The following is a 56293-nucleotide window of genomic DNA, read 5'->3' on the forward strand; positions in this document are numbered from 1 at the left end:
AATGGGGTTTTGCAGGGCGCCTGCGGCCACTGCGGGCCTTGTCACGTCCTGCCTGCGTCCTCAAAACCCTCTGACTTGGCACTTGTGGGTCACTTCGCGCCGGATCGCCGCGAAGAACGGGTTACGCGAAGTGCCCATTTGCAGCATAGTCCTCCGAAAAGTCGTCCAAATACCTGTCCCAACTGGCGAGTCCGAACATGGGAGACAGGTAGTCGTACAGCGCCAAGTATTCGGAGGTCCAGAACATGTCGAAGTCCCATGACACGTTGACACCAAACACGTCCATGTAGTACTGATCCATGTACTCCAAGCCAAGGCCGCCCGGATATGAGTCCATGAGATCGTCATAGGCGTTATTGCACAAATACATGACCGTGTTGGCGTAGATGTCGGTCAGGGTGGCATCTGTCAAGTAGTTCGCAATGAAAAGCGACCAAACCCTGCGGCAGTTAGTGCCCTGTCGGCAAAATCAACGCAGTTGTTGCAAAACGCCGCATAGGCATTGTTGCCTGCGTCCGCCGCTTGAGCGAAGGCCAGCACCGCGTTGTACTGGGCTTGTGTGAGTGTGATTTCGTGAAAGCTGTACGCAGAGGGATTCTTGGAAATCCGATCACTTGTCCGATCCGTTTCGATCTGAACGCCTACACTTGGGCTCAGATTGGCTCCATAGGTGACTTTGGAGCCATCGCCGGCCACCAAAGTGATGTTGACGTGGCCCGTCGGGCCATCGGTAAATTGATTGATCAGCAGGGCTGGCATGTCACGTCCTCATCAGTAGGTAAGCACGAAGGTATCGGAGTCAGCTTCTTTCAACTTGCCGGGTCGACGCCGCGCCAATTCTCGGGCGATGTCTTTGGCCGCAGGTGGGCTCAAAGCTAGCCCTGGCGCATGAAGGTCGCCTATTCCATAGGTGGTCGCATACTTGTCCGGCCCGAAAAGGAACTTTGACGGATGCGCGATGGCAGCCATCATTGCGTTGCACAACATCTCATCGGAGCGGATGAACTCGGCAATCTGAAAAGCGACGCAATGGCCGTTTTTGCCGCAGTACGGTGGGCTGTAAACCACTTTCCATGCCTTGCACCGCAAAGCCAGCCACTCAGCGCGATCATTGCCACATAGCGGCATTTCAGAGAAACGGGTGTGACTCCACGGATCGAATGTTTTGCCAGTTTGCAAATTGAGCTGGCTATGCAAATAGGTGGTGTAGTCGGCGCCCGTCAACTGGATTGAGAGGCTGTTCGTCATCGCATCCTTGTAGCCCATGGCCAAATCGAATGGATCAATGATCCACGCATGAATTGACAGTGGCATCAGCGCCATCAGGCTGCCTATGAAACTTGAAAGGATCGCGATGATCCGCTTTTGCTTCTGAATTTTCATTTGCAAAATCTCCAGAAAATCTGCACAAGCGAGTACCACCGACGTTGAGCGGTCAAAGAGCCGTCAAGTGCGGAGGCTCGTCCATTTTGTTCAATACAGATTGACGACAGCCGTCGGCCTGCCACTCGCCCGCAACTCCACTCGTTTCAGATGCGTGGGCCGTGCCGTGCGCGCAGGTGAACACCCCAAAAGGTGCCTGGCCCGTTGTGGGTCATAGCTGAAACCAGTCCAAACCTCAGCGCCCTCTTGTGGGATGTTCTCGCAAAGCCTGTTGACCGATCGAACAATGCTCTGCCACAGCGTTGGGTCGTCCATCACTGACGGATGAAACTCCATGGACACGCATCCAGACCAATTACTGCAAGCAGCGTCACGGCCGGAATAGGCCACTGAACACACACCCCCACCTAACATCTCTGGAGTGATTTCCCTTAGCTGTGTCGCCTGACACAAAGGCACGTCGTAGTTGACTGGACGCTCAATGACGCGCCGCTTCAACCAAACGTCAGCAGTCCACTTTTCTTTGACAAGCGCATATGCAATTCCATCTTTCGCAGCCCCGGTCAAAGCACCAGGGTCTTTCATGAGTGCCGCCGATGGTGCATTGCATGCAGCCATGGCCAAACACAGCCCAGCACTGGTAGTGCATCTGCTGATTAAAGGCATCTTCTTCCCTATTGGAGTTGACTTGATGCACCACTGTCGCGTAGTCGGTCAACTCAGCCAATAGGACACTTGTTCTATTCAGCGCCAGGACTCGGTACATTCAGTGCCTCGCTGAGCGCGAGAGCGACGGCCTCTGCTCGAGTTGCCACACCCAACTTGGAATACAACTTGGCCAGTTGGTTGCGAATGGTGGCAGGGCTACGCTGCCTCAGGTTGGCCATTTCTTCATTTGTTCGCCCTGCAGCCAGCCACCTGAGCAGCTCGCGCTCGATGAACGTCAGTCTCTGGGTCTTGTTGTGGTTCAGGTCGATGTCGCTCCGGGTGGCCTGAAAGAGCGCAACATGCAGCAATGGGGTCATGATCCTCAGCCGGTGTGCAAGCAGATCGCGGTCAGGCTCAATCGCGACATTCGCGAAACTGAAGTACGAACCCATGCGACTGGTCAGGTCGGGCAGCCCGTGCAAGGCGAGCCGCCCCATGCCGATCAGGGTGGACTCAACGATCTCTCGCTCCGACATCAGATGACGGTCACGCACGGTGCAAGCGATCACCGGCGAACGGGTGTGCAGCCAACGTTGCAGCAAGGGCCGCTCGCGGATGTTGATGGGCTGGGTGACCTGCGCCAAGGCCCAATCGGGGTAATTCACCGCGATGTGATGATGCACCGTGAGGAGATCGAAATGCAGTTGCCCGATGACCGCCAACATGAAACCGTGAGGCACAAGCGGCGTGACATGGTCGAGCACCAAACTTTGGAACGACACTTTGTCGGTGACGCCAACCGCTGCTTCGGCAAAGTTCGAAAAGCACAGCGCGTGCTCGGCGGTCATTTGCATGTCGATTCCCCGCTTTTTGAATACCGTCAAGCGTACGAGCAGTCACGCACGTGCGCCGACATTCAACGGATCGCCCTCACCGAATTTGCAACCAATTGCATCGCTGCGTGGTTGACGGCTATATCTCGTCCCGCGTGGCCAGCAACACGGCCGCCAGGATCAGGCCACCGCCCATCAGCACCGCAGGCCGCAGCGCCTCACCGCCGAACCAAACGGCCGAACCCGCCGCGAAGACGATCTCCGACAGCATCACCACCGAGGTGACCTGCACCGGGATCTGCGAGGCACCGTACTGCATCGCCAGGTTGGACGCGAAAAAGGCCACGCCCATGCCGGCGGCCAGCAAGGCCCAATCCCAGGAGAAAACCGGCCAGCCCGGCACCACCCCTTGCGCCGACAACGCCAAGCCCAGCAAGCCGGGCAGGCAAACGCCGCCCGAGAACATCGCCAGGGCACGTTCGGCCGAGCTGTGGCTGGCAGCGCGACGCAGCAGCACGTTGATCAGCGCAAAGCCGAAGCCACCCGCCAGCCCCAGCCAGTCGGCCAGGCCATTGAAGCGAGGCCAGCCGCCATCGACCGGGCGCAGCACCAGCAGCGCGCCGCCGAGGGCCAGGGCCACACGCACAGCCGCCTTGGCCGTGATGCGCTCGCCGAGCAACCACCACGCCAGGCCCACGGCCCACAGCGGCATCAGGTAGAACAGCAGCACCACGCGCACCACCTCGCCGGTGGCCACGCCCCAATTGAAGGCCGCGTTGGTGAAACCCGTGGCCAGCGCCAGCATCCACAAACCGGGTGAACGCAACACGACGGGCCAGGCCTCGCGTCGGGCCAGGCCGATGGCGAGCACGCCCAGGGCGAAAAACAGCAGGGTCGCCCACAGCGGGTGCAAGCCCATGTCCTGCAGGCGGCGCAAGGGCCACCAGGACAGCCCCCACACGAAGGCGTTGAACAACAAACCCAGGTACGGCATCGGGATCAGGGGTCAGCGGCGCTCGATCACCATGGGCTGGAGCTGCAGCGCTTGCCGCACCTGCATGGCGGCCTGCTGTGCCTCGTGCTTCGATGCATAAGGCCCCGCCTGCAGCTTGTAGTGCGGCGACTCGTGGAAAACCGCCAGCAAGGGCAGCAGGCCCGAGAGCTGGTCGGCGATGCGCTGCTGCAGCTTGTCGACGCCATCGCGGCGGCTCAGGGCAGCCAGCTGCACCCAGAAGCCTCGGGCGGCGGGGGTGTGGGCACGGGCCGTGGGCGCCGTCAACGACGAGTCCCCGAAGGGCGCGGTGCTTTCGGTGTTCAGTGGCGAGGCAAAGGGCGTGGCTCGCGCGGGGCTCTCTGGTGGCACTGGCGCCGCCGCCAAACGCGTGGGGTCGGGATCAAGCACCGTGCCACGCTGCCAGGCCCCGCTGCGGATCTCATCGAAGGTCAGCCGAGCGATCTCGACCTGCCCCACACCGGCTGCGGCGATGTCGAGCTTGATGGCTGCGGCATAGCTCAGGTCGATCACCCGGCCAGAAATGAAGGGCCCGCGGTCGTTGACCCGCACGATCACTTCCTTGCCATTGCGCACGTTGCGCACGCGCACGTAACTGGGGATGGGCAAGGTCTTGTGCGCCGCCGTCAGCCCGTACATGCTGTAGAGCTCACCGCTGGCGGTGCGCCGGCCGTGGAACTTGTTGCCGTACCAGGAGGCCCCACCCTTCTCGCTCCACTCGACATCGCCCCGCAAAGGCTCGTACGACTGCCCCAGCACCACATAAGGTTTGTTGGGTCCGCCCTGCCTGATGGGCTCGATCTGGGGCACCACATCGGGCAAGTCTGCCAGGTTGGGCGGCACGCTCAAGGGCGGGCCATCGCGTTGCGGAGAAGACCCCGGCAATGGCGCCGGAGGCTTCGGCCCCGAAGCGCACCCCGACACCAGCAGGGCCAGCGCCCCACACGCCAGTGCCAGCCCACCGCCCCAACCGGCGCGTGGGCAGCGGCGAGAGAAAGGGGTGGAAGCCATCGAGGCGATGGGGCGTGGGCCTGCGGTTTGCATGGACCGCACCATAACCGATCCTCGCGGCACAATGTGCCCCTTCCTGAAACCGACCGTGACCCCGCCATGTCCACCAAGCCCCGCACCGACTTCGACCACGCTTTCGAGCGTGGCATGCGCAACCGCCGTGCCGCCCTGGGAGACGCCTGGGTCGACAAGTCGGTGGCCAAGGCCAACGCTTTCAACGCCGAGTTCCAGCACTTCATCACCGACTACGCCTGGCACGGCGTGTGGGGCCGCCCCGGCCTGGACTGGAAGACCCGCCGCATCATCGTGATGGCGGTGACCGCCTCGCTGGGCCGCTGGGACGAATTCGAGATCCACATGCGCGGCTCGCTCACCCCAGGCAACGCCCACACCTTGAGCGTCGACGAGGTGCGCGAGGCCCTCATCCAGATCGCCATCTATGCTGGCGTGCCGGCTGCCAACACCGGCTTTGCCAAGGCCCTGGGCATCATGCGCGAGCTCGGCATCGAGCCCCCTGCCCGCCCGGCCGACGACGCCTGGCACCCGGGCGTGGGCCGTTCGGTGTTCACGCAGACGCGCCCCAAGCTGCACGCCACCCTCCGCGAGCCCCGCAGCGGCGAGTACACGCACACCGTGGTGCTCAGCCACGCGCTGGGGCAAGACGGCTCGATGTGGGACCAGGTGGCCAACGAGCTGGCGCGCACCTGCCGTGTCATCTGCCCGGACACGCGCGGCCACGGCCGCTCGCAAATCCCCGCCGAGCCGCTGACGCTGACCGAACTCGCCGCCGACGCCGCCCGCCTGATCGATGAACTTGCCGGTGAGCCCGTGGTCTGGGTCGGCCTGTCCATGGGTGGCCTCATCGGCCAGGAGCTGGCGCTGCGCCACCCCGACAAGGTCAAGGGCCTGGTGCTGGCCAACACCACCTCGGGCTACACCCCGGCGGGCCGCGAAGCCATCGCCGAGCGCATCGCCACCATCGACGCACATGGCCTGCAAGCGATCTCGACCGGCGCCATGCACCGCTTCTTCAGCGAGGCCTTCCGCACGCAACAGGCGGCCGCCGTGTCGCGTCACCAGCGCCTGCTCGAGGCCACCGACCCCGAGGGCTACACCGCCTGCGCCGCCGCCATCTGCGAGGCCGACTTCAGCGGCAAGCTGCACAAGGTTCGCGTGCCATCGCTGGTGATTTCCGGCAGCCTCGACGAAAGCCTGCCGCCGGACACCGCCATCGCCTTGGCCCGCGCCATCACCGGCGCGCAACTGGTCACGCTGCAAGGCTGTGCGCACCTGAGCGCCGTGGAGCAACCACTGGCCTTCGCCGAAGTGGTCGGCGAGTTTGTCGCGGGGCTGTGAGCCGGTGCCGATGCCCGACCTGCCCACGCGCCACCTCGAGCCCCCACAAACGTGAGCGCCGCACCCACCATGAACCCGGCCCAGATGGCCGCGGTTCAGCACCTCGATTCGCCCTGCCTCGTGCTGGCCGGTGCTGGCTCGGGCAAGACGCGCGTGATCACGCACAAGATCGCGCGCCTGCTGCAACCCGGTGACGGCGCCGACCTGGCGCCATCGCAGATCGGCGCCATCACCTTCACCAACAAGGCCGCCGCCGAAATGCGCGAGCGGGTCAAAGCGCTCATCGGCCCCAAGGCCGCTGGCAAGCTGCTGGTGTGCACCTTCCACTCGCTGGGCGTGCGCCTGCTGCGCGAGGACGGTGAAGCCCTGGGCCTCAAACCCAAGTTCTCCATCCTCGACAGCGACGACGTGCTCAGCATCCTGCGCGATGCCGGCGCCACCACCGACGCGAAACTGGCGCGCAGCTGGCAGTGGCAGATCAGCCTGTGGAAGAACCAGGGCATCAGCAGCGGTCATGCGCTGTCCGACGCTGGCAGCGACGACGAGATCCTCGCGGCCAAGGTGATGAAGCTGTACGAGGAGCGCCTGCTGGCCTACCAGGCCGTGGACTTCGACGACCTCATCGGCCTGCCGCTCAAGCTGCTGTCACAACACCCCCATGTGGCTCAGAAGTGGCAGCGCCAACTGCGTCACGTGCTGGTCGACGAGTACCAGGACACCAACGCCACCCAGTACGAGCTGCTCAAGCTGCTGGTCGGCCCCGAAGGCATCTTCACCGCCGTGGGCGACGACGACCAGTCCATCTACGGCTGGCGCGGCGCCACGCTCGACAACCTCAAGCGCTTGCCGCAGGACTACCCCAACCTCAAGGTGATCCCGCTGGAGCAGAACTACCGCTCCACCAGCGCCATCCTGCGCGCGGCCAACAACGTCATCCAGCTCAACCCCAAGCTCTTCCCCAAGACGCTGTGGTCGGACCTGGGCGAAGGCGAGCCAGTCAAAGTGGTCGAGTGCGACAACGAAGAGCACGAGGCCGAACGCGCTGTGGCCCGCATCCAGGCCATCCGCGGCGGCATGCTCAGCAACACGCAACCGGCCGACTGGAACCAGTTCGCCATCCTCTACCGCGCCAACCACCAGGCACGCCCGATCGAACAGGCCCTGCGCCGCGCCAACATCCCCTACAAGGTCTCGGGCGGGCAGAGCTTCTTCGATCGCGCCGAGATCAAGGACCTGTGCGCCTGGCTGCGCCTGCTGCTCAACAACGACGATGACCCGGCTTTTTTGCGCGCGGTGACCACACCCAAACGCGGCATCGGCCACCAGACGCTGGCGGCCCTGGGCGAGTTCGCGGGCAAGTGGAAGGTCAGCCTGTTCGAGGCCTTGTTCTCCGATTCGCTGAGCACCGTGCTCAGCCAGCGCGCGCTCGACGGCCTGCACGAGTTCGGCCGCTACATCAACGACTTCGAATACAAGGCCCGCCAGACCTACGGAGGCGAAGGCGCCAAGGAGCTGCTGCTCGAATGGCTCAAAGACATCGGCTACGAGCAGCACCTCTACGACAACGAAGAAAACGAAAAAGTGGCCCAGGCCCGCTGGACCAACGTGCTCGACTTCATCGACTGGGTGGCCAAGCGCTGCGGTGGCGACATCGAGGCCGACGGTGGCATGACCACCGAGAGCGAGCGCCGCAGCGTGATCGAGGTGGCGCAGACCATCGCGTTGATCACCTCGCTGGCCGAGCGCGAGTCCGACCAGAATGCCGTGGTGCTGTCGACCCTGCACGCCTCTAAGGGCCTGGAGTGGCCTCACGTGGTGCTGGCCGGCACCAACGAGGGCATCCTGCCCTTCTGCCGCGACGAAGAAGACATGACGCCGCAGCAGGTCGAAGAAGAACGCCGACTCATGTACGTGGGCATCACGCGCGCGCGCTTGAGCCTGAGCGTGAGCGTGCTCAAGCGCCGCAAGAAGGGCCGAGACTACGTGCAGGCCACGCCCAGCCGTTTCGTGGCCGAGATGAAGCTCGGCGAAGGCGGCCCCAAGGAAGACCCACGAGAGAAGCTGCGGCGGCTGCGCGAAGAAATGGCAGCGAAAGCGCGCAACGCGCCGCCGCCAGGCGGGGCTTGAGCCGGCTCGCAGGCAAGGTTTCCAACCGGCCGCACCGAGCGCCGGGAAAAGCGCCGGAGGACGCGCCGGAAGACGCGTTGGACAAAGCGCCAGACAAAAAAAACCCGAGCGCCGCAAGCGGCCCCGGGTTCTGAAATGTCACCCTGAACGAGGTGAGTGGAGAGAAAAAACGAAACAAGCCCCTGTGAGACACCGCCCTGATGCGAAAGTTCCACAGGTCTGAAACGATTTGTATCGCGCGGCTGCAAAACATGCAACAGAAAGTCGCTTCTTGACCCTGTTTTTCAGGGCTAACCCCTAGGTGAAACCGCTCCCGCCGGGATCGGGGACAATCTGCGGCTCGCGCAGGGGCGACGGCGCCCCCACCGCTGCACCCGTCCCAAGGAACCCTCATGGAATGCACCATCAACTGGCAGCCTGCCTCCGGCATGGCCTTCATGGCTGAAACCGGCAGCGGCCACATCATCAACATGGACGGCGCTCCGGAAGGCGGTGGCCGCAACCTCGCGCCCCGCCCCATGGAAACCGTGCTGGCCGGCACCGGTGGTTGCACGGCCTACGACGTGGTGCTGATCCTCAAGCGAGGCCGCCACGACGTGCGCGGCTGCCAGGTCAAGATCACGGCCGACCGCGCCGAGGTCGATCCCAAGGTCTTCACGAAAGTGAACATGCACTTCGTCGTGACCGGCGTGAACCTCCCCGACACCGCCGTGGCCCGCGCCATCCAGATGTCGCACGAGAAATACTGCTCGGCCTCGATCATGATCGGCAAGACCGCCGAGATCACCACCAGCTTCGAGGTGATCGCCGCCTGATGGCCGCCCGGTCGCGACCGGGCGCCGCTTGCGCGGCGTCTGGGCTGCGATCAGATGCGGTGCGCCGTGGTCGTCATGACCCGGGCGGCCAGCTTCATCAGGCCCCGCACGGGCGCCGGCAACGGCACCCCACCGGCCTTCTCGGCCGCGTCCGCGTGAGCCACCTCATCGTCCCGCATCTGCGCCACGATGGCGCGCGAGGCAGCGTCGGCTGCAGGCAGCTTGTCCATGTGGCTGTTGAGGTGCGCCTCGACCTGGCGCTCGGTCTCGACGACAAAGCCCAGGCTGTGGCGATCCCCCACCTTCGCGGCCACCAGCCCGATGGCAAAAGCGCCGGCGTACCACAGCGGGTTGAGCAGGCTGGTGCGCCCGCCCAGCTCCTTGATGCGTTGCTCCGTCCAGGCCAGGTGGTCGGTTTCTTCGGCCGCCGCAGCTTCAAACTGAGCCTTGAGCACCGGGTCATTGGTGCCCCAGGCCTGCGAGGCGTAGAGCGCCTGCGCGCACACCTCGCCCACGTGGTTGACGCGCATCAGCGCAGCCGACAGGCGCTTTTCTTCGGCAGTCAAGGCCGGGGCCTCACCGCCCCCCTCCGGGCGCGGACAGGGCCGAGCGGCCACGTGCGAGCCCAAGGAGGTGCGCAGGGCGTTGTCGATGCTCAGGATGACGCGGTCCAGCGCATCGTGCCGGATGGCGGAATTCGGGGCGAAAGAGGAAGCAGAAGCGGCGCGGTTCATGTCACGCATCCTAGCGCGGCGCGAGGGCCAAGGGCTTGCGGCGGATCAGCCCATGCACGACAACGCCGCGCCAGCGCATCAACGCTGCATGAGCCCTCGGCTCTTGGCGATCGACATCAGCAACCCCAGCGCCAGGCCCAGCGTGACCATGGCCGTGCCACCGTAGCTGATGAACGGCAGCGGCACACCCACCACCGGCAAGATGCCGCTGACCATGCCCATGTTGACGAAGGCGTAGGTGAAAAAGCTCAACGACAGGCTGCCCGCCAGCAGGCGCGAGAACAGCGTGGGCGCTTGCGAGGCGATGTACAGGCCTCGGTAGATCAGCGCCAGAAAACCGATCATCAGCAAGGCGTTGCCGAACAGCCCGTGCTCTTCGGAGTAGGACGCGAAAGCGAAGTCGGTGGTGCGCTCGGGGATGAACTCCAGGTGGGTTTGCGTGCCCTGCATGAAGCCCTTGCCTGCCACCCCGCCCGAGCCGATGGCGATCATGCCCTGGATGATGTGAAAGCCTTTGCCCAGTGGGTCGGACGTCGGGTCCAGCAGCGTGCAGACGCGGTTCTTCTGGTAGTCGTGCAGGCCCACCCACTTCACCCCTGGCTGACACAGGTCGTCCTGAAAACCCACGATCAGGCTCACGCCCAGCGCCCCGGCCAACAGGGTTGGCACGATGAGCTTCCAGCTCAGGCCAGCAAAGAAGATGACGTACAGCCCCGAGGTGAGCACCAGCATGGAGGTGCCCAGGTCGGGCTGCTTGAGCACCAGCGCAAAAGGCAGCAGCAGCAGCCCACCCGCGACCAGGAAGTCGGGCGTGCGCAACTGCCCCTCTCGGCGCTGGAACCACCAGGCCAGCATCAGCGGCGCGGCGATCTTGGCGATCTCGGAGGGCTGGATGACGATGCCGATGTTGAGCCAGCGGGTCGCGCCCTTCTTGGTGATGCCGAAGATCGCCGTGGCGATCAGCAGCACCACACCGACGGTGTAGAGCGGCACGGCGATGGCCATCAGGCGCTGGGGCGGCACCTGCGCCACCAGGAACAGCACCCCCGCGCCCAACAGCATGTTGCGGGCGTGGTCGGCAAAGCGGGTGCCATGGTCGAAGCCGACCGAGTACATGTTGGCCAGGCCCAGCAGGCACATGTACAGGATGATGCACACCAGCGGCAGGTCAAAGCCCTGGAAGATGGGTTTGATGCGTTGAAGCAGCGACGGCTTCTCGAAAGCGATGTTCATGGTGTGCCCCTCGGGCTGGAGGCGGTCGATGCGGCCGCAGCAGTGGCAGCAGACGCGGAAGGCGGGGCGGGCACGGCAGGGGCGACGGGTACAGCTGGCGCGGTTGGTGCGCTGGGCGCATTTGGCACGGTCGCCGCGGTCGGCGCGGTCGGCCCGCTCACATCGGCTCCGAAGGCGTCGGTGCCTTTGGGCAGAGGCACCTCGGAGGCCTTGCGCGCCACCCCCACCGGGGCCGACGCACGGCTTTGTTGAACCAACGCGATGTCCTCTTCACTGGGGTAGATGCCCAGCAGCAGGTAATCGAGCACGCGCCGGGCAATCGGCGCAGCGGCCATGGAGCCAAAGCCGGCGTTCTCGACGATCACCGCGAGGGCCACGCGCGGGTTGTCCACCGGGGCGAAGGCCTCGTAGAGCGAGTGGTCTCGCTTGTACTCGTCCATGCGCGAAGCCACGTACTTCTCGTTCTGGCGCAGGCCCACGGCCTGGGCCGTGCCCGTCTTGCCGCCGCTGAGGTAGCCAGCCCCCGCGAACACGCGCGTGCCCGTGCCTTCCTGCGTCACGCCGAACATGGCCTCGCGGATCAGGGCGGTGTGTTCCGGCTTGAGCGGCAGCGCGTCGATCGCCTCGCGCACCGGGATCATGCGTTCACGCGTGACCACGTTTTCGATCTCGCGCACCACGCGCGGCTGAAAGCGCTGCCCGTCGCTGACCACGGTGGACAGCGCCGTCGCCACCTGCAGCATGGTGAAGGTGTTGTAGCCCTGGCCGATGCCCAGCGAGATGGTTTCGCCCGCGTACCACTTGCGTTGCTCCGGCCGACGGTAGGCTTTGCGCTTCCAGTCGGTGGACGGCAGGATGCCCGTGACCTCGCCCTTGAGGTCGATGCCCGTCAGGCGCCCGAAACCCAGCTGCGACATCTGGTCGTGGATCAGGTCCACGCCCATCTCGTTGGCCAGGGTGTAGAAGTAGACGTTGCTGGACTCGACGATGGCGCGACGCATGTTCATCGCACCGCCACGCTCGTTCTCGGGGCTGCGGAACCTGTGGCCACCAAAGACGAACACGCCGTTGTCCATGATGATGGTGTCGGGGCGGCGCTTGTTGGCGTTGAGCGCGGCCAGGGCCATGAAGGGCTTGTAGGTTGAGCCCGGCGGGTAGGTGCCTCGAAGCGCCCGGTTGAGCAACGGCTTGTCGGCGCTCTCGTTGAGCTCTTTCCAGTTCTCGCTGTCGATGCCGTCGACGAACAGGTTGGGGTCGAACGTGGGCTTGGAGACGAAGGCCAGCACCTCGCCGTTGCGCGGGTCGATCGCCACCAGCGCGCCGCGGCGGTCACCAAACAGCCGCTCGATCAGGCCCTGCAGCCGGATGTCGATCGACAGGTGCACCGTGTTGCCCGGCGTGGCGGGGTTCGAGCGCAAGCGGCGCACGGCCCGGCCGCCCGCGCTGGTTTCAACCTCTTCGAAGCCGGTGATGCCGTGCAGCTCGCGCTCGTAGCTCTGCTCGATGCCCAGCTTGCCGATGTACTCGGTGCCCCGGTAGTTGGCCTGCTCTTCTTCAGGCCAGTCATCCATGGCCTGCGCCTCGCGCTGGTTGATGCGGCCGATGTAGCCCAGCACGTGGCTGGCCAGCTCGCCATACGGGTAGTGGCGGAACAAGCGCGCCTGGATGTCTACCCCGGTGAAACGATAGCGCTGGGCGATGAAGCGCGCCACCTCTTCGTCGCTGAGCTTGGTGCGAATCGGGATGGACTCGAAGCTCCTGGACTCTTCGCGCAGGCGCTTGAATCGGCGGCGGTCACGCGGCTGGATGTCGACGATCTCGGCCAGGGCGTTGATCGTGGCTTCGACGTCATCGACCTTGGAGGGCGTGATCTCGAGCGTGTAGGCCGAGTAGTTGTTGGCCAGGACCACGCCGTTGCGGTCGACGATCAGGCCACGGTTGGGCACGATGGGCACGACGGCCACGCGGTTGGCCTCGGCGCGGTTGGCCAGGTCGTCGTGCCGCACCACCTGCAGCACCACCAGGCGAAAAGCCAGCAAACCAAAGCAGAACAGCACGAAGCCGGCCGCAGCCCACAAGCGGGCGCGAAAGCGGCCCAGCTCCTGTTCGAGGTTCTTGAGCTCGGTCATGGGCTGCGCGTCACAGCGGCCGGTTCTTGTCGCGATCGGGCGGGCGACGCTGAGGCGCCAGCAGGACCGTGGTGACCAAAGGCCACATCAGCGACTCGAAGACCGGGGCCAACAACAGGCCCCAGCCCGGGAAGCTCGCCCCCGAGAGCATGCGCACCAGCAACGCCACCACGTGCGCGGCGGCGAACAGCGGCAGGATCTGCAAGGCTTGCGAGCCCACCGTGAACCACAGCAGCCGGCGGTGCACCGTGATGGCGAAAAAGCTCAGCAGCGTGTAGGCCAAGGCGTGCTGCCCGAGCAAGGCACCTTGGCGCACATCGATGCAAAGCCCGAAGAAAAACGCCACGCCCACGCCCACGCGACGCGGCTGGTGCACGTTCCAGAACACGAGGGCCACGGCCAGGAAATCGGGCACACCCGGCCAGCGGCCCCAGGGCAGCAGGTTCAGGCCCAGCGCCAGCAAGAGCGAGAACCAGATGAAGACCGGGTTGACCGGCAGCAACAGCTCGTTGCCACGGGGCATCATGGGCGGCCTCCTGGCTTGCTGGCGGACGCCGCACCACTGGCACCCTGGCTTGCGCCAGGTGATGCCGCGCCACGGCCGACGACCGCCTGAGCGGCCGATGCGGGGTGAGAAGCAGCGTGCCCGGCAACGCGGGCGTGTGCACGGGCGGCTGCCGCGGCGGCCGATGCAGCGGCCACGTTGGCCGCGGAAGCCACGCTGGGCGCGTCGACAGCGGCCGCAGGCCCCCCCGGCACCGTGGCCTGAGCGGGGCCTTCCAGCCCATGACCGGTGGTCTGCAGCAGCAACACATAGCGGCTGCTCTCGGGGTTGGACAGCGGGGTCAGCACGATGCGGGCAAAGGCCGAATCGGCACGTCGGTCGATGCGGGCCACCTGGGCCACGGGCAAGCCGGGCGGGTAGACCCCATCCAGGCCCGAGGTTTCGAGTCGATCGCCCACCTGCACATCGGCGTTGCCGGCCATGAAGCGCAACTCCATGCCGCGAGACTGAGGCAGGCCGTAGGCCACGCCACGCTGCTCGGTGCGCACGTTGACGACCGGCACGGCCGCATCCTGGTCGATCACCAGCGTGACCTCGGAGGTCAGGGGGTAGACGCGTGTGACCTGCCCGATGACACCCGCCGGGTCGATCACGGGGGAACCCAACCCCACACCGTGCGCCCCACCCCGGTCGATGACGACCTTGCGGGTGTACGGGTCTTGGGTGGCGTAGAGGATTTCAGCCGAAGTGCTGGGCACATCCAGGCGGGGGCGCAGCTCCAGCAGGGCCCGCAAGCGGGCGTTTTCGCGCAGCAGGTCGTCGACGCGCATCACGCGCTCGGCCTGCGCGGTGATCTGCCGCTCGGCTCGGGCCTGCATCGCGCGCGCTTCGTCCAGGCCGGCAAAATAGTGCGCCATGGTGTCCCAAGCCCGCGAAGGCGCGAGCAACCCTTGCTGCACCGGGTGCAGCACCGTGGCCACCGCAGCGCGCAAGGGTTGGGTCATCTTCCAGCGGGCATCGGCCACCATCAGCAGCACGGCCAGCGCCGAAAAAAACGTCAGGCGCGTGAACGCCGACGGCCCTTGCTTGAAGAAGGGCGGCGGCGATCGGTCCAGCGTGGCCAGTGGCATGTTGGCGACTCAACCCCGTGGGGGTGTCAGCAAACGGCAATTCAGCATGCTGACTGCAACCACCGCCTGCGCCTAGAGGGGCTAACTCGGGGCTTACTCCGAGGTGAAGATCGAGCCCAGGCGCTCCATGCGCTCCAGGGCCATGCCGCAACCGCGCACCACGCAGGTCAGCGGGTCTTCGGCGACCAGCACAGGCAGGCCGGTTTCTTCGGCCAGCAGGCGGTCCAGGTCGCGCAGCAGGGCGCCACCACCGGTCAGCATCATGCCGCGCTCGGCGATGTCGGCGCCCAGCTCGGGCGGGGTCTGCTCCAGCGCGTTCTTGACGGCGGACACGATCTGGTTGAGCGGGTCGGTCAGGGCCTCCAGGATCTCGTTGGACGAGATCGTGAAGCTGCGCGGCACGCCTTCGGACAGGTTGCGGCCCTTGACTTCCATCTCCTTGACCTCGGAGCCGGGGAAGGCCGAACCGATTTCCTTCTTGATGGCTTCGGCGGTGGGCTCGCCGATCAGCATGCCGTAGTTGCGGCGGATGTAGTTGATGATGGACTCATCGAACTTGTCGCCGCCGACGCGCACGCTGCCCTTGTAGACCATGCCGCCCAGCGAGATCACGCCGACCTCGGTGGTGCCGCCGCCGATGTCGACGACCATGGAGCCAGAAGCTTCAGAAACCGGCAGGCCGGCACCGATGGCAGCCGCCATGGGCTCTTCGATCAGGTAGACCTCGGAGGCACCGGCGCCCAGGGCGGATTCGCGGATGGCACGGCGCTCGACCTGGGTGGAACCGCAGGGCACGCAGATGATGATCCTGGGCGACGGCTTGAGCACCGAGCGCGGATGGACCATCTTGATGAACTGCTTGAGCATCTGCTCGGTGACGGTGAAGTCGGCGATCACGCCGTCCTTCATCGGGCGGATGGCCTCGATGTTGCCGGGCACCTTGCCCAGCATGGCCTTGGCTTCGGAGCCGACGGCCTGGATGGTCTTCTTGCCGTTGGGGCCGCCTTCGTGGCGGATCGAGACCACCGAGGGCTCGTCGAGCACGATGCCCTTGCCACGCACGTAGATCAGCGTGTTGGCCGTGCCCAGGTCGATGGCCAGGTCGGTGGAGAAGTACTTGCGAAACATGGAATACATGGCGGTGGCGCTCCGGCCTGCGAAGCGGGGCGGCACCCGAGGGGCGCGGATGGCTCACGCGGCTCGGCCCTCATGCCTGCCCACCGGCCAGCAGGCCTTATGGTGTTCGGTGACGGGGTATCGGTCGGTGCGTGGCGCCCCTGCGAAACGCCCCCTTCAACCCGGGAACGGCCGCCTTGGCCACTGACACTTGTGGATAACCTAGGATAATACCCGAAGGGCCGGCCCATTCCGGGCTGCGCCAGACCTGTTTACGCCCCCGAAACACACCATGGCCCTGACCTCTGACGACGTCGGCCGCATCGCCCAACTGGCGCGCCTCGAACTGCGCGACGACGAGGCGGCCGCGATGCTGACCCAACTGAACGAGTTCTTCGACATCGTCGAGAAGATGCGCGCCGTCGACACCTCCGGCGTCGAGCCCCTCTACACCCCGCTGTCGGCCATCGAGGACGTGACGCTGCGCCTGCGCGAGGACGCCGTCACCGAGACCAACCAGCGCGACGCCAACATGGCCAACGCCCCGGCCCGCGACGAAGGCCTGTTCCTGGTGCCGAAGGTGATCGAATGACGTCTTCTTCCATTGCATTGCACGACCTGACCCTGGCCCAGCAGAGCCAGGCCCTGGCCAGCGGCCAGACCACCTCCGTGGCCCTGACCCAGCATGTGCTGGAGCGCATCGCCGCGCACACCAACCTGGGCGCCTTCCTGCACGTGGACGCCGAAGGCGCCCTGACCCAGGCCGCCTCCGCCGACGCTCGCCGCGCCGCTGGCCAGGCCCTGGGCCCGCTCGATGGCGTGCCCATCGCGCACAAGGACATCTTCGTGACGCAGGGCCTGCCCACCACGGCGGCTTCCAAGATGCTCAAGGGCTACCAGAGCCCGTTTGACGCCACCATCGTGGCCAAGCTCAAGGCCGCCGGCACGGTGACCGTGGGCAAGGTCAACTGCGACGAGTTCGCCATGGGTGGCGCCACCGAGAACTCGGCCTATGGCGTGGCCCGCAACCCCTGGATGCTGGAACAGATCGCCGGCGGCTCGTCCGGTGGCTCGGCCGTGGCCGTCTCGGGCCGCCTGGTCGCAGGCGCCACGGGCTCGGACACCGGCGGCTCGATCCGCCAGCCGGCCGCGCTCACCGGCATCACCGGCATCAAACCGACGTACGGCCGCTGCTCGCGCTACGGCATGATCGCGTTCGCCTCGTCGCTCGACCAGGCCGGCCCGATGGCCCGCACGGCCGAAGACTGCGCCTTGCTGCTGCAGGCCATGAGCGGCTTCGACGAACGCGACGCCACCAGCGCGCAACAGCCCGTGCCCGACTTCGTGGCCGCGCTGAACACGCCGCGCGCTGGCGCCACCTCCGACAAGCCCCTGCAAGGGCTGCGCGTGGGCGTGCCCAAGGAGTTCTTCGGTGAAGGCGTGAGCGCCGGCGTGCTCGACACCACGCGCGCCGCGCTCAAGCAGCTCGAACAACTCGGCGCCACGCTGGTGGACGTCAGCCTGCCGCGCACCGAGCTGTCGATCCCGGTGTACTACATCATCGCGCCGGCCGAGGCCTCGTCCAACCTGAGCCGCTTCGATGGCGTCAAGTTCGGCCACCGCGCTGCCAAGTACAGCGACTTGAACGACATGTACCGCAAGACCCGCGCCGAAGGCTTCGGCGCCGAGGTCAAGCGCCGCATCATGATCGGCGCCTACGTGCTCTCGCACGGCTACTACGACGCCTACTACCTGCAGGCGCAAAAGCTGCGCCGCATGATTGCCGACGACTTCCAGGCCGCCTTCAAGGACTGCGACGTCATCGCTGGCCCCGTGTCGCCGACGGTGGCGCGCCCGATTGGCTCGTCCACCGACCCGGTGCAGGAGTACCTGGCCGACATCTTCACGCTGCCCGCTTCGCTGGCCGGCCTGCCCGGCATGAGCGTGCCTGCCGGCTTTGGCGAGCAAGGCTTGCCGGTGGGCCTGCAGCTGGTGGGCAACTACTGGCAAGAAGCGCAGCTGCTGCACACGGCGCACGCCTTCCAGCAGGCCACCGACTGGCACACGCGCAAGCCCACGGCCCTGGCCTGATTCAGGCGAGCAGCCCAACGAGACACACACCATGAGTTCCAAACACGTTCGCGGTTACGAGGTCGTCATCGGCATCGAAACCCACGTCCAGCTCTCGACGCAATCGAAGATCTTCTCGGGCGCCTCGACGCAGTTCGGCGCCGAGCCCAACACCCAGGCCTGCCCGGTGGACATGGCCCTGCCCGGCACGCTGCCGGTGATGAACAAAGGCGCCGTCGAACGCGCCATCGCGTTCGGTTTGTCGGTGGGTTCGACCATCGCGCCCCGCTCGATCTTCGCGCGCAAGAACTACTTCTACCCCGACCTGCCCAAGGGCTACCAGATCAGCCAGTACGAGATCCCCGTCGTGCAGGGCGGCTCGGTCAGCTTCTTCGTGGGCGACACGCCGCACACCGTGCGCCTGGTGCGCGCCCACCTCGAAGAGGACGCCGGCAAATCGCTGCACGACGACTTCATCGGCTTCAACGGCGAGAAGTCCTCGGGCATCGACCTCAACCGCGCGGGCACGCCGCTCATCGAGATCGTGACCGAGCCCGACCTGCGCTGCAGCGCCGAAGCCGCCGAGTACGCGCGTGCGCTGCACACGCTGGTGGTGTGGCTGGGCATCTGCGACGGCAACATGCAGGAAGGCTCGTTCCGCTGCGACGTCAACGTGTCGGTGCGCAAGCCCGGCGCGCCCCTGGGCACGCGCCGCGAGATCAAGAACCTCAACAGCTTCAAGCACATCGTCCAGGCCACCGACTACGAGATCAACTGGCAGATCGACCAGATCGAAGACGGCTACGCAATCCAGCAGGCCACGGTGCTGTTCAACCCGGACACGGGCGAGACGCGCGCCATGCGCACCAAGGAAGACGCGCACGACTACCGCTACTTCCCCGACCCCGACCTGCCGCCGCTGGTGATCTCGCCGGAGTGGGTCGAGCGCGTGCGTTCGCAGATGCCAGAGCTGCCGCGCGTGATGGCAGAGCGCTTCGTTCGCGACCACGGTCTGTCAGCGTACGACGCAAGCATGCTCACGCAATCGAAGAGCTTTGCCAGCTACTTCGAAACGTTGGTCCAGCTGACATCCGAACCCAAGCTGTCTGCCAACTGGATGCTGGGCGAGGTATCTGCGCTCGTCAACCGCACCGGCCTGACCATCGATGACGTCGAGATCCCCGGCCCCTGCGAGGTTGCGTCGATCATCAACCGCATCAAGGACGGCACGATCAGCCACAGTGGCGCCAAGACCTTGTTTGGTGCGATACACAAGCGAACTGTCGCCGAGATCGACGAAGTCGCCGCGATCATCGATCGCCTCATCGCCGAAAAAGACCTCAAGCAGATGAGCGACACCGGCGAGCTGGAAAAGATCCTCGACGACATCCTGGCGGCCAACGCCAAGTCGGTCGAAGAGTTCCGCGCCGGCAAGGAAAAGGCCTTCAACGCGCTCGTTGGTCAGGCCATGAAGGCCACCAAGGGCAAGGCCAACCCGGCCACCGTCAACGAGCTGCTCAAGAAGAAGCTCGCGGGTTGATGGCAGGTTGGGCGGACAGCAGCGCTCGCCCAACCCATCCCGCCAAAGAAACCGGCAATCTGGCGCCTTGAGCCAGGCATTGGCGCCTGGAGGCAGGCCGCTCTGTCTAGCATCGGATGCAACGTTCATCCCATGCCGAGACCCCCATGAGCCTGGCCGCACCCCACCCCCTCTCCCGCCCCACGGCCTTGCGCACCGGGCTGATCCGAGGCCTCGCCCTGCTGGGCGCGCTGGCCATGCTGTTCTACGGCCTGCTCGCCATCGACGCGGGCATCGTCAACTTCCGGGCGGCGGGCAACGCCGAGGTGGCCGCTCAACGTCAGGCGATGCAGGCCCGAGCCGAAGCCGGCCAGTCGCTGGGCACGCCCGCAGAGGTGGCCGCGCACTCCGGGGCCGCCCTGGCCCTGATCGCCGAATCCAGCTCGCCCGGCTACGCCTTTGGCGAACGCGGCCTGAGCGAAACCCTCATCCACTACGCCACGATGCCCCGCTTCAATGGCATCACCCTGTCGGTGCACAACGTGCTGGGTGGCGTGACCATGTTGTTCGGGGCGCTGCAGTTCTGGCCTGCCTTTCGCCGGCGCGTTCCCACCTGGCACCGCGCTTTTGGCGGGCTCTACATCGTCGCCGCGCAGGGGGCCATGGTCGCCGCCATGGTGTTCCTGGCCCGCACGCCGGTGCACCTCATCTACGACCAGCTGACCTTCTACATCGGCCTGTGGGGCCTGGCCATCGGCGTGACCTTCAGCCTGTGGATGGCCATCTACTCGATGATGCACAAGCGCATCGCCCAGCACCAGGGCTGGATGGCCCTGAACTACGGCATGCTGCTGACCGCCCCCATCCAGCGCTACGGCTGGGCCGCTTTCGGTGCAGCGGACCCGACGCTGCGCCAACTCGAAGGCAACTACGCCGTCACCGCCGTGCTGGTGCCGCTGAGCGTGATGATCGGCTATGGCTTGTTCACGCTCAACCGCTGGCTGCAGACCGAGCGCCCCTCGGGCGCCCTGACCCGCATCGCCCAGCCCTTCGAGGGGCACGCTCGCCTGGGTCGCGCGCTCGCCTGGCTGATGCTGCCAGTTCTGGCGCTGGCCGCGTGGGCCACGCTCGACACCCTGGTGCTGAACCCAGGTCTGGCTCACTTGCCAGACGCCGCCACCCTGATCCCCTCGGGGGTGCTTGCGCTGGATCAGACCATCATCGTCCCGGACACCGGCTCGCGCCTGGCTTTTGCCGCGGCCACCTTGCTGGGCCTGTTCGCCCTGGCCGCCTGGCTGCGCGGCACCACCCTGAGCGACGCTCGCACGCCCCCCACCTTCGCAGGCTGGCTGCTGACCGGCGCCAGCGCGGTGGTGGGTGTGCTGCTGATTCAGTGGGGCCTGCGCCTGGCCAGGCTGGACACCAAGCCCGTGACCCAGGAAGTCAAGGCCCACCTTCGCGTGGCCCTGCGCAAGAAAAAGCCCACCACGGCCGAGGCCATGGCGCAAGCGCTGGCGATGTCGCCCCGCACCTTGAGCCGCCGCCTGCGAGAAGAAGGCAGCACCCTGCCTCAACTCAAACAGGACATCTGCCTGGAGCACGCTCGCGTGCTGCTGCTGGAGAACCAACTCAGCATCCAGCAGATCGCCGAGGCCACCGGCTTTGCCGACGCCACCTCGTTCGCTCGGGCCTTCAAACGCGCCACCGGGCAGACGCCGAGCGAGGCGCGGCAAGGTCAGCTTGACAACCGTCCCATGCAGGACCTCACCCAGGACACCCCATGATCGCTTCACCCCGCCTGCGCGGCGTCACCTACGGCGTGGTGGCTGCGGCCGCTCTGGCCGCCACCGCCAGCCAACTGGGCACCTACCTGCCCCTGGGCGTGATCGAGGGCAACGTGCGGTTCTGGGGCGACACCTTGGCCAACCCTGCCAGCCGCTTCATCACCGCCGACATCTTTTTCGTGTTCCTGGTGGTCTGGCACTGGATGCTGGGGGAAGCGCGGCGACTGGGCATGCGCGGCATCACCTGGTACTTCCTGGGCTCCCTGCTGATCGCCTTCAGCGCGACGCTGCCCCTGTTCATGTGGCACCGCGAAAGGGCCATGCGGGCCCGGGGCGAAACCGTCACCGGCATCGGCGGATGGGGAGCGAATGCGTCGGTGCTGGTGGTGGCGCTGGCCTGCGTGGCTTACACGTGGCGGGCCTGGCCGGGGCATTGAGCCCCTGGGTCAAACACGGACCACGAGGGCCCGCGCGCGCCCTGCTTGAAGCACCTGCTCAGCGGTGAGCTGGCGACGCCGCCTCGCCAGGCACCGAGCCCGGAGCGGCCCCGCTCCAAAGGCGCTTGAGCCGGGCCAGTTCGGCGTCGTACAAGGCGTTGACCCGCACCAGCTCGGTCTGCTGGTTCTGGATGATGTCGCGCTGCGCCTGCTGCTGCGCATCGTTGGCTTCCAGCTTGGACTTGAGCTTGAAGGGCAACTTGCGCTGCTGATAGAACTCGGTTTCGGCGATCAATGGCTTGCGTTCGTCTTCGAGTTCCTTGAGGCGGCGCTCGGAAGTGACGATGCCCCTGCGCAGGTCGTCCAGAGCGGCTTCACGCGCCTTGGTGTGCGCCGCCTCGTCCGGGAAACGCATCATCAGGTTGCGGTCGCGGCGCACGGCGTCCTTCTGGGCCACGGCCGCCTGATCCTGCAGGCGCTTGCGCTCCTCGGCCAGGGCGCGCTCTTCCGCGTTCATGCGCGGCGGCACGGTGCGGCGCTCGGAGCCATCGCGGTTGAGCAGGCGCTGCTCGCGGTCCAGGCATTCGGGGATGGGGCGGTCGGCCGTGTGGCGCTTGCCCTGGGCATCGACGCAGCTGTAGATGCCGCCGGTCTGGGCGTGCACCGAGCCCATGTCGCCGCCCCAGACCACCCCCCCCGTCAACGCGGCCATCAGCAGGCGCGCAACCGCCCGGCGCACCGGCAGGTGAACCAGGAAGATCGGCGTGGTCGCGGAGGCAGGGGCGTCGGGCGTGGTCATCGGGGGATTCGCTGGAGGATCGCAGGTCGGACAAGCCATGGCTCGGCCATCTGACAGCAAGCCGATCCTCATCGGCTCATCATAGAACGTAGAACGTCTCAAACGCCGTAGCGTTGACGGTAGGCCAGCACGGCGGGGCGGGCCGCCACCAAGGCTTCGTCGGACTGCACATCCAGAAAGCCCATGAGGTCAGCCAGCGTGGCAATGGCCACCACCGGCAGGCCGTACTGGCCCTGCACCTGCTGCACGGCGCTCTCGGAGGCGTCCTGGCCGTTGGCCGTGGCCTTTTCCTGGCGGTCCAGGGCGATGGTCACACCACAAGGCGTGGCGCCAGCGGCCTTGATCATCTCGATGGACTCGCGCACCGAGGTGCCCGCCGAGATCACGTCGTCGATGATGAGCACGCGGCCCTGAACGGGCGCGCCCACCAGCGTGCCGCCTTCGCCATGGTCCTTGGCTTCCTTGCGGTTGTAGGCAAAGGGCTTGTTGTGCCCCAGGCGCGCCAGCTCGATGGACACGGCCGCAGCCAGGGTGATGCCTTTGTAGGCCGGGCCGAACAGCATGTCGAACTGCAGGCCGGACGCGATCAGGCGGCGTGCATAGAATTCGGCCAGGCGGCCCAGCTTGGCGCCGTCATCGAACAGGCCGGCGTTGAAGAAATAAGGCGACAGCCGACCTGCCTTGGTTTTGAACTCCCCGAAGCGCAGCACCTTGGATTCAACGGCGAAGGCCACGAAATCCTGGGCCAGGGTGTCTTGTGCGGGGGCGTTGCTCATGATGGTGGTGCGCTGTGTTTCGACTTGTCTCTTTCAACCTCAATGGCATCCGTTCGGCGGCCAACAAGGGCATGTTGCAGTGGGCTGAAAGCCACGGCGCCGATTGTATGGGCGTGCAGGAGCTCAAGGCCCAGGCCGCAGACCTCACCCCCCAACTTCAAACCGTGGGGGGCATGCCGGGCCACTTCCACCATGCTGAAAAGAAGGGCTACTCGGGTGTGGGCCTGTACAGCCGCATCGAGCCTTCCGACGTCCTGATTGGCCTGGGCGCCTCCGACAACGGCGAGTTCGACGCCGAAGGCCGCTACGTGGAGATGCGCTTCGACAAGCCCGGCCGCAAGCTCTCGCTCATCAGCTGCTACTTCCCCAGCGGCTCGAGCAGCGAAGAGCGCCAGGAGGCCAAGTTCCGCTTCCTGGATGTGATCGAGCCACACCTGGCGCGGCTGCGCGGCGAGCGCGAGTTCATCCTGGTGGGCGACGTCAACATCGCCCACCACGAAAAGGACCTCAAGAACTGGAAGGGCAACCTCAAGAACTCGGGCTTCCTGCCTGAAGAGCGCGCCTGGATGACCAAGCTGCTGGCCGCCGATGGCGCCACCCGCCTGGTCGACGTTTACCGCAACCTGCACCCCGAGACCACCGACGAGTGCTACACGTGGTGGAGCAACCGCGGCCAGGCCCGGGCCAAGAACGTGGGCTGGCGCATCGACTACCACTTGGCCACCCCGGCCCTGGCCGAGACCGCCAAAGCGGCTGCCGTCTACAAGGACCAGTGGTTCAGCGACCACGCGCCGCTGACCATCGACTACGACTTCAAGCTCTGAGCGGCGGCCGATGGGCCTCAAGCCTGCGCTGCAGGCGGCCCATCCAGGACTTTCAACACGTTCGCCCGGTTGCGATAGGCCTCGGCAACGAAGGGGTCGCTGACGCCGTAGATGCCATGGCCGTCGCGCGCCAGGATGTTCGAATCCACCAGCATGTTGGCGACCTTCTGAACTTCCTCTGCACCAACGGGGCGGCTGATTTCGGCGCCGTACTCGTCGAGCGTCGCCGCGGAGAAGAGCCCCTTCACGCCCTGCCCACCTTGCCTGCACACGAAGCCGAAGACGGCCAGGGCCAAGGGCCCCAGTTCATCGAGTCGAGCCAGGTCGACGCTCGCGGCAGATTGCCGCACGCCTTCCGTGATGGCGTGCAGGTCCTGGTCTGCGCCAGCAAAAGTCGGCAGTTGCTGGAGCGCAAAGAGCGCCTTCATCAACTCTTCTGGCCGACGGCCCAATCGCACAAAACAGTCAAAGGCGACGTCCAGGCTCGGCGTCCTCGGGCCCAGATCGGCTTCATGGATCAGCCAGGCGACGAAGTCGATCTCCAGAACGGGAAAGTCCTCCGACATGGCGCCATTGAAGGCCTGCTTGCCTTTGATCGTGAGCTCTCGGACCCGGGCCCGATGTGAACCCGTGCCCACGAACAGGAAATGACCCGGCGTGTTCGGTGTCAGGTTGATCTCGTCGCGGGCCGCCTTGAGGGCCAGCAACATGCTGTTTCCGTCCTCGGAGCTCAGCGCGTGCTGGACTTCGTCCACGATGACCACGACGTCGGTCCTGGCCTGGTGCACCAACTCGGCGAAGGCCCCCGCCAGGGTGGGTCCGCCGCCCTTGCCCAGCTCAGCCAGGCTGAAACCCAGCTTGAAGCCGGCCGCCCCCAGGTCCAGGCCCTTCAATCGCTTGAGCACCGCCACCGTTTTGGAGTCCGCACGCTCGAGATCTGCCAGCGTTTTGCGCACGGCGTCCAGCAGGAGGTCGCTGGGCTTGGCGGATGCGTTGCTCCAGAGGTCCACATAAACGACGATGGCCCCCTTTGCCTGCAGCGCGGGGATCAAGTCCCCACGAAGGAACGTTGTCTTGCCGATCCGACGCAACCCACCCAGAAACAGCCCGGAGCGGATTTTTTTCATCAAGCCCTTGGGCTGCAACAGCTGGTCTGCCATGTCCGAGGCGAGCTGCGGTCGGTGGAAGGTCATCCTTATCCTTTTTTATGGAATACAGATAATTATCCGCAATTCATAAATTTAGGCAAATTGCCCCGGTATCGGTGACCACGCGCCCCTCTGCCTCACCTCAGCCCCCGCCAAGCAGGCGCCGGGATCCGGTCGGTTTCACCCGGGATGGGGGCGAAGCCGCCCGCCGCCCAATCGGCAGCGGCCCGCTCGATCAAAGCCGGATCGGTGGCCACGAAGTTCCACCACATGCGCACCGGCTGGGCCAGGGGCTGACCGCCGATCAGCACCAGGCGCGCGCCCTCGGCACCCACCCGCAGAGACACCGGAGCCCCAGCAGGCAGCACGGCCATTTCGCGTGGCGCAAGCACCTCGCCATCGACCTCCAGGGCATCTTCGGGGCTGAAGATGGCCTGCTCTTCGGCCAGCGGAGGCAAGGTCCAGCTCGCGCCAGGCGGCAGGGTGATGTCCAGGTAGAGCGTGGGCGAAGCCGTGCGAACCGGGCTGCGAACGCCAAAGGCCTCGCCGACCAGCACGCGCACCGACACCCGGCCAGCCTGCCCGCTTGGCTCCGCCTGCTGCATCACATGGGGTAAGGCGGCCGCCGCCGCATGCTGGAAGGAGGGCTCGCACTGCGCCAGCTCCGGCGGCAGGGCCACCCACAGCTGCAAGCCGTGCAGGCGACGCGGCTGGCCTCTCTCGGCCTCGGGCACGCGCTCGCTGTGCACCACCCCTCGCCCCGCCACCATCCAGTTGATGGCACCCGGCGCGATGGGCTGCACCGTGCCCAGGCTGTCGCGGTGCACGAAGCCCCCCTCGAAGAGGTAGGTCACCGTGGCCAGGCCGATGTGCGGGTGGCCCCCCACGTCGGTGTCGACTTCGGGCGGCAGGGTCACGGGCCCGAAGTGGTCAAAAAAGATGAATGGCCCGACCGAGCGCTGGGCCGCCGCAGGCAGCACCCGGCGCACGGTCAAGGCGCCAGCCAGCGTGGTGTCGCGGCCCCGCAGTCGCACCAGCGGCTCAGGGGCTCGCCCAGGCGGAAGCGCATCAGGGGGCGCATCGGCGGGCGTCATGCCCCCTCCCCGGGCTCGGCCAGCGAGGTCAGCACCTCGATGTCGCCTTCCAGGATGCGGTGGATGGGGCACTTGCCGGCGATCTCCAGCAACTTGGCGCGATCGGCCTCGCTCAGCTCACCCTCGATGCCCACGGTGCGCTCGAGCTTGTAGTGCACCCGACCGTCGTCGCCCCGCGATTCGGCGCGCTCGACGCGCACTTTCAAGTCGGTCACGGGCAGTTGCCGGCGACGGATGTAGAGCTCCAGCGTCAGGGCCGTGCAGGCGGCCAGGGCGGCGTCAAGCAGGTCGTGCGGGTCGGGCGCCTGGTCGCCCGAGCCCAGCGTCTTGTTGACGTCGGACAGCCAGGCGTGGCGGCCATTGCTCAAGGTGGTCAGGGCGCCATTGGCGCGGTGCAGGGTGGCTTCGATGGTCATGCGGTCTCCAAAGGGCTAGGGCGGTCACGCGCCCTGGGTGGATCGGCGGATCGACTTCCCAAGGTGCCAAGGGTAGAATCTATTGTTGCCCGATAACCTCTTTTAACCTCTTTAAGCAACCCCAAGCCCTCACAGGAGTCACCTTGGCCAAAGAAGAACTGATTGAAATGAGCGGCAAGGTCGATGAAGTGCTGCCCGACTCGCGTTTTCGCGTCACCCTCGACAACGGCCACACGCTGATCGCCTACTCCGGCGGCAAGATGCGCAAGAACCACATCCGCATCCTCGCCGGCGACAAGGTGTCGCTGGAGATGTCGCCCTATGACCTGAGCAAGGGCCGCATCACCTACCGCCACATCGAGAACCGCGGCCCCACGCCGGGTTTCACCCCCGGCCAGCGCAAACGCTGATCTGGCTCACGCGGCTGATACAGCTGCACACACATTGGTGGTCAAGGTCGGTGCCAGCCGGCCGAAGACGAGGCGTGTGGCCTGTTTTGTCCCTGCAGGGGGCGCAGGCCGGCTCGCCGAGGAACCACCATGCATCACACCAGCCGCCCGTCGCGCTTTCCCCGCCTTCTTGCGCGGCTTTCGCCAATGCCGCCCTCGCGGGCCTGCGCCCTGGTCGCGGTGGCGCTTTGCTGCACAGCACCCGGCGCCATGGCAGGTGAGTCCTACGTCAAGGTCGGCTTGCCGGGCATCGTGGTCGGCTACGCCCACTCGGTGAACGACCAACTGGGCCTTCGCGTCGATGCTGGCACCACGGGCAACACCCAGCGCGACCGCACCGAGTCAGGCGTGCCCTACCGCGCCAGCGCCAAGTACAACCGCGTCGGCCTGTTCGGCGACTACCACCCCTTTGGCGGGCGCTTCCGCCTGACGGCCGGCCTGACGATCAACGACGCGTCGGTCAAGCTCGACAGCCGCTTCGATGGCGTCACCCCCGTGACGATCAACGAAACCACCATCACGCCCACGGCGGCCGATTACTTCAAGGCCCACGTGAAGATCCCGCGCCTGACGCCTTACTTCGGCATCGGCTGGGGGCACCAGCCGCGAGAGACCGGCTTCGGCTTCGTGGCCGACATCGGGGTGTCCATCGGCAAGGCCAAGGTCACGGTGGATCAGAACCTGGTGGAGAACTACCCCGGCCTGATCAGCCAGGCAGATGTGGACGCCGAAACCCGCCAGCTCAAGGACGACGTGGGCAAGCTGCGCGTGCTGCCGCACCTGGCCTTGGGCATGAGCTACCGCTACTGAGCCGCGCTGCATCACGTCAGGCGGACTTGCCCATCACAGCAGCGCCGCCCCCACGTTCACCATCAGCGCCAGCAAAGTGGCGTTGAAGAAGAAGGCCAGCACACAGTGCACCAGGCCGACGCGGCGCATCGCGCTGCTGCCGAACGACACATCTGCAGTCTGCGCCGACGTGCCGATCACCGCCGCCACGTACAGGAAGTCAAAGTACCCAGGCTGACGGGTGTCGGGAAAGATCAGGCCTGGCGGCTCATTGGCGTGCAGCGACTGGTGGTACTCGTGTGCGTAGTGCAGTGCGAACATCACCTGCGTGAAGGCCCAGGACGTCAGCACCGTCAGGGCCGCCAGCCCGACGTGCAAGGAGCGGGAGAGCCCCACCTCGTGTCGGGCCACCGCCAGCTCGGCCACGATGGCGCCCAGGCTGGCCAGCGCCGCCAGCACCACCATGGCCAGGATGACCGCTGCGCCTTCGTCTTGCGTCAGGGCTCGCTTGTGGATGTCCTCGTGCGTCGAGCGCACCATCATGACGGCGGTCAACACCAGGTAGCTCATCGCCCCGACGTTCCAGGCGATCAGGCCTCGCGTGACGTCGCGGGCGTCGAAACCCAGCGAGGGCCAGGCCAGGGCCACGCCGAGGCCCAGCAGGGCAGAAAACCCAAGGCGAGGTCGCGCACGCAAACTGCGCAGGAGTTTCAGCAGCATGCGGACATGATGCCCGACAACTCTGCTCAGGCCGGGGCTGCGAGCGGTGACGCAATCAGCGCTCTAATCAGCGCTCTAATCAGCGCTCCAATAGGCGCTACCATCGAACGGCCATGCCCGCGAACTACGCACGCTACCTCGTTGGCCGCCACCGCAGCGCCCACGCCAACCGCCACCTCGGATGGACGCTGGCCTTCGTGGCGGGTGCCATCAACGCTGGCGGCTTCCTGGCCGTTCAGCAGTACACCTCCCACGTCACCGGCACCGTCTCTTCGCTGGCCGACAACTTGGCGCTGGGGCACCTGGACCTGGTGGTCGATGCCATCGTGGGCGTGCTGTCTTTCCTGCTGGGCGCCATGTGCTGCGCTCTGATGGTGAACTTCGCGCGCAGGCGCCAGCTCAGCAGCGAGTTCGCCTTGCCCTTGATGCTCGAGGCGCTGCTCATCCTGTGCTTTGGCCTGCTGGGCTCTCGCTTGAGCGAGTTCGAGGGCGTGCTGGTGCCCTTCACCGTGGTGCTGCTGTGCTTCATCATGGGCCTGCAAAACGCCGTGGTGACCAAGTTGTCGCACGCGGTCATCCGCACCACCCACATGACCGGCATCGTCACCGACCTGGGCATCGAGTTGGGCAAGGCCCTGTACTGGAACCGCCGCGAGGGCGAAGCCCCGGTGCGCGCCAGCTTCGAGCGCATCACCGTGCTGGGCGGCCTGCTGCTGGCCTTCACCGGTGGCGGCGTGATCGGCGCTTATGGCTTCAAGTTCGTGGGCTACGTGTCCACGGTGCCGCTGGCGGTTTTGTTGGCGGTGCTGGCCTTGGTGCCGGCCTGGGATGACCTGCGCAGCCGTGGCGCCCGGGCCTCAGGGTGACTCGGTCGGCACGCTGCATTCGGCCATCGCGGGTGAGGCCTGGCAACGCGCCTTCTTCATCAGGTTGAGCGTGCGCCAGCTGTAGAGCCCCGCGTTCGCCCCGGCGATGCGACCCTCTCGCAGCACGTCCACATAGGGCTGGACGTGTTCGGGCGGCAGGTCGAACCAAAGCCGAGCAGGCACTTGCGCTTCTGCGCGCTGAATGGATTTCATCGCCCCCTCGTGCAGGCCGGCCCAGTACACGCGCGACACAGCGCCGAGCGACGCCGGCACCTGCGATCGGTTGAAAACGAGCTGCAGTGTCGGGATCATGACCGGCATGCGCAGCACCCCGCCTTTGGTGCCCATGCCCTTGGCCAACTCGAAAGGCTTGAAGGTGATCGCGGGCATGTGGATGAGGTCGACCAAGCCGTTGTTGAACTTGGCCCCCACGTTGGTGACATCCGAAGAGATCGCTTGAGCGCCCATCTTCTGGATGAGCATGGCCTGCACACGATCGTGGTCGAACGCGGCCACCCGCTTGCCCGCCAGCGAGCGCGGCGTGATCTCGAAGCGCTCGCGCAGCATCGGGTAGGCGGCGCCCACAGGCAGGATGCCGCCCACCTCGTGCTGCCCCTCGGTCATCAGCGAGGCCGCCTGCGGCGAGGCAAACACCTGGATCAGCTTGCGCAGCACCTCGTAGCTGGCCGCCAGGTCAACCTGGCCATCGCGCACCACCACGGCGGAACCGAGGCTGTCGAGCGAGCCCGTGACCTGGTTGAAGGGGCGCGCCCGAAAACCCGTGAGGATGGCCGCAGCACACTGGCCGGCGCGGAAATCTTCGGCCACCACGCGCTCGTCGGTGAAGGTGCGAACCTGAAAGTGCACGCCCTCCCTGGCCATGGCCGTGGCGTAGTCCTGGGCCAGCGTGTGCACCTCACCGCCCTTGCCCAGGAGGTCCCAGGCGCACAGCAGCGGCGCGGCCTGGCACGACCCGGCCCAGCTTGCCAGGAGTGCCGTCACCAGGCACCACTTGGCCACGCCCTTCCTGCTGTCCCCGGCCTTCGATGTCATGATGTCCCCTGCTCGATGCGTTGCGCGTGTGTCACCCCGCACATTCGATACCCAACAGTACAGTAAATGAATCAGGACAAGCCCCCGGTCCCCGCACGGCGAGGCCGCCCCCGCGACCCGGAGCGCCTGCAGCGCATCCTGAGCGCGGCGGCACGCCAGTTCCATGAGCAAGGCCTGCAGGGCACCAGCATGGACGCCATCGCGGCCGAGGCGGGGGTCTCCAAGATGACGGTCTACAGCCACTTCCCGTCAAAGGGCGAGCTGTTCATCGCGGCCGTGGCCTCGCGGTCGGCCGAACTCATGGGCAGCGACATGCCCGCCATGGACCCCCTCAAGCCCAAGCAGGCGCTGACCTCCATCGGGCGGGCCTTCTTGCGCCTGATCCGCGACGACCAGGTGGTGCAACACCACCGCATCCTCTTTGGCCTGCGCGATGCGCACCCCGAGGTCCGCCAGGCCTTTCACGACGAGGGCCCGGATCGCATGAGGCAGGCTTTGGCGATCTACCTGGCCGAGGCCACCCGCCAGGGCTCGCTGAAGGTCAAACAGCCCGCGCTGGCCGCTGACCAGTTCATGGGGCTGTTCCTGGGGATGGGTCAACTCCGCCACCTGCTCAACCTTGGCAAGCCAACCGAACAGGACGACGAGGCCCTGCTCAAGGCCAATGTGGCCTTGTTCATCAAAGGCCACGAACCTGGCTAGCGCACCAGGCCGGGTGGCTCAGTCATCGACCAGCGTGTCCGAGCGCAGCCAGGTGTAGCTGGCCCCGATGCCCGCCGTCAGGCCCGCGTCGCGACGCACCAGCGGGCTGGCGCGGTTGGCGGCACCGCCCACGTGGTCGACGCGGGCAAAGCCGAACACACGCCAGTCGGGGCCCAGCTTGCGCGACAGCGTCGTGCCCACCCGCCAGGCCACCAAGCCTGGCTTGGCTTCATAGGCTGGTCGATCGGCGGTGGCGTAACGGGGCGCCACCTCGTAGAAGGTGTCGGCCAGGCGCTGGTCGGCAACGATGACGCCAAAGCGCATCGCATAGGTCCAGCCCGTGGTGCTTTCTCGGCGGAAAAAGACCTCGGGCTCGAGCGTCATGCCTCGGTGGGCGGCGCGGTCGCTGATGTCGAACACGCCGCGCAGTGGCAGGTCAAAGCGCCACTGGCCACCGCCAGGCCCGTCGCCCAGCTTCCAGCGCAGGCGTGGGCCGAACTCGATCAAGGTGCCCAGGTCGGGCATGCCCCGGCGGGCTTCGATCTTGTCCGAGCTGGCGCCAAACGCCCCTGCGAAACTCACGTCGAGCTCGAAGTCGTCGGTGCGGATGGCGCGCAAGCCTGCGGTGTCGCGGTCGGCCCGCACGAACTCGCCGCGGTAGAGCACATACGGCAGCACCGCTGCGCGGCGCACCTGCTGGTCGGCACCGGGGTAGGCCAGCTGAGACACGCCCCCGGCCACGAAGCCCACCTCCCACAAGGGCTTGCGACCTTCGCCCTCGCCTTCGCTCTGGGCCTGGGCAGGCGCGTGAGCCATCAGCATGACGGCGCATGCCGCGAGCAGCGAGGCCAGGCTCGCGACGGGTCTCAAGGGTGGGCGAACAGCGAAGCACTTCATGTGGGCCACAGCTCCAGGTCGATTGCACAGGTGGCCCTGAGTGGAACACGAAACCATGACCGCCAACGCCGAATGGGGGCCGCCGCCTGCGCCGGGTGGCACGCAACCTGCGCACAATGTGGCCATGGAACGCTTCACCATTTCCCTGGACGACAAACTGGCCCGCGAGTTCGACGACTGGGCGGCCGAGCGCGGCTATGGCAATCGCTCGGAGGCCTTCCGCGACATCGTGCGCGCCGAAATGGACCGCCAGCGGCTCAGCGGTGACCCCAAAGGTCATTGCGTGGCCTGCCTGTCTTACGTCTACAACCACCACGAACGCGACCTGGCCGAGCGACTGATGAGCCTGCAGCACGAGCACCATGACCTCACGCTGTCGACCATGCACGCGCACCTGGATCACGAGCACTGCATCGAGACGGTGCTGCTGCGCGGGCGGGTGGCCAGCGTGCAGCGTTTTGCCGACCAGGTCTGCGCCGAACGCGGCGTGCACCACGGCAAGCTCAACCTGATCAGCGTCGAACTGCACCTGCCCCACCGGCACGACCACGGCCCGGGCAGCGAGCGACACGTGCACATCAAACCGGCCAGCTGAGCACCCTGCGACCGGGCCGCGCCCCATCGCCCCGCACGCTCACCCCGGGCACGGGGCTTGCTGTTTGTATGATGTTTTAGTAAATCATCACACTCAACTGGTGCAACATGCCCCAACACCGCACACGCCCTGGTCCCACCACCCGCCTGAAACCCCTCACCTGCCTGACCCTGCTGGGCTTGTCGGGCCTGGGCGTGCACACCATTTCCCGCGCTCAAACCACCCCCGTCGAAACCCGTTTGCCGGACACCGAGGTCCGCGCCCACTACCTGAACGCCCCAGGCGAACAAACCAGCGCCAGCGAAGGCACCGTCAGCGGAGCGCTGCTTCAGCGCCGCCCCGTGCTGCGCCCCGCCGAGGTGCTGGAGTTCGTGCCCGGGGTCATCGTCTCGCAGCACAGCGGCGACGGCAAAGCCAACCAGTACCACCTGCGCGGCTTCAACCTCGACCATGGCTCCGACTTCGCCACCTGGGTCGACGGCATGCCGGTGAACATGCCCACCCACGCCCATGGCCAGGGCTACACCGACCTGAATTTCCTCATCCCCGAGCTGGTGCAGGCCATCCACTACCGCAAGGGCACCTTCGCGGCCGAGGACGGTGACTTTTCGTCTGCCGGCTCGGCGCGCCTGCAGCTCAAAGACAAGCTGGAAAAAAACCAGGCATCGATCACCGTGGGCGAGAACCGCTTCGTGCGCGCGCTGGTGGCCGGCAGCACCGAGGTGCCAGCAGGCCCCTTGCTCTATGCCGTCGAAGGCGCCTACCACGACGGGCCTTGGCAGCAGCCCCAGCACCACAAGCGCGTCAACGCCCTGCTGCGCCACGGCGTGCAGAACGGCGACACCCGGCACAGCTTCACGGCCATGCTCTACAGCGCACGCTGGGACAGCACCGACCAGGTGCCGCAACGCGCCGTGGACAGCGGGGAGACCGACCGCTATGGCGCCATCGACCCCAGCGACGGCGGCCACAGCCAGCGCAGCAGCTTGTCGTGGCAGGCCACGCGCGTGGTCAACGACGGCGATTGGCAAGCAGGGCTTTACGCCATCCATTCGCGCCTGAGCCTGTTCTCCAACTTCACCTACTTCCTCGATGACGAGGCCAACGGCGACCAGTTCCAGCAGGCCGAAAAACGCCTGGTGCTGGGCGGGCAGGTGCAGCGCAGCTGGACCACACCGCTGGCAGGCCTGGACAGCCGCCACAGCCTGGGACTGCAATGGCGCCACGACCGCCTGGACCCGGTGGGCTTGTACACCGCCGTGGGTGGCGAGCGCCGGGAAGTGATCCAGCAAAGCCGCGTGCGCCAGACCAGCGTCGGCCTGCATGGCCAGAGCGAAACGCGTTGGTTGCCCTGGCTGCGCAGCATCGCCGGTCTGCGCATCGACCGCATCGCGGTGGACGTCGACAGCAGCGTGGCCGACAACAGCGGCACCCGCAGCGACGTGGCGCCCAGCCCCAAGCTGTCGCTGGTGTTCGGGCCTTGGGCAAAGACCGAGTTGTTCGCCAACACCGGCTGGGGCTTTCACAGCAACGACGCGCGCGGCATGACTTCGCGCCTGACCGCCAAGGTCAACCCCGACACCGGCAGCCGCGATGCCATCGGCCGCGCCGACCCGCTGGTGCGCACGCGCGGCCACGAGCTCGGCCTGCGCAGCGAGTGGCTGCCCGGCTGGCACACCAACATCGCGCTGTGGCAACTCAGGCTCGACTCCGAACTCGTGTTCGTGGGCGATGCTGGCGAGACCGAGGCCAGCGGGGCCTCGCGTCGCCGTGGCATCGAGATCGGTCAGCACTGGCAACCGGCGCCGGGCTGGTGGGTGGACGCCGATGTCGCCTGGTCAAAGGCTCGTTTCCGCCAGGACCAGGGCGACGCACCCAACGCGGGCCGCCGCGTGCCTGGCGCGGTCGAGCGGGTGGCATCGATCGGCCTGAGCTATGACAACAAAGGCCCTTGGACGGCGCAGTTCCAGCTGCGACACTTCGGCCCCCGCGACCTGATCGAAGATGGCAGCATGCGCTCCCAGGGCACGACACTGGCCTACGCGAGACTGGGCCGCCAGCTCACGCCTGCGGTGCGCGTGTGGGTCGATGTCTTCAACCTGTTCAACCGAAAGGTCAGCGACATCGACTACTTCTACGAGTCGCGGCTGGCCAGCGAGCCCAGCGGGCAAGCCACGGCCGACCTGCACTCGCACCCAGCCGAGCCACGCACGGTGCGCTTGAGCATGGCGGTGGCGTTTTGATGTGGTTGACCCAGGTCACGCAGCATGCGCGTGGCACGCCTGCATGCGGGAGACATGCAGCTTGACAGGTGCGTGAACAAATTTACACTCCCCAACCATGTCGTTGTCCGTCCGCCGTCGCATCACCTGGATCGCCGCCCTGGCCGTCCTGGCGATGGCGCTTGCCCCAGCGATCTCACAATGGTTGCTGGTTCAGCGCAACGCGGGGCTGGCCTGGGTGGCGGTGTGCTCCAACACGGGCACACGCTGGGTCGCCGTGGGTCAAGCCACACATGACCAGCCCACGGACCAAGGCGGCCTGCACGCGCAATCGCACTGCCCGGCCTGCTTCCTGCAAGCGCACGACATGGGCCTGCCACCTGCGGCTGTGTCCGTCCTCACGCTGACCCCGGAGCCGGAGGCGCTGCCCTTCCTGTTCCTGCACGCACCCCGCCCGCTCGCGGCGTGGTCGCCTGCACTCGCCCGCGCACCTCCTGCTGCGGCCTGAGCCTCTCCCCTCCCCCTTTCCTTTTTCATCGTCGCTTGCCGGCTTGAAGCTCGCCCGAACTTGGGCCTGAGCTGGCTCGCGCCTGGAGTCCTCTCATGTTCCGCACCGCATTCATCGCGGGCGTGGTCGCGCTCGCCTGCGCACCCGCCTGGTCTCACGTTTCCTACACGGGCCGCGACTTCGGCTCATTCACGGGCCTGACCAACACCAGCGTCACCATCGCCAACCAGGCCATCTCAGGCAACTTCGGCTGGGCCGACGCCACCGATGCCGATTGGGGCGACAGCCACAAGGCACGCTGGTTCAAGTTCACGCTCGACAACGCCGCCGACATCACCATCACCGCTGCGGCCAAGGCGAACGCCACCAGCAGCTCGGTGGGCGGCCTGGTGCCGGCCTTCTCCGTCTACCAAGGCCTGGCGCCCATCACCGTTGACGCCGAGGGCGTGTCGTCGCTGTCGTACGACACGTCGGCCTCGTCGATGGCCTGGCGCGCCACGCTGCCATTTGCCGTCGAAGGCGTCTGGAACGCCCTGGGCGACTTCAAGATCGGCAACGACGCCGGCGTGTTGGGTGACCTGGTCCATGTCGGCCACAGCGCCGATGGCCTCGGCGCCCTGGGCGACGGCAGCTCAGACGGCCTGACTTCTGCCACCTTCCGGCTGGCTGCTGGCACCTACTCCATCGTCATCGGCGGCAACGTCTACGACGCGCAGAACGCTGGCGTGCCCGGCAACACCGGCAACTTCGGGCTCAGCGCCACGTTGTCGGTTTCGGCCGTGCCCGAGCCTTCTTCCGTCGGTCTCGCGCTCGCAGGCGCACTGGCCTTGAGCTGGACGGCCCGCCGTCGCACCGCACGCTGAACCCCTCATCAGGACATGACCATGAAGAACTTTCGCAACACCCTCCTCGCTCTCACCCTCGGCGCCTGCGCCAGCATCGCCAGCGCCCACGGCAGCCTCGATGGCGAGACCCTGCTCATCGAGTACGGCATCGACTTCGGCTCGGGCTTCACCGCGCTGAGCAGCCGCACCGTCACCGTTGGCAGCGGACTTGAAGTCAGCGGCTGGTCTCTCAGCAGCAGCAAGGACATCCGCTGGGACATCGACTTCAGCGGCGGCGACATCGCTTTGACCTACGTCGGCAACGACGACTTCATGAACGTCGGCACGTTCGCCATGCAAGGCTTTCGCGTGAGCAACGTGCCGCTGGAAATCGAAGATGTCGCCGTGACCAACACGACCTATGTGCCCAACGTGCACGGCAACCTGATCGAGGGCTTCGATCCGGCCACCGCGCTGAGCTTCACCGCCAGCACCGTGTCGGTGAACCTCAACGAGTCGATGTACCACCACCACGCCATGACGGGCATGGGCGATCCGGTGCGCGACGCCATCAAGTTGCACCTCCACCTGGCGCCTGCGGTACCCGAGCCCCAGACCTGGGCCATGGCTGCGGTGGGGGTGTTCGGCCTGCTGGGCATGAGCGCGCTTCGCCAACGCCGCCGAGGCTGATTCGCGTCCAACCCCTGAGCTCGCCAGCGCGCCTCGACCTGCCTGGGTCGGGGCGCGCTGCCGCCACATTCGACGTCGATCGCCAAGAAGTCCTCACCAATGTTTCACCGTGCCGTTTTGCCGGCCTGCCTGAGTGCGACCTTGATCGCACCGGTCTGGTCACAGGAGCTCACCCTCCCCGAGGTCCGGGTGCAAGCCCCCAGCCTGCCGCCGCCGCAGCAGCGCAGCCTGCGAATCCAGGGGCAGGACGCACATGACGACCCTGCCGAACAGCTGCGGCAGGTCAACGGCGTGCGCGTGATGCGCCAGGCTGGCACCTCAGGCCTGGTGTCGGTGCAAGGCCTCAGCGGCTCGCGCGTGCCGGTGCTGCTCGATGGCCTGTCGATCGACGGGGCCTGCAACCACGGCATGGACCCGGCCACGTCCTACCTGACGCTCGACAGCATCGACCGGCTCACGGTGCTCAAGGGCCCGACCACCGTCCGGCACGCAGGCGTGTTCGGCGGTGCCGTGCTGGCCGAACGCAAGCAACCCGCCAGCGATCAAGCACCGGGGGCGAGTTGGCAGGCACAGGTCGGCCGCTTCGGCGAGCGGATGCTGGCGGCCGAGGCCCTGCTCAACACCGAGCCCGCCTGGGCACGCGTCAACAGCCGCCACAGCGAACGCGACGACTACCGCGATGGCCAGGGACGCCGCGTGCCCTCCCGCTTCGAAAAGCGCCAGACGATGGCCGACTTCGGCTGGCGCATCAGCGAGCACCAGACGCTGAGCGCCGACGTGGCACACAGCAACGGCCAGTCCGTCTACCCGGCCTTTCACATGGATGGCACGGCCTTTCGGCAAGACCGCCTGGGCGCCGGCTGGCAAGCCCGAGAGCTCAACCCATGGCTGGAGCAGCTGCAGCTTCGGTGGATGGCCCAGCGCATTCACCACGCCATGGACAACCACAGCCTGCGGGCCATGGCGCCCCTGACCTACGACGGCGAGGCGCGCATCCGCGAGGACATGGTCCAGGACGTGACCAGGCGCCAGCTCAAGGCCGAGGCCGTGCTGCGCCTGACCGATGCACAGCGCCTGACCCTGGGCAGCCACTGGGGCAGCGACGACCACGATGCCACCAACCACCTGAGCAGCGAGGCCTGCATCGACTTCGGCGTGCCCATGTGCTTTCAACAGGACCCGGGCCTGCAGCCCTATTACCAGGTGCGCCAGCGCAAAGCCGGCTTGTACGCCGAATGGAACCTGGACCTCGACGCCTGGCAGCTGACGCTGGGCAGCCGCCGCGATCAGGTGGACACGCGCACGGGCGCGATCCGCAGCTTCGCGGTGAACCCGGTGGCCAAGACCGGCGAGAACGGTCGCAGCGAACACGGCTTGAGCCAGCACGTCGCGCGCCTGAGCTGGCAGCTGGCCGATGCCTGGCGCACGCACCTGGCCTGGGGCCAGTCGCAGCGGGCACCCGACCCCATCGAGGTGGGCAGCGTGGACGCCCTGAAGCTCGCGCCCGAAACCAACCGCGAGCTGCACGCCGGTTTGAGCGGGGCATCGGGTCCGTGGCAGCTGACCTTCGACGCCTTCCACAGCCGCATCGACGACTTCATCTTGCTGACCAGTGGCACCACCGCGCGCAACGTGCGGGCCAGGCGCGTGGGCTGGGAGCTCGAAGGCCGCTGGCAATGGAGCCCGAGCTGGTCCAGCGCAGCCGCCTTCAGCCGGGTGCGCGCCGACAACCTCAGCGAGCGTCGCCCGCTGGCACAAACGCCCCCGCACGAGCTGCGACTGAACACCGACTGGCGCTCAGGCCCCTGGCAAGCCCGCGTTGAATGGCGCGGCTCGGCGCGGCAAGACCGGTACGCGTTCAACCAGGGCAACACCAATGGCCTGGACGTCAACGAGGCCACGCCTGGCTTCAGCGTCGTCAACGCGTCCGTTCGTCGTCAACTGCCATGGCAGGCCAGCCTGGCCGTCGGGGTGGACAACGCATTCGACCGCTCCTACGTTGAACACATCAACCACAGCATCGACCGCAGCTGGGGCTCGCTGGGCTCCACGCTGAGCACCCGGGTGCCGGAACCTGGCCGCCGCTGGTGGGTCAAGTGGGTCCAGCAACTTTGATGGCAGGATGACACCTGCTGCTTTGCCCCTCAAGGAGACCGCCATGAAGAACCAACGCATCACCACCCCATCCCGTCGCCTGATCGCGGCGGCCCTGCTTGGCATGGCCGGCACGGCCTGGTCCCAAGTTGCGGTCAGCGACGCCTGGGTGCGCGCCACCGTGCCCGGCCAGCAGGCCACCGGCATGTTCGCCAACCTCACGGCCAAGCAGGACAGCAAGCTCGTCGGGGGCAGCTCGCCCGTGGCGGGCACGGTCGAAGTCCATGAGATGAAGATGGAAGGCGACGTGATGAAGATGCGCGCCATCGCATCGCTGCCGCTGCCTGCCGGGCAAGCGGTGTCGCTCAAGCCCGGCTCGTACCACATCATGCTGATGGGCCTGAAAAAGCCCCTGCCCGACGGCAGCACCGTGCCGATCAAGCTCGTCGTGGAAGACGCTCAGAAGAAGCAATCGACCATCGACGTCAAGGTGCCGGTCAAGAAGATGGGCCCGGCCACGGCCGCCGAAGGGCATGGCCATGACCACGGGCACGACCACGGCCATCACAAGCACTGATCGGGCTGCAAAGGACCCCACGCCACAGCGCGGCCTTCAGAACCGCACGCTCAGCGTGGTGTGCGCTTGTCGCCCGGGCATGGGGTAGTAGGTCTGGCTGAATGCGAGGGTGCTGTAGCGCTCGTCAAACAGGTTGTTCACCCCCAAGGCCAGCTCGATGTCGTCCTGGCGGTAGCGCACCACGGCGTCCACCACCTGGTGGGCGCGCAGGCGAGCCAGCGGCGGGCCGCCCGCATTGGAGGCGCCGCTGACGTTGTCCGCATTGCCATCGCGACGCGGGCCCACGTGGCGCACCGACAGCGCCGACTGCCAGGCGGGGCTGGGCTGCCAGCCCAGCGTGAGGCTGGCCGTGGTTCGGGCCACGAGCGGGATGTCACCCGCTCGCCCCGCCAGGCTGGGCACCAGGTAGCTGACCATGCCGTTCAGCCGCCAGTTGCGTGCAGGCTGCCAGCGCCCCGACAGCTCCACGCCTTGGCGACGCGAGGCCTCGTCGCGATTGCGGTTGAGTTCATCGCCTGCGGCATCACGGCCGTAGTAGATCTCGTCTTGCAGGCGCATGTCGAACCAGGTCACGGACCAAGACAACCGCTCGCCTGCGCGTTGGCGCCAGCCCAGCTCCTGCGTGACGCCACGCTGCGGACGCAAGGTGTCGGCCGCCTTGTTGAGCTCGTCGAGGTTGGGCGCGCGGAAGGTGCCGTTGCGGCGAACGAAGAAACTGGTGTCGGCCCCCGCCTGCCAATTGATGCCGATTTCGCCAAGGCGGTTGAACCAATCGCCCGCGACCGGCGCTTGCGTGTCCTCGTAAGCGTAGGGCGAACACACCAGGACCGGGAAAGGCGCAAAAGTGCAGTCGCGTGACCACTTCTGGCTTTGGCGGGTGGACTCGAAGTGATCCCATCTCACCCCCGCCTGAACGGTGACCGCTCGGTGAGGCCTGAGCGTGGTGGCCAGCGTCCAGGCACTGGCGGCCGCCTCACCCTGCAAGCGGGTGTGGTCCGGCGTGCTGGCGGGCAGGTCCCAGCGGGCGTATTCACCATCCATGCGGCTCCACCCCCAGGTCACTTCCTGCCGCAGACCAGCCAGCTCGGTGCCCAGGCGGTGGCTGAGCCGGTGGTCCCAGCGCTCGGACGTGGTCCTTTGTTCCTGATCGGCCAGTGGGCGGCTGGCGTCGACCCCGATGTAGAACGGGTTGACTCGCTCGCGGTGGCTGCTCGCCCAGGTGAGTTGCCCGATCGCCCCGAAGTCCAGGCTCGCACCCAGGTCCTGCCGATCCAGGTCGGTGCGCCCGCCATCCAGCGGCGAACGCGTGGCACGCAGCTCGCGCTCGCTGCCCGACTCGAACACATCGCGCGAGACCGGGCCTGGCAAGCCGTAGCGATCGCGCTGGCGCACCAGGCGCGCCAGCGCATCGGCTTTGGCGCCGCCGACCGAGCCCTGCCAACGCAGGCTCAGCGCCGCGCGCATGCTGTCGAATTCGCCGTTGTCGCGCCAACCCGGGTCACGGCCTCGGTGCAGCTGGAGCACGGGTGTCCATGCGCCGGCCTGGGCGGCCAGTTGCACGTCCCCGATGCGCTCGCCCAAGGTGCCCAAGCGCAACCGCGCGCGACCTCGCTGCTCGCCTTCGTCGAGCTCGGGCATGGTGGTGATGCGAACCACACCTGCCACGGCGCCACTGCCGTGCTCGATGGCGCCACCGCCCCGGTCCACCTCGATCTGCCTGACTTCGCTCAGGGACAGCGACGACAGGTTGGCGCCCGACAGGTCGTTCTCGTTGATGACCACGCCATCGACCACGATCAGCACGTTGCTGCTGGCGGTTGCGCCCATGCCGCGCATGTCCAGGGTGGCGCTGCGGTCGTTACCGAAGTAGCTCTGCAGCGCCAGGTTGGCCTCGGTGGCCAGCAGGTCGGACACCGAGCTCGCGCTGGCGCGAGCGATGTCCCGCGCCGTGATCACCGTGACGTTGCGCGTGGCAGCGAGCGATGCATCGGCCGCCTGGGCCGCATCGCTCGCCCGCACGCTGACCTCGGGCAAGGTGGCCTCCGCGCTCGCGACCTGGGATGCAGCAGGGGCCTGGGCAGGTGCCGCAGCGGACTGCGCCTGGGCCACGCCCGAGGCCACCGCCAACGCCAGGCCGCAGGCCTTCGCAACACGCCGTGTCGGCATCACGCGCCCTGACCAACTGGCCAGGGACCGGGCCGCGAGCGGGCCGCCACTCATCGCTGCGATCGGCGACGCAGGGCGGTGACACCCGCCACGCCCAACAGCCCCGCCAGCACCATCGCCAGCGACGAGGCCTCAGGCACCGCTGTCGTCACGGCCAGGTTGTCGATGGCGAAGTAAGCCGGCGTGTTCATGCCGAAGTCACCGTTGTCGGACGAGCTCAGCTCGAACTTCAACGCCGAGACGGCACCCAGCGAGCCCAGGTTCACGCTGGCCCAGTTGCCGACCACGTAATCAAGGCCGTTGTCGGCGAAGCGGTAGTCGGCCAGGTAGAAGTCCACGCGGCCGGTTTCCTGGTCGGCCGCGTTCAGGCCGATGAAGGTGAGCTTGAGGAAGTCGGCGTCGTCGCCGCTGGCACCACCGAACTTCTTGGCGAACGAGTCACCCTGCAGCATCGACAACGCCGTGTAAGTGGTGTTACTCACGTCGACGCTGGCGAGCTCTGCCGGCGCCTCGAAGCGGATCACGGGCGAGCCCAGGTAGGCCAGAGCGTAGTTGGCCGAGCCACCAGCGCCCGAGCCGGCGTAGGCGCTGAACTGGTTTTCGAAGCCGGGCGTGGTGGTGTCGGTCTGGTTGGAATAGGTCCAGCCGCTCCAGCAGCAGCCCCATCCGTAATCGGCGAAATCGTGGTTGAAGCTGGCGGCGCCACTGACGAAAGCGGTCGAGGTGCCGGGGAAGAAATGGCTGCCCGGGCTCAAGGGCAGGTCGTCGAAGGTGCTGACGGTCAGCGCGGCGTGGGCGCCCGAGGCCAGGCTGGCGCCGATGAGCGCCGCAGCGGCGACACGACGACGGCGCAGCACAGCCAGGGCCAGCAGGCCCACGCCCATCAACGCCCAGGTCTGGGGCTCAGGCACGGGCGCAAAGTGGATGACACCCACGGCGTCGAGGTCGAAGCCACCGCTGCCCGTGGTCGGGTACGGGTCATAGATGGCGTGCGGGCCGCCGGCAGAGGCGGGGAAGTTGTCGAACTCCTGGCCACGACCGATGACGTCGACGATGCGCACGAAGCGCACGTTGTCCACGTCCAGGCCCGCGGTGCCGGCCAGCGCGTCCAGGTCGAAAGGCGTGCCGAAACCCTGGCGGTACTTGCCGGCCAGGCCGTCGATGTTGGTCGGGTCGATGTTGCCGAAGCCACCCACGGGTGCGGGCGTGAACGAGTAACTGGGGAAGCGGAAGAAGTCGACGCCGTTGGACGAGACCTCGACGAAAGCCAGCTCCAGGAAGGTGTCGCTGAAACTGTTTTCGAACACCGCGAAGTCGGCGCCAGCGCCGTTGTAGATCGCGCCACCAAAGGTCAGGGTGATGCGGCCAGCGTCACCCAGCACGACGATGTCGGTGGAGGTGCCTTGGGCCTTGCCCAAAGCCTTCTCTGGCGTCTTCCATTGCGCGTCGACGTTGGGGCCAGGCAGGTAGTCCTCCCAGCCGGTGGCCCATTGCACGAAGGACGCGCTGTCCTTGCTGATGGCGGTGGAGCCGGGTTTGCCGGCAGCCGGGGCAAAAGGGCCCGCCGCATGGGCCTGAGCCATGCAGGCCAGGGCCAGGGTGGCCGCACAGGCCGGGACTGAGAGAAGCTTGAATCGCATGTTGTTCCTCCGGCGCCCACCATCCGTGGGCGCATTCGAGCCAACCGGCCGAACAGTGGGAGAGGAACGAGACAGGCACGCGCACGCCGGGTCGGGCCGCGTGAAAAGGCCGAAGGCGTGTCGTCACCGCCTCGCCGCCCACCGCAGCAACCGGGTCCATGCTCCAGGCCGGTCTCCGGGCTCGCGAGCGCCTTGTGGCGCCAGCGATCCGCCTTCCCATGCTTCGCAGCACAGTGGCACCGTGGATCGCCTTGACTCGCTTCACCGTTGCGGGGGCAGCGTCGGGATCAGCAGACCGAAGGGCCTGCGCACCGAACTTCCCGTTTCACCCTTGCAAACCGCTCGCGCGGCCCCAAGGACACCTGAGGCGGGGCGGATTGTAAGGGCGCTCCTGGGGTTTGCCCAGCCCCGCGTTCCAGGCCTCAGGCTTGCCGACGTTCCGCGTGCGTCACGTCGACCAAAGAGGTGCGCAGCCAAGTGCTCAGTTGCGCCAACACCTCGCCTCGCTCACGCTCGTTGAGGATTTCATGGGCCAGCTCGGGGAAGGCCCTTGCGGTGCACAGGCTCGCAGGCAAGGCCTGAGACAGCCGCAGCGAGCCCACGGGGCTGACGCAACGGTCCTGCCCGGACCACATCAACAAGGTTGGCACCTGCCATGCCGAGGCACGCGCCAGCACCAGCTGGCCCGCATCGGCGATGAAGCGTCCCAGCAAGCCGCTGATGCGGTCGTGAACCATGGGGTCTTGCAAATAGGCCTGCACCACCGCCGGGTCGTTGCAGATCCATTCGGGCTTGAGCCCGTTGTTCACGCACAGGTGCGGCAGCAGGCGAGGTGCCACCGCCAGCAAGGCCTTTTGCACGGCGCTCAGCCCGGGGTCGATGGCAGGCGACGACAGCACCACCCCGTCAACCGGCCGGCTCCAGGCAGCAGGCTCGGGCCCAACGGCCTCGGCCACGAAACGCGCCACCACCAGGCCGCCCAGGCTGTGACCGATCAACACGAACGGGCGCGCAGCATCGGTGCACCGCACCTCTTCGATGAACGCGCCCAGGTCTCGCAACAGGCTGTCGGGCTGGGCGATGTCGCCCCGGCGACCACCCGATTGGCCATGGCCCCGGTGATCGAAGCCGCGCACATCCCAGCCCTGGGCCACGAGGTGCTCGGCCACGTGCTCGTAGCGACCGATGTGTTCGCCCAGGCCGTGCACCAGCACAGCGGTGCCCAGGGCCGGTGCGGGGGCACGCCACAGGCGGGTGTGCAGGGTCAGGCCGTCGGAAGTCTTCATGCTGGCAGGTCCTCGTGGATCGTGTGGGGGGCGGCGGCGTTCGACGCCGGGAACATGGCCGAGCTCACAGCCCCGCCCAAGGCAAGGGGGCGCTGGTGTGCGAACCAATGCGCCACCGCCTCGCGCTGCGACGGCGTGAGGTGCAGGCCCAGCTTGCTGCGTCGCCACAGCACGTCGTCGGCGCAGGTGGCCCACTCGCTTCGCATCAGGTGGCGCAACTCGGCCTCGTGCACCCCCGGCACCACTTCGGCACCCAGGTCGGCCATGCAACGGGCGGCCCCCAGCACCAGCTCGATGCGCGAGCCGTGTGCGTGGGCCAGGCGGTGCGCGAGGTTGGCGGGCAGCCAAGGGTGGCGCCCGCACAGCGCCAGCACAAAACGCGAGAAGTCTTCGTCAGGGCGCCCTGTCACCGGGGTCCACGCCGAAAGGTCGCCGCCCGGCAGGCTGGCGCCTCGCGTCCAGGCCGGACGATTCACGCCCAGCTGACGGCACACCGTGGTCGCGGCGTCCTCGGCCAATTGGCGGTAGGTGGTGATCTTGCCGCCCCAGACCGTCAGCAAAGGCGCGGCGCGTTCGTCCTGCTCGAGCAGGTAGTCGCGGGTGACGGCAGACGGGTCACCTGAGGCGTCATCCAGCAAAGGGCGCACGCCGGAGTACGTCCAGACCACGTCGCTGGGACGGATGGGCTGCGCCAGGTAGCGGCTGGCCTGCTCGCACAGGTAGGCCACCTCGTCGGCCTCGCAGCGCGCATCCAGCGGGTCATGGACCTCCTGGTCGGTCGTGCCGATGAGGGTGAAGTCGCGCTCGTAGGGGATGGCGAAGATGATGCGGCCATCGGGGTTCTGGAAGATGTAGGCGTGGTCGTGCTCGAACTGGCGCGGCACGACGATGTGGCTGCCTTTGACCAGGCGCAGGCTGCGCGAAGCCAGGCGTTCGCCACCAGGCGCGTGGGCCACGTCGCGCAGGAAGCGCTCGGCCCAGGGTCCGGCCGCGTTGACCAGGGCGCGGGCGCGCACGTGGCGCACGCCGTCGGCGCCCTGCAGGGTGGCCAGCCAGTGCGTCTCGCCCCGCTCTGCCCTCACGCAGCGGGTGCGGGTGAGCACGGCAGCACCCCGTTCGCGCGCGTCGATGGCGTTGAGCACGACCAGGCGGGCGTCGTCCACCCAGCCGTCGGAGTAAACGAAACCACGCTTGAAGTGCGGGTGCAGCGGCACGCCCAGTTGCGAGCGGCGCAGGTCGACGCCCCCGGAGCCGGGCAGCACCTCGCGGCGGGCCAGGTGGTCATAAAAGAACAGGCCCAGGCGGATCAACCAGGCGGGCCGCATGCCGGGGTCGTGGGGCAGCACGAAGCGCAGCGGCCACATGATGTGCGGCGCGCTGCGCAGCAGCACCTCGCGCTCGCCCAGGGCCTTGCGCACCAGCCCGAACTCGCGGTGCTCCAGGTAACGCAAGCCCCCGTGGATCAGCTTGGTGGACGCCGACGAGGTGTGGCTGGCCAGGTCGTCCTGCTCGACCAGGCAGACCGACAGGCCCCGGCCCGCCAGGTCGCGCGCGATGCCGACGCCATTGATGCCGCCCCCGACCACGAGGACGTCGTGTTCGGTCGGCGGGGGAAAGGGGACAGGGGCGTTCATGGCTTGGAGGTTTTCATGCAGTGCAACAGACGGCCGCCATCACAGCGGCCCACAAACGAAAGCGCGTTTTATTCGTTTTGATCGCGTTGCATTTTCGTTATCCCGAATGAACAAGTCAAGCACCGGCGCGTAGACTCGCGTTTGTTCGCTCGGCCTGTTCGTTTTTTCGCCGGCCAACAAAAACCGCGCCACCCCACCATGAGCATCAAGACCCGCCACGCCGCCCTGCTCGACGAGGTCCGCGCCCGCGGCTCGGTCAGCGTCGAAGCCCTGGCCGAACAGTTCGGCGTCACCCTGCAGACCGTGCGCCGCGACGTGCAGCAGCTCGCCGACGCCGGCCTGCTCACGCGCTTTCACGGCGGCGTGCGCCTGCCTTCGTCCACCACGGAGAACATCGGCTACCGCCAGCGCCAGGCGCTGCAGGCCGATGAAAAAGCGCGCATCGCCCGCGCCGTGGCCGAACGCGTGCCGCACAACTGCTCGCTGATCCTCAACATCGGCACCACGACCGAAGCGGTGGCGCGCGAGCTCATGCACCACCGCGGCCTGCGCGTCATCACCAACAACCTCAACGTGGCCGCCATCCTGGCCGACAACGCCGACTGCGAGGTCATCATCGCCGGTGGCGTGGTGCGCTCGCGCGACCACGGCATCGTCGGCGAAGCCACCGTGGACTTCATCCGCCTCTTCAAGGTCGACATCGCCCTGATCGGCATCAGCGGCATCGAGGCCGACGGCTCGCTGCGCGACTTCGACTACCGCGAGGTGAAGGTGGCGCGCGCCATCATCGAACACGCTCGCCAGGTGTGGGTGCTGGCCGACCAGAGCAAGTTCGGGCGCGAGGCGATGGTGCACCAGGCCCGCCTGGACGAGGTGGACATGCTTTTTACCGACGCGCCCCCGCCCGAGCCCTTCCCCCAACTGCTGGCCGACGCCGGCGTGACCTGCGTGGTGGCCCCATGAACATGCCCTCAGCAACCTTCCTGCTCGCCCTCGACCAGGGCACCTCCAGCTCGCGCAGCATCCTCTTCACGCCCGAAGGACAGATCGCGGCCATGGCCCAGCGCGAGCTGCCGCAGGTCTACCCTCAACCTGGCTGGGTCGAGCACGACGCGCGCACCATCTGGCGCCTCCAGCTTGAAACCGCGCGCGAGGTCATCGCCAAAGTGGGCGCCACCCCGCAGCAGGTGCGCGCCATCGGCATCACCAACCAGCGCGAGACCACGGTGGTGTGGAGCCGCCGCACAGGCGAGCCCATCCACCACGCCATCGTCTGGCAGGACCGCCGCACGGAAGCCTTCTGCGCCGAGCTGCGCGCCGGCCAGCACGATGCCCGATGCGGCGGCAGCGCCGAAGACTTGGTGCAGCAGCGCACCGGCCTGCGCATCGACGCCTACTTCTCGGCCACCAAGCTGCGCTGGATCCTGGACCAGGTGCCGGGTGCGCGCGAGGCCGCCGAGCGCGGCGAGCTGGCCTTCGGCACCATCGACAGCTGGCTGATCTGGAACCTGACCGAAGGCCGCGAGCACCTGACGGACGCGAGCAACGCCTCGCGCACCATGCTCTTCAACATCCACACCGGCCAGTGGGACGAGGACCTGCTGCGCCTGTTCGGCATCCCCCGCTCGATGCTGCCCGAGGTGCGCCCGTCGTCCAGCGACTTCGGCCACACCTCGTTGCTGGGCGGCGACTTGCCCATCGGCGGCGTGGCAGGCGACCAGCAGGCCTCGTTGTTCGGGCAGGCGTGCTTCCGGCCGGGCCTGGCCAAGAACACCTACGGCACCGGCTGCTTCATGCTGATGCACACGGGCGACCAGGCGCAAGCCAGCCAGAACGGCCTGTTGACCACAGCGGCGGCCCAGCCCGATGCGCGCCACGCCTACGCGCTCGAAGGCAGCGTCTTCATCGGCGGCGCGGTGGTGCAGTGGCTGCGCGACGGCCTGCAGGCCATCCGCGCATCGGGCGAGGTGCAGCAGCTCGCCGAGAGCGTGCCCGACGCCGGCGGCGTGGTCTTCGTGCCCGCCTTCACGGGCCTGGGCGCGCCTTACTGGGCCGGTGATGCGCGCGGCGCCATCCTGGGCCTGACGCGCGGCAGCACGGTGGCGCACATCGCGCGCGCCGCGCTGGAGAGCATCGCGTTCCAGAGCGCGGCCCTGCTGCAGGCCATGAGCCGCGATGCCGTGGCGCATGGCGGCTCCCCGGTCAGCGAACTGCGCGTGGACGGCGGCGCCTGCGCCAACGACCTGCTGATGCAGATCCAGGCCGACTTGCTGGGCATCCCGGTGGTGCGCCCCAAGGTGATCGAGACCACGGCCCTGGGTGCCGCCTACCTGGCCGGCCTGGCCACCGGCGTTTACCGCGACCTGGGCGAGCTCGAGGCTCAATGGCAGGTCGACCGGCGCTTCCTGCCCACGCTGTCGCGCACCGACGCCGCCGCCCGCATGGCGCGCTGGGAGCACGCGGTCAGGCAAACGCTGGCGCCCTGAGCCCCGCAACGGCGTTCAGGCCCGTGTTTCGGGCACCCTGGTCGCGCATTCCGCCACGAAAAACCACGGCACTGGCCGCGGCGATCAGGATTTGCACCGATTCGCCACATGCCGTGCCTCCGGGATGCTGCGTGAGCGCGCATGCTGCGCACATCCTGAGCACAATGCGCCTTTCGTCCGGCCCGGACGCCGAAAACCAGCGGAGCCCTCGCATGCACCCAGTGGAACCCTCCCTCGACCGTCGCCAATGGCTTGGCCTCTCGCTGGCCGCCCCCCTGGCCGCGTCACTGGGCGCCCTCGCATGGCCGTTGCAGGCGCAAGCCCAGGCCACCGTCAAGGTCGATGGCGTCGAGGTGCCCACCACCGCCACGGTGCGTGGCAAGAAGCTGGTGCTCAACGGTGCCGGGGTGCGCCGCCGCGGTTATTACAAGTCCAACATCGTCGCGCTGTACCTGCCCGAGCGGCTGACCACGCTGGACGCCATCATGAAGCTCGACGGGCCGCGCCGCATCCAGATGCTGCTGCTGCGCGACTTTTCCCAGTCCACCGTCTCGCGCATCTTCCTGGCCGACTTCAAGCAGGCCACCACCGACACCGAGTTCAAGACGCTGATCAACGAGGTGGCCGAAATCGGCGCCATCTACAACAACGTCAAGCGCGTCGAGCAGGGCGACAAGGTCAACATCGACTGGCAGCCCGGCGCTGGCATCATCGCCTCGCTCAACGACCGTCAGCTCAACGAAAAACCCATCAACAACGAGCTGGCCTACCAGATCTACCTGCGCATGTTCATGGGCCCCAACGTGCCGGAAGAGCTGCGCAACCGCCTGCTGGGCTTGGGCAACGGCTGAGTCGGCTGTCGCATTGCGCAGCATCTTGTCGCGATCCGCCATTCTCATGTCGCGATCAATCGCATTCAATGCAGCCATGCGACACCCCTTGCCCGCCTCGGCCACCGAGCTCATCCCCTTCCCGTGCGCCAGCGCGTGGGTGAGGGCTGCGGCCCTGTGTCACATCAACCTGCCGCCCCTGCTGGAGCAGGCCGGCCTGGGCATCGACCACCTGGGTGCACACCACATCCGCCGCGACGGCATGCTGGAGATGATGATGCGCTGCGTCGGGCAGGCTGCGCCCACGCACCACTTCCCGCTGGTGATCGGCGAGTGCCACGGCTTCGACACCCTGCCTGCCATCGAAACCTTCCTGGCCACCAGCCCCACGGTGCGCGAGGCCATGCCCGTGCTGAACTGGACCAGCCAGATGTTCCACGGGCTGCACATCCACCTGGTCGAGGGCAAGCAGGAGTCGGCCATTGTCATCGAGGTCGAGCAGCTCGACGGTGACCCACCCAAGGCCGCCGGCTACTTCGCCGAGGTCTCCATGGCCAGCCTCAACAAGTTCAGCCGCATGCTGCTGGGCGGTCGCAACATGGCCACGCGCGTCGAGTTCGAACACGATCCGGGGCCCTTGCGCTCGGTCTGCGAGATGCAGTTCGGTGTGCCCGTGCGCACCCGCCAGGCGCGCAACGCCGCGGTGTTCCCCTCCGCGATGCTGGACATGCGCTTGCCCGGCGCCCTGCCGGCCCTGCATCGGCAGCTGCAAGGGTTCATCGAGCAAAGCCTGCCTTCGCCTCGCTTCACCACGCTGACCGAACGCATCGAGCTGCTGTTCAAGCAACAGCCGAAATGGATGGGCCAGGGCATCCAGAACGTGGCCGAGCACCTGGGCCTGCACCCGCGCACCTTGCAGCGACGCCTCAAAGACGAAGGCCAGGTCTATGGCGACATCCAGACGCGCTGCCGCTATGAGCACGCGGTCACGCAGCTCAAGGTGGGGCAGGTCGACATCGACACCCTGAGCGAGACCCTGGGCTTCACCGACCGCAACAGCTTCACGCGCGCCTTCAAGCAATGGACGGGCATGGCACCGCGCGACTTCCGCCGGCTGCACCGTTGCATGGCTTCGCCCGACACCGCGAGCCAAGAGTCCCTGGTCCAAGTGGGCTGACATGAAATGGGCTGACAGGCGCAGACGGTAAGATGACCGCCATGCGTCGCCTCGTCGCCCTCTTTTTGCTGGTGCTGCTCCCGCTGCAAGCCGTCTGGGCTGCGGCTGGCGCCGTATTGCCAGCACGAAGGCGATGCCGCGAGCCACCACATCGGGCACCACCAGCCCGAGCACGCGCACACCACGGTGGCCGAAACCAGCCAGGACGACGCACACGGTGCGCCTGGCGAACCCGGCACCCCGAGTGATGGCGCCGCCAGCGCGCACAGCGACTGCCACGTCTGCCATGGCGGCACGGTGCTGGCCCACGAAGTGCGGCTGGTGCACGCGATGTCCGCCTCCGCCCCGCCCGTGCCTGCCTTGGCCAAGGGCCTGCCCGCGCCGCCCACCGAGCGGCCAGAGCGCCCCAAGTGGTCCGCCCTCGCCTGATCGGCGAGGTGGCCATGGCCTGGCCCCTTTGACACCGTTGACACCTGCGTCCGCGCCTCGGTGAGTTCTGCGAACTCGGCGAGCTGAGCGGGCGCTGCCCGACGCCTTGCCTGCGTTGGGCCTGGTGTGCCTCGCCGATGCCATCCGCCCTCATCCACGGAGACGCATCGCATGCACCGACACCCGCACCCCTTGTGGGGCCCAGCCCTGCACCTGGCCACTGGCCTCGCCTTCGCCCTGCCCCTGGCGGTCACGGCGCAGAACGCCCCCGCACAGCCCCCCGAAACCCTGGCCCAGGCCTTTGAACAAGCCTGGGCCACGCACCCCCTGCCTCAAGCACTGCCCGCGCGGCGCACTGGCGGCATCCCGTCAGGCCGCCGAAGCCTGGACGGCTCAACCCGGCGCGCTGGAGCTGCGCGCACAGACCGACCGACCTGGCACCGACCGGGGTGCGCAAGAGCTGGAGGTGGGCGTGGCCCTGCCCCTGTGGCTGCCCGGCCAGCGCTCGCGCAGCCAGGCCCTGGCCACACAAGAAGAGCAAGCGCTTGACGCCCGGCTCGCCAGCGCCCGGCTTCAGCTCGCCGGCCAGGTGCGCGAGGCCTGGTGGGCGTGGCAGCGCGCGCGCGCCGAGCTGGCGCTGACCGGCACCCAGGTCGAGCACGCCCAGGCCCTGAGCGACGACGTGCACCGCCGTGTGCGCGCTGGTGACCTGGCCCGAGCCGATGCGCACCAGGCCGATGGCGCCTTGGCGCTGGCCCAGTCGGCTCAGGCCCATGCCGAAGGGCAAGGCATGCAGGCGTGGCAGTTCTTGCAGGGGGTGCTGGGCAGTGCTCGACCATGGCCGCTGCCCACCCTGGTTGCCGCGTCCGCCGAGGAGACATCGTCGCAAGGCACGGTGCTCGCCCCCGTCACGGCCACCAGCGGCGCATGGCCCATCGGCGCGGAGCCTGCTCCCGGCGAAGCCCCGTCCGACCTGGCCCAACACCCGCTGGTGCGCGACCTCACCCAGCAGGCCGCCACCGCCCGCCAGGCCGCCGAGCTGGCCGACACGCAATCGCGCGCCAACCCCGAGCTGCTGCTGGGCACGGTGCACAGCCGGGACCAGCGTGACGAGCCCCGCCAACGCCAGCTCACCATCGGCCTGCGCCTGCCCTGGGGCGAGTCGCCCGCGCAGCGTGCCCTCGCGGCCCGCGCGCACGCCGATGCCACCGAGCTGAGCGTGCAGGCCGCGCGCCAGCACCAGCAGGCCCAGTCCGCGCTCGATGGCGCTCAAGCCCGCTGGCATGCCGCCCAGCGCGCGCACCACGCCGCACAGCGCCGCGCCAAGCTCGCGCAAGAAAGCCAGGGTTTTTTCGACAAGTCCTTCCGCCTGGGCGAGACCGACCTGCCCACGCGGCTGCGCATCGCGCAGGAAGCGCAAGAAGCCGCCCGCCAGGCCGCGCTGGCCGCCATCGACCTGGCCGCCGCCACCTCCGAGTGGCGCCAGGCCGCCGGGCTGCTGCCGGAGTGACCGCCATGACGTCCGCTCTCGCGCCCACAGCCGCCCGCCACCTTGGCTCGGGCCCGCACCACCCCATTCGACTTGATCTCATGCCCCCCACTTCGCCCCTGAACCTGTCCTCGCTGCGCCGCGCCCTCGTGGGCCTCGTGCTCATCGGCACTTGCTCCTTTTCCACGCTGGTGTGGTCTCACGAAGGCCACGAGCACGAAGACGAACCAGCACCCGCCGCCACGCTGCGCGAAGCCCCTCGCCGCCAAGGCGATGGCAGCGTGCTGATGCCCCAGGTGGCCCAGCAGCAACTGCGCCTGCGCACGCTGGCAATGCAGGCTGGCCAGTGGCCCCAGGCCTTCGAGCTGCCCGCCAAGGTGGTGATGGACCCCAACGCCGGCGGACGCGTGCAAGCCGCGCTCGCCGGGCGCGTGGTCGCCGGCCCCAAGGGCCTGCCATCGCTGGGCCAGGCCGTGCGACAAGGCCAGGTGCTGGCCCACATCGAGCCCACCACCGGCTCGATCGAACAAGCCGGCCTGCGCGCGCAACAAGCCGAGCTGCGCGCCGCGCTGCAGGTGGCCGAGCGCCGCCTCGCGCGGCTGCATGAACTCGCCGACACCGTGGCCCGCAAGGACACCGAAGCCGCCACCGCCGAGGTCGAAGGCCTGCGCGCACGGCTGAGCGCCTTGAGGGGCGGCCTCTCGCGCCGCGATGCGCTGGTCGCGCCCGTCTCCGGCGTCATCGCCTCGGCCCAGGTCGTGGCCGGCCAGGTCGTGCAGCCCGGCGACACCCTCTACGAAGTGATCGACCCGCGCCGCCAACGCATCGAGGCCCTGGTGCGCGACCCGAGCCAGGCTGGGCAGATCGGCTCGGCACACCTGGTGTTGGGCGACACCAGCGTGCCGCTGCGCATGGTCGGCGCCGCGCGCAGCCTGCGCGACCAGGCCCTGCCCGTCGTCTTCAGCGGTGATGCGCAGGCCTTGAGCGGCCTCGTGCTGGGCCAGGCCGTGAGGGTCGTCGCGCAGACGCGCCAGGCCCTGCCAGGCATCGCCGTGCCCCGCGCCGCGCTCGTCAAGGGCGCAGGCAACCAGGACATCGCCTGGGTGCAGACCGCGCCCGAGCGCTTCGAGCCGCGCTGGGTCACGCACGCGCCGCTGGACGGCACGCGCGTGCGCGTCACCGCCGGGCTGAAAGCCGGTGAGCAGGTGCTGGTGCAAGGCGCCAGCCTGGTCAACCAGGTCCGCTGAGGAGGGCGACACCATGTTCAAGTGGCTCCTCGACACCGCCCTGGCCAACCGGCTGCTGGTGCTGCTGACCGCAGCCGTGCTGATGGCCCAGGGCGCTCACACGCTGTCGCGCACGCCGGTCGACGTTTTCCCCGACCTCAACCAGCCCACCGTCACGCTGATGACCGAAGCCGGCGGCATGGCCCCCGAAGAGGTCGAACAACTCATCACCTTCCCGCTGGAGACCTCGCTGGGTGGCCTGCCCGGCGTGCAGGCGGTGCGCTCCACATCGAGCGCTGGGCTGTCCTTCGTCTACGTGAGCTTCGACTGGTCCACCGACATCTACCGTGCGCGGCAGATGGTGGCCGAGCGACTGGGCACGATGGGCGAGGCCCTGCCCGATGGCATCACGCCGCACATGGGGCCGGTCAGCTCGATCATGGGCGAGGTGATGCAGATCGCCATCCCGATCGACACCACCCAGGTCTCGCCGATGGCGGTGCGCGAGCACGCCGACTGGGTGCTGCGCCCGCGCCTGATGGCCATCCCCGGCGTGGCGCAGGTCGTGCCGATCGGTGGCGAGGTGCGGCAGTTCCAGGTGCAGCCCGACACCGAGCGCATGGCCGAACTCGGCGTCACGCTGGCCGAGCTGACCACGGCGTTGCGGGGCTTTTCGGCCAACACCTCGGGGGGGTTCCTGGAGCGCAACGGCCGCGAGTACCTGATCCGCCACCTCGGCCGCACCACCGAGCTGGCCCACCTGCAGGACCTCGCGCTCACCTCGCGCAACGGTCAACCGGTGCTGCTGCGCCAGGTGGCCGGGGTCAGCTTTGCCCCCGCCATCAAGCGTGGCGACGCGGGTTTCGAGGGCCAGCCCGCCGTCATCCTCGGCATCCAGAAGCAGCCGTCGGCCGACACGCTCGCGCTCACCCGCACCATCGAGGCCGCGCTGGTGGACATGCGTGGCTCACTGCCCCCTGGCATGGCCGAGCCGCGCGTGACCTTCCGCCAGGCCAGCTTCATCGAGGCCTCGGTGACCACGCTGCAAGGCAAGCTCATCGGCGCGGCGGTGTTCGTGGCGGTGATCCTGTTCGCCTTCCTGGGCACCTGGCGCCCCACGCTGATCGCGCTGACGGCCATCCCGGTGTCCATCCTCGCCACGGTGCTGGTGTTCCGCTGCTTCGGGCTGTCGATCAACACGATGACGCTGGGCGGCCTGGCGATCGCCATCGGCGGGCTGGTGGACGACGCGGTGGTGGACGTGGAGAACATCCTTCGCCGGCTGAAGGTCGAGCGCACGAAGCCCGAAGACCAAAGGCTGCCCTGGCTGCAGGTGGTGCGTGATGCATCCATGGAGGTGCGATCGGGCATCCTGTATGCGACCGCCATCATCGTGCTGGTGTTCCTGCCGCTGTTCGCGCTGCCGGGCATCGAAGGGCGGTTGTTCGTGCCGCTGGGCATCGCCTTCATCGTCTCGACGCTGGCTTCGCTGCTGGTGTCGGTGACGGTCACGCCCGTGCTGGCCTCGTGGCTGCTGCCGCGCATGGCCTCGGCCGGCCACGGTGACACGAAGGCGCTGACGTGGCTGAAGGCGCGCTACGAGGCGGCGCTGCGGCGCGTGCTGGCCCACCCGCGTCGTGCGCTGGTGGCAGCGGGCGTTGCCGTGCTCACTGCACTGGCCGCGGTGCCTTTTTTCCCGACCACCTTCCTGCCGCCATTCAACGAAGGCACGCTGCTCATCGGGCTGCGGCTGAACCCGGGCGTCACGCTGGCCGAGTCGTCGGCGCTGGCGGCCCAGGCCGAGCGCCTGGTTCGCGAGGTGCCCGAGGTGACGCACGTGGGGCGGCGAAGCGGCCGCGCCGAGCTCGACGAACACGCCGAAGGGGTGCACGTGAGCGAGCTCGACGTGGGCCTGCAGCCCGCGTCCGAACCCAAGCGCAGCATGGCCGAGGTCCAGGCCGACATCCGATCGCGGCTGGTGAACCTGCCGGTGTCCATCGCCATCGGCCAGCCCATCTCTCACCGCATCGACCACATGCTCTCGG

Annotated in this window: 52 protein-coding genes and 1 riboswitch (1 of these 53 cut by a window edge); of the genes, 28 read left to right on the forward strand and 24 right to left on the reverse strand. The window is 67.4% G+C overall.

Features of this window, described 5'->3' with window-relative positions; genetic code table 11:
- Nucleotides 1-121: 121 nt before the first annotated feature.
- The 6 genes from ABG80_RS10265 to ABG80_RS21945 all read right to left on the reverse strand — a co-directional run bounded on the left by ABG80_RS10265 (nucleotide 122) and on the right by ABG80_RS21945 (nucleotide 4920).
- Nucleotides 122-412: a hypothetical protein gene (locus ABG80_RS10265; RefSeq protein ID WP_058087591.1), complete on the reverse strand. Its 291-nt coding sequence runs from the start codon at nucleotides 410-412 to the stop codon at nucleotides 122-124.
- Nucleotides 409-759, reverse strand: a complete 351-nt coding sequence (locus ABG80_RS21935; RefSeq protein ID WP_152987563.1) for a hypothetical protein — start codon at nucleotides 757-759, stop codon at nucleotides 409-411. Before ABG80_RS21935 ends, ABG80_RS10265 begins: the two co-directional genes overlap by 4 nt.
- Nucleotides 760-771: 12 nt before the next feature.
- Nucleotides 772-1383: a hypothetical protein gene (locus tag ABG80_RS10270; protein ID WP_152987564.1), complete on the reverse strand. Its 612-nt coding sequence runs from the start codon at nucleotides 1381-1383 to the stop codon at nucleotides 772-774.
- Between the two features lie 740 nt (nucleotides 1384-2123).
- Nucleotides 2124-2885 (reverse strand): helix-turn-helix transcriptional regulator, encoded by a 762-nt coding sequence (locus ABG80_RS10275; protein WP_058087593.1) that lies wholly within the window; start codon nucleotides 2883-2885, stop codon nucleotides 2124-2126.
- Nucleotides 2886-3003: 118 nt separating this feature from the next.
- The gene (locus ABG80_RS21940) at nucleotides 3004-3858 is read right to left on the reverse strand and encodes a DMT family transporter (protein WP_058087594.1); all 855 of its coding nucleotides are present in this window, start codon (nucleotides 3856-3858) and stop codon (nucleotides 3004-3006) included.
- Between the two features lie 12 nt (nucleotides 3859-3870).
- Nucleotides 3871-4920, reverse strand: coding sequence for a septal ring lytic transglycosylase RlpA family protein (locus ABG80_RS21945; protein ID WP_235513816.1), 1050 nt, complete (start codon nucleotides 4918-4920; stop codon nucleotides 3871-3873).
- A gap of 66 nt (nucleotides 4921-4986) precedes the next feature.
- On the opposite strand from ABG80_RS21945, the gene pcaCD reads away from it, so the two are divergent.
- From pcaCD to ABG80_RS10300, 3 genes are all read left to right on the forward strand, one after another.
- Nucleotides 4987-6243, forward strand: coding sequence for a bifunctional 4-carboxymuconolactone decarboxylase/3-oxoadipate enol-lactonase PcaCD (gene pcaCD, locus ABG80_RS10290; RefSeq protein ID WP_058087596.1), 1257 nt, complete (start codon nucleotides 4987-4989; stop codon nucleotides 6241-6243).
- 69 nt (nucleotides 6244-6312) lie between these two features.
- Nucleotides 6313-8370, forward strand: coding sequence for an ATP-dependent helicase (locus ABG80_RS10295; protein ID WP_268760968.1), 2058 nt, complete (start codon nucleotides 6313-6315; stop codon nucleotides 8368-8370).
- Nucleotides 8371-8762: 392 nt separating this feature from the next.
- The gene (locus ABG80_RS10300; protein ID WP_058087598.1) at nucleotides 8763-9185 is read left to right on the forward strand and encodes an OsmC family protein; all 423 of its coding nucleotides are present in this window, start codon (nucleotides 8763-8765) and stop codon (nucleotides 9183-9185) included.
- Nucleotides 9186-9235: 50 nt separating this feature from the next.
- Here the strand turns inward: ABG80_RS10300 and coq7 are convergent, their stop codons facing one another.
- The 6 genes from coq7 to ABG80_RS10330 form a co-directional block, all read right to left on the reverse strand.
- Nucleotides 9236-9919, reverse strand: coding sequence for a 2-polyprenyl-3-methyl-6-methoxy-1,4-benzoquinone monooxygenase (coq7, locus tag ABG80_RS10305; protein ID WP_058087643.1), 684 nt, complete (start codon nucleotides 9917-9919; stop codon nucleotides 9236-9238).
- A gap of 78 nt (nucleotides 9920-9997) precedes the next feature.
- Nucleotides 9998-11152: a rod shape-determining protein RodA gene (gene rodA, locus ABG80_RS10310; protein WP_058087599.1), complete on the reverse strand. Its 1155-nt coding sequence runs from the start codon at nucleotides 11150-11152 to the stop codon at nucleotides 9998-10000.
- Nucleotides 11149-13281: a penicillin-binding protein 2 gene (mrdA, locus tag ABG80_RS10315; RefSeq protein WP_058087600.1), complete on the reverse strand. Its 2133-nt coding sequence runs from the start codon at nucleotides 13279-13281 to the stop codon at nucleotides 11149-11151. The genes rodA and mrdA overlap by 4 nt, the downstream gene beginning before the upstream one ends.
- Nucleotides 13282-13291: 10 nt before the next feature.
- Complete coding sequence (mreD, locus tag ABG80_RS10320) at nucleotides 13292-13807, reverse strand: rod shape-determining protein MreD (RefSeq protein WP_058087601.1); 516 nt, start codon at nucleotides 13805-13807, stop codon at nucleotides 13292-13294.
- Nucleotides 13804-14916: a rod shape-determining protein MreC gene (mreC, locus tag ABG80_RS10325; protein ID WP_083505990.1), complete on the reverse strand. Its 1113-nt coding sequence runs from the start codon at nucleotides 14914-14916 to the stop codon at nucleotides 13804-13806. Before mreC ends, mreD begins: the two co-directional genes overlap by 4 nt.
- Before the next feature lie 93 nt (nucleotides 14917-15009).
- Complete coding sequence (locus ABG80_RS10330; protein WP_058087602.1) at nucleotides 15010-16053, reverse strand: rod shape-determining protein; 1044 nt, start codon at nucleotides 16051-16053, stop codon at nucleotides 15010-15012.
- A gap of 271 nt (nucleotides 16054-16324) precedes the next feature.
- On the opposite strand from ABG80_RS10330, the gene gatC reads away from it, so the two are divergent.
- The 5 genes from gatC (at nucleotide 16325) to ABG80_RS10355 (ending at nucleotide 21842) form a co-directional block, all read left to right on the forward strand.
- Nucleotides 16325-16624 (forward strand): Asp-tRNA(Asn)/Glu-tRNA(Gln) amidotransferase subunit GatC, encoded by a 300-nt coding sequence (gene gatC, locus ABG80_RS10335; RefSeq protein WP_058087603.1) that lies wholly within the window; start codon nucleotides 16325-16327, stop codon nucleotides 16622-16624.
- A complete protein-coding gene (gatA, locus tag ABG80_RS10340) occupies nucleotides 16621-18123 on the forward strand; it encodes an Asp-tRNA(Asn)/Glu-tRNA(Gln) amidotransferase subunit GatA (RefSeq protein ID WP_058087604.1) in 1503 nt (500 codons plus the stop codon). Before gatC ends, gatA begins: the two co-directional genes overlap by 4 nt.
- 31 nt (nucleotides 18124-18154) lie before the next feature.
- Nucleotides 18155-19642, forward strand: a complete 1488-nt coding sequence (gene gatB, locus ABG80_RS10345; protein WP_058087605.1) for an Asp-tRNA(Asn)/Glu-tRNA(Gln) amidotransferase subunit GatB — start codon at nucleotides 18155-18157, stop codon at nucleotides 19640-19642.
- A 146-nt stretch (nucleotides 19643-19788) separates the two neighbouring features.
- Entirely contained in the window at nucleotides 19789-21405 is a 1617-nt protein-coding gene (locus tag ABG80_RS10350; RefSeq protein WP_058087606.1) for a helix-turn-helix domain-containing protein, read from the forward strand.
- Nucleotides 21402-21842 (forward strand): DUF2834 domain-containing protein, encoded by a 441-nt coding sequence (locus ABG80_RS10355; protein ID WP_058087607.1) that lies wholly within the window; start codon nucleotides 21402-21404, stop codon nucleotides 21840-21842. The genes ABG80_RS10350 and ABG80_RS10355 overlap by 4 nt, the downstream gene beginning before the upstream one ends.
- A gap of 58 nt (nucleotides 21843-21900) precedes the next feature.
- Here ABG80_RS10355 and ABG80_RS10360 read toward each other — a convergent pair whose 3' ends face one another.
- Nucleotides 21901-22641, reverse strand: a complete 741-nt coding sequence (locus ABG80_RS10360) for a DUF4124 domain-containing protein (protein ID WP_160322514.1) — start codon at nucleotides 22639-22641, stop codon at nucleotides 21901-21903.
- 98 nt (nucleotides 22642-22739) lie between these two features.
- Nucleotides 22740-23417 (reverse strand): orotate phosphoribosyltransferase, encoded by a 678-nt coding sequence (pyrE, locus tag ABG80_RS10365; protein ID WP_058087608.1) that lies wholly within the window; start codon nucleotides 23415-23417, stop codon nucleotides 22740-22742.
- A 14-nt stretch (nucleotides 23418-23431) separates the two neighbouring features.
- On the opposite strand from pyrE, the gene ABG80_RS10370 reads away from it, so the two are divergent.
- Complete coding sequence (locus tag ABG80_RS10370; RefSeq protein WP_058087609.1) at nucleotides 23432-24241, forward strand: exodeoxyribonuclease III; 810 nt, start codon at nucleotides 23432-23434, stop codon at nucleotides 24239-24241.
- Between the two features lie 17 nt (nucleotides 24242-24258).
- Here the strand turns inward: ABG80_RS10370 and ABG80_RS10375 are convergent, their stop codons facing one another.
- From ABG80_RS10375 to ABG80_RS10385, 3 genes are all read right to left on the reverse strand, one after another.
- A complete protein-coding gene (locus tag ABG80_RS10375; RefSeq protein WP_058087610.1) occupies nucleotides 24259-25434 on the reverse strand; it encodes a hypothetical protein in 1176 nt (391 codons plus the stop codon).
- Between the two features lie 92 nt (nucleotides 25435-25526).
- A complete protein-coding gene (locus tag ABG80_RS10380; protein ID WP_058087611.1) occupies nucleotides 25527-26483 on the reverse strand; it encodes a pirin family protein in 957 nt (318 codons plus the stop codon).
- Entirely contained in the window at nucleotides 26480-26899 is a 420-nt protein-coding gene (locus ABG80_RS10385) for an OsmC family protein (protein ID WP_058087612.1), read from the reverse strand. Before ABG80_RS10385 ends, ABG80_RS10380 begins: the two co-directional genes overlap by 4 nt.
- A 143-nt stretch (nucleotides 26900-27042) precedes the next feature.
- Here ABG80_RS10385 and infA point away from each other — a divergent pair, with 143 nt between their 5' ends.
- Complete coding sequence (gene infA, locus ABG80_RS10390; protein ID WP_058087613.1) at nucleotides 27043-27309, forward strand: translation initiation factor IF-1; 267 nt, start codon at nucleotides 27043-27045, stop codon at nucleotides 27307-27309.
- Nucleotides 27310-27438: 129 nt separating this feature from the next.
- Nucleotides 27439-28158: a hypothetical protein gene (locus ABG80_RS10395; RefSeq protein ID WP_152987565.1), complete on the forward strand. Its 720-nt coding sequence runs from the start codon at nucleotides 27439-27441 to the stop codon at nucleotides 28156-28158.
- A gap of 33 nt (nucleotides 28159-28191) precedes the next feature.
- On the opposite strand, the gene ABG80_RS10400 is transcribed toward ABG80_RS10395, so the two are convergent.
- Nucleotides 28192-28857, reverse strand: coding sequence for a DUF1345 domain-containing protein (locus tag ABG80_RS10400; RefSeq protein WP_058087615.1), 666 nt, complete (start codon nucleotides 28855-28857; stop codon nucleotides 28192-28194).
- A 113-nt stretch (nucleotides 28858-28970) separates the two neighbouring features.
- Here ABG80_RS10400 and ABG80_RS10405 point away from each other — a divergent pair, with 113 nt between their 5' ends.
- A complete protein-coding gene (locus tag ABG80_RS10405) occupies nucleotides 28971-29723 on the forward strand; it encodes a YoaK family protein (RefSeq protein WP_058087616.1) in 753 nt (250 codons plus the stop codon).
- Here ABG80_RS10405 and ABG80_RS10410 read toward each other — a convergent pair.
- Nucleotides 29715-30776, reverse strand: coding sequence for a putative solute-binding protein (locus tag ABG80_RS10410; protein WP_058087617.1), 1062 nt, complete (start codon nucleotides 30774-30776; stop codon nucleotides 29715-29717). The genes ABG80_RS10405 and ABG80_RS10410 overlap by 9 nt on opposite strands.
- Before the next feature lie 66 nt (nucleotides 30777-30842).
- Between ABG80_RS10410 and ABG80_RS10415 the strand changes: the two genes are divergently transcribed.
- Nucleotides 30843-31478, forward strand: a complete 636-nt coding sequence (locus ABG80_RS10415) for a TetR/AcrR family transcriptional regulator (protein ID WP_058087618.1) — start codon at nucleotides 30843-30845, stop codon at nucleotides 31476-31478.
- Nucleotides 31479-31496: 18 nt separating this feature from the next.
- Here ABG80_RS10415 and ABG80_RS10420 read toward each other — a convergent pair whose 3' ends face one another.
- Nucleotides 31497-32348 (reverse strand): MipA/OmpV family protein, encoded by an 852-nt coding sequence (locus ABG80_RS10420; protein ID WP_160322515.1) that lies wholly within the window; start codon nucleotides 32346-32348, stop codon nucleotides 31497-31499.
- An 82-nt stretch (nucleotides 32349-32430) separates the two neighbouring features.
- On the opposite strand from ABG80_RS10420, the gene nikR reads away from it, so the two are divergent.
- The 7 genes from nikR to ABG80_RS10455 all read left to right on the forward strand — a co-directional run bounded on the left by nikR (nucleotide 32431) and on the right by ABG80_RS10455 (nucleotide 39885).
- Nucleotides 32431-32970, forward strand: coding sequence for a nickel-responsive transcriptional regulator NikR (gene nikR, locus ABG80_RS10425; protein WP_235513817.1), 540 nt, complete (start codon nucleotides 32431-32433; stop codon nucleotides 32968-32970).
- Nucleotides 32971-33077: 107 nt separating this feature from the next.
- Nucleotides 33078-35213, forward strand: a complete 2136-nt coding sequence (locus ABG80_RS10430) for a TonB-dependent receptor (RefSeq protein ID WP_083505992.1) — start codon at nucleotides 33078-33080, stop codon at nucleotides 35211-35213.
- 97 nt (nucleotides 35214-35310) lie between these two features.
- Complete coding sequence (locus ABG80_RS10435; RefSeq protein WP_058087620.1) at nucleotides 35311-35700, forward strand: DUF2946 domain-containing protein; 390 nt, start codon at nucleotides 35311-35313, stop codon at nucleotides 35698-35700.
- A gap of 95 nt (nucleotides 35701-35795) precedes the next feature.
- A complete protein-coding gene (locus tag ABG80_RS10440; protein WP_058087621.1) occupies nucleotides 35796-36563 on the forward strand; it encodes a hypothetical protein in 768 nt (255 codons plus the stop codon).
- A 21-nt stretch (nucleotides 36564-36584) separates the two neighbouring features.
- Nucleotides 36585-37214 (forward strand): PEP-CTERM sorting domain-containing protein, encoded by a 630-nt coding sequence (locus ABG80_RS10445; RefSeq protein ID WP_152987567.1) that lies wholly within the window; start codon nucleotides 36585-36587, stop codon nucleotides 37212-37214.
- 141 nt (nucleotides 37215-37355) lie between these two features.
- Nucleotides 37356-39329 (forward strand): TonB-dependent receptor domain-containing protein, encoded by a 1974-nt coding sequence (locus ABG80_RS10450; RefSeq protein ID WP_160322516.1) that lies wholly within the window; start codon nucleotides 37356-37358, stop codon nucleotides 39327-39329.
- 43 nt (nucleotides 39330-39372) lie between these two features.
- The gene (locus tag ABG80_RS10455) at nucleotides 39373-39885 is read left to right on the forward strand and encodes a copper chaperone PCu(A)C (protein WP_058087647.1); all 513 of its coding nucleotides are present in this window, start codon (nucleotides 39373-39375) and stop codon (nucleotides 39883-39885) included.
- Between the two features lie 36 nt (nucleotides 39886-39921).
- On the opposite strand, the gene ABG80_RS10460 is transcribed toward ABG80_RS10455, so the two are convergent.
- The 4 genes from ABG80_RS10460 to glpD all read right to left on the reverse strand — a co-directional run bounded on the left by ABG80_RS10460 (nucleotide 39922) and on the right by glpD (nucleotide 46611).
- Nucleotides 39922-42105, reverse strand: coding sequence for a TonB-dependent receptor (locus ABG80_RS10460; RefSeq protein ID WP_083505993.1), 2184 nt, complete (start codon nucleotides 42103-42105; stop codon nucleotides 39922-39924).
- The gene (locus tag ABG80_RS21410) at nucleotides 42102-43691 is read right to left on the reverse strand and encodes a DUF4465 domain-containing protein (RefSeq protein WP_083505994.1); all 1590 of its coding nucleotides are present in this window, start codon (nucleotides 43689-43691) and stop codon (nucleotides 42102-42104) included. Before ABG80_RS21410 ends, ABG80_RS10460 begins: the two co-directional genes overlap by 4 nt.
- 149 nt (nucleotides 43692-43840) lie before the next feature.
- A riboswitch (cobalamin riboswitch) is annotated at nucleotides 43841-44072 on the reverse strand.
- A 41-nt stretch (nucleotides 44073-44113) separates the two neighbouring features.
- Nucleotides 44114-44977, reverse strand: a complete 864-nt coding sequence (locus ABG80_RS10475) for an alpha/beta hydrolase (RefSeq protein WP_058087625.1) — start codon at nucleotides 44975-44977, stop codon at nucleotides 44114-44116.
- The gene (gene glpD / locus ABG80_RS10480) at nucleotides 44974-46611 is read right to left on the reverse strand and encodes a glycerol-3-phosphate dehydrogenase (protein WP_083505995.1); all 1638 of its coding nucleotides are present in this window, start codon (nucleotides 46609-46611) and stop codon (nucleotides 44974-44976) included. The genes ABG80_RS10475 and glpD overlap by 4 nt, the downstream gene beginning before the upstream one ends.
- 198 nt (nucleotides 46612-46809) lie before the next feature.
- Here glpD and ABG80_RS10485 point away from each other — a divergent pair, with 198 nt between their 5' ends.
- The 8 genes from ABG80_RS10485 to ABG80_RS10520 all read left to right on the forward strand — a co-directional run.
- The gene (locus ABG80_RS10485) at nucleotides 46810-47574 is read left to right on the forward strand and encodes a DeoR/GlpR family DNA-binding transcription regulator (RefSeq protein WP_058087649.1); all 765 of its coding nucleotides are present in this window, start codon (nucleotides 46810-46812) and stop codon (nucleotides 47572-47574) included.
- 2 nt (nucleotides 47575-47576) lie between these two features.
- Nucleotides 47577-49097: a glycerol kinase GlpK gene (gene glpK, locus ABG80_RS10490; protein ID WP_058087626.1), complete on the forward strand. Its 1521-nt coding sequence runs from the start codon at nucleotides 47577-47579 to the stop codon at nucleotides 49095-49097.
- Nucleotides 49098-49309: 212 nt separating this feature from the next.
- Nucleotides 49310-49948, forward strand: coding sequence for a chalcone isomerase family protein (locus tag ABG80_RS10495; RefSeq protein WP_058087627.1), 639 nt, complete (start codon nucleotides 49310-49312; stop codon nucleotides 49946-49948).
- A 76-nt stretch (nucleotides 49949-50024) separates the two neighbouring features.
- A complete protein-coding gene (locus ABG80_RS10500) occupies nucleotides 50025-51104 on the forward strand; it encodes an AraC family transcriptional regulator (RefSeq protein ID WP_058087628.1) in 1080 nt (359 codons plus the stop codon).
- A 186-nt stretch (nucleotides 51105-51290) separates the two neighbouring features.
- Complete coding sequence (locus ABG80_RS10505; RefSeq protein WP_058087629.1) at nucleotides 51291-51533, forward strand: hypothetical protein; 243 nt, start codon at nucleotides 51291-51293, stop codon at nucleotides 51531-51533.
- 301 nt (nucleotides 51534-51834) lie between these two features.
- The gene (locus ABG80_RS10510; protein ID WP_058087630.1) at nucleotides 51835-53043 is read left to right on the forward strand and encodes a TolC family protein; all 1209 of its coding nucleotides are present in this window, start codon (nucleotides 51835-51837) and stop codon (nucleotides 53041-53043) included.
- Between the two features lie 5 nt (nucleotides 53044-53048).
- Nucleotides 53049-54269, forward strand: a complete 1221-nt coding sequence (locus tag ABG80_RS10515) for an efflux RND transporter periplasmic adaptor subunit (RefSeq protein WP_235513818.1) — start codon at nucleotides 53049-53051, stop codon at nucleotides 54267-54269.
- Nucleotides 54270-54282: 13 nt separating this feature from the next.
- Nucleotides 54283-56293 carry the 5' portion of an efflux RND transporter permease subunit gene (locus tag ABG80_RS10520; RefSeq protein WP_058087631.1) on the forward strand. It continues 1118 nt past the right edge of the window, so 2011 of the gene's 3129 nt are visible here — the first part of the coding sequence; the start codon lies at nucleotides 54283-54285; the stop codon falls past the right edge of the window.

The organism is Aquabacterium parvum, from assembly GCF_001447195.1.
Lineage (GTDB): Bacteria > Pseudomonadota > Gammaproteobacteria > Burkholderiales > Burkholderiaceae_C > Aquabacterium > Aquabacterium parvum.

Bases quoted from the DNA above. Each gene is read 5' to 3' on its own strand.
- ABG80_RS21935 (WP_152987563.1), bottom strand. From the start codon at position 759: ATGCCAGCCCTGCTGATCAATCAATTTACCGATGGCCCGACGGGCCAC.
- ABG80_RS10270 (WP_152987564.1), bottom strand. From the start codon at position 1,383: ATGAAAATTCAGAAGCAAAAGCGGATCATCGCGATCCTTTCAAGTTTC.
- ABG80_RS10275 (WP_058087593.1), bottom strand. From the start codon at position 2,885: ATGCAAATGACCGCCGAGCACGCGCTGTGCTTTTCGAACTTTGCCGAA.
- ABG80_RS21940 (WP_058087594.1), bottom strand. From the start codon at position 3,858: ATGCCGTACCTGGGTTTGTTGTTCAACGCCTTCGTGTGGGGGCTGTCC.
- ABG80_RS21945 (WP_235513816.1), bottom strand. From the start codon at position 4,920: ATGCAAACCGCAGGCCCACGCCCCATCGCCTCGATGGCTTCCACCCCT.
- pcaCD (WP_058087596.1), top strand. From the start codon at position 4,987: ATGTCCACCAAGCCCCGCACCGACTTCGACCACGCTTTCGAGCGTGGC.
- ABG80_RS10295 (WP_268760968.1), top strand. From the start codon at position 6,313: ATGAACCCGGCCCAGATGGCCGCGGTTCAGCACCTCGATTCGCCCTGC.
- ABG80_RS10300 (WP_058087598.1), top strand. From the start codon at position 8,763: ATGGAATGCACCATCAACTGGCAGCCTGCCTCCGGCATGGCCTTCATG.
- coq7 (WP_058087643.1), bottom strand. From the start codon at position 9,919: ATGAACCGCGCCGCTTCTGCTTCCTCTTTCGCCCCGAATTCCGCCATC.
- rodA (WP_058087599.1), bottom strand. From the start codon at position 11,152: ATGAACATCGCTTTCGAGAAGCCGTCGCTGCTTCAACGCATCAAACCC.
- mrdA (WP_058087600.1), bottom strand. From the start codon at position 13,281: ATGACCGAGCTCAAGAACCTCGAACAGGAGCTGGGCCGCTTTCGCGCC.
- mreD (WP_058087601.1), bottom strand. From the start codon at position 13,807: ATGATGCCCCGTGGCAACGAGCTGTTGCTGCCGGTCAACCCGGTCTTC.
- mreC (WP_083505990.1), bottom strand. From the start codon at position 14,916: ATGCCACTGGCCACGCTGGACCGATCGCCGCCGCCCTTCTTCAAGCAA.
- ABG80_RS10330 (WP_058087602.1), bottom strand. From the start codon at position 16,053: ATGTATTCCATGTTTCGCAAGTACTTCTCCACCGACCTGGCCATCGAC.
- gatC (WP_058087603.1), top strand. From the start codon at position 16,325: ATGGCCCTGACCTCTGACGACGTCGGCCGCATCGCCCAACTGGCGCGC.
- gatA (WP_058087604.1), top strand. From the start codon at position 16,621: ATGACGTCTTCTTCCATTGCATTGCACGACCTGACCCTGGCCCAGCAG.
- gatB (WP_058087605.1), top strand. From the start codon at position 18,155: ATGAGTTCCAAACACGTTCGCGGTTACGAGGTCGTCATCGGCATCGAA.
- ABG80_RS10350 (WP_058087606.1), top strand. From the start codon at position 19,789: ATGAGCCTGGCCGCACCCCACCCCCTCTCCCGCCCCACGGCCTTGCGC.
- ABG80_RS10355 (WP_058087607.1), top strand. From the start codon at position 21,402: ATGATCGCTTCACCCCGCCTGCGCGGCGTCACCTACGGCGTGGTGGCT.
- ABG80_RS10360 (WP_160322514.1), bottom strand. From the start codon at position 22,641: ATGACCACGCCCGACGCCCCTGCCTCCGCGACCACGCCGATCTTCCTG.
- pyrE (WP_058087608.1), bottom strand. From the start codon at position 23,417: ATGAGCAACGCCCCCGCACAAGACACCCTGGCCCAGGATTTCGTGGCC.
- ABG80_RS10375 (WP_058087610.1), bottom strand. From the start codon at position 25,434: ATGACCTTCCACCGACCGCAGCTCGCCTCGGACATGGCAGACCAGCTG.
- ABG80_RS10380 (WP_058087611.1), bottom strand. From the start codon at position 26,483: ATGACGCCCGCCGATGCGCCCCCTGATGCGCTTCCGCCTGGGCGAGCC.
- ABG80_RS10385 (WP_058087612.1), bottom strand. From the start codon at position 26,899: ATGACCATCGAAGCCACCCTGCACCGCGCCAATGGCGCCCTGACCACC.
- ABG80_RS10395 (WP_152987565.1), top strand. From the start codon at position 27,439: ATGCATCACACCAGCCGCCCGTCGCGCTTTCCCCGCCTTCTTGCGCGG.
- ABG80_RS10400 (WP_058087615.1), bottom strand. From the start codon at position 28,857: ATGCTGCTGAAACTCCTGCGCAGTTTGCGTGCGCGACCTCGCCTTGGG.
- ABG80_RS10405 (WP_058087616.1), top strand. From the start codon at position 28,971: ATGCCCGCGAACTACGCACGCTACCTCGTTGGCCGCCACCGCAGCGCC.
- ABG80_RS10410 (WP_058087617.1), bottom strand. From the start codon at position 30,776: ATGACATCGAAGGCCGGGGACAGCAGGAAGGGCGTGGCCAAGTGGTGC.
- ABG80_RS10415 (WP_058087618.1), top strand. From the start codon at position 30,843: ATGAATCAGGACAAGCCCCCGGTCCCCGCACGGCGAGGCCGCCCCCGC.
- nikR (WP_235513817.1), top strand. From the start codon at position 32,431: ATGACCGCCAACGCCGAATGGGGGCCGCCGCCTGCGCCGGGTGGCACG.
- ABG80_RS10430 (WP_083505992.1), top strand. From the start codon at position 33,078: ATGCCCCAACACCGCACACGCCCTGGTCCCACCACCCGCCTGAAACCC.
- ABG80_RS10435 (WP_058087620.1), top strand. From the start codon at position 35,311: ATGTCGTTGTCCGTCCGCCGTCGCATCACCTGGATCGCCGCCCTGGCC.
- ABG80_RS10440 (WP_058087621.1), top strand. From the start codon at position 35,796: ATGTTCCGCACCGCATTCATCGCGGGCGTGGTCGCGCTCGCCTGCGCA.
- ABG80_RS10445 (WP_152987567.1), top strand. From the start codon at position 36,585: ATGAAGAACTTTCGCAACACCCTCCTCGCTCTCACCCTCGGCGCCTGC.
- ABG80_RS10455 (WP_058087647.1), top strand. From the start codon at position 39,373: ATGAAGAACCAACGCATCACCACCCCATCCCGTCGCCTGATCGCGGCG.
- ABG80_RS10460 (WP_083505993.1), bottom strand. From the start codon at position 42,105: ATGAGTGGCGGCCCGCTCGCGGCCCGGTCCCTGGCCAGTTGGTCAGGG.
- ABG80_RS21410 (WP_083505994.1), bottom strand. From the start codon at position 43,691: ATGCGATTCAAGCTTCTCTCAGTCCCGGCCTGTGCGGCCACCCTGGCC.
- ABG80_RS10475 (WP_058087625.1), bottom strand. From the start codon at position 44,977: ATGAAGACTTCCGACGGCCTGACCCTGCACACCCGCCTGTGGCGTGCC.
- glpD (WP_083505995.1), bottom strand. From the start codon at position 46,611: ATGAACGCCCCTGTCCCCTTTCCCCCGCCGACCGAACACGACGTCCTC.
- ABG80_RS10485 (WP_058087649.1), top strand. From the start codon at position 46,810: ATGAGCATCAAGACCCGCCACGCCGCCCTGCTCGACGAGGTCCGCGCC.
- glpK (WP_058087626.1), top strand. From the start codon at position 47,577: ATGCCCTCAGCAACCTTCCTGCTCGCCCTCGACCAGGGCACCTCCAGC.
- ABG80_RS10495 (WP_058087627.1), top strand. From the start codon at position 49,310: ATGCACCCAGTGGAACCCTCCCTCGACCGTCGCCAATGGCTTGGCCTC.
- ABG80_RS10500 (WP_058087628.1), top strand. From the start codon at position 50,025: ATGCGACACCCCTTGCCCGCCTCGGCCACCGAGCTCATCCCCTTCCCG.
- ABG80_RS10515 (WP_235513818.1), top strand. From the start codon at position 53,049: ATGACGTCCGCTCTCGCGCCCACAGCCGCCCGCCACCTTGGCTCGGGC.